The organism is Facklamia languida CCUG 37842 (assembly GCF_000245795.1).
GTDB lineage: Bacteria > Bacillota > Bacilli > Lactobacillales > Aerococcaceae > Facklamia > Facklamia languida.
This window is the reverse complement of the sequence record NZ_JH601133.1, coordinates 999,494-1,057,164: the sequence shown is the minus strand read 5'-3', so window position 1 is coordinate 1,057,164 and position 57,671 is coordinate 999,494. Positions and strand designations below refer to the sequence as shown.

53 protein-coding genes (1 of these 53 cut by a window edge) are annotated in these 57,671 nt (G+C 46.0%); 17 read left to right on the top strand and 36 right to left on the bottom strand.

Annotation, left to right across the window (positions count from 1 at the left end; all coding sequences use genetic code 11):
- Positions 1–183 carry part of the coding region annotated (locus HMPREF9708_RS04860; protein WP_006309094.1) for an MSCRAMM family protein on the bottom strand (this coding region is incomplete at its 3' end). Its footprint begins 1,592 nt before the window's first position, so 183 of the 1,775 annotated nt are shown.
- Between the two features lie 688 nt (positions 184–871).
- Here HMPREF9708_RS04860 and HMPREF9708_RS04855 point away from each other — a divergent pair.
- On the top strand, positions 872–3,574 hold the full coding sequence (locus tag HMPREF9708_RS04855) for a cation-translocating P-type ATPase (protein ID WP_006309093.1): 2,703 nt from the start codon (positions 872–874) through the stop codon (positions 3,572–3,574).
- 116 nt (positions 3,575–3,690) lie between these two features.
- On the opposite strand, the gene HMPREF9708_RS04850 is transcribed toward HMPREF9708_RS04855, so the two are convergent.
- From HMPREF9708_RS04850 to HMPREF9708_RS04830, 5 genes are all read right to left on the bottom strand, one after another.
- Entirely contained in the window at positions 3,691–4,860 is a 1,170-nt protein-coding gene (locus HMPREF9708_RS04850) for a toxic anion resistance protein (protein WP_006309092.1), read from the bottom strand.
- A 102-nt stretch (positions 4,861–4,962) separates the two neighbouring features.
- Complete coding sequence (locus tag HMPREF9708_RS04845) at positions 4,963–6,024, bottom strand: substrate-binding domain-containing protein (protein WP_006309091.1); 1,062 nt, start codon at positions 6,022–6,024, stop codon at positions 4,963–4,965.
- Positions 6,014–6,637, bottom strand: coding sequence for a 5-bromo-4-chloroindolyl phosphate hydrolysis family protein (locus tag HMPREF9708_RS04840; RefSeq protein WP_006309090.1), 624 nt, complete (start codon positions 6,635–6,637; stop codon positions 6,014–6,016). Before HMPREF9708_RS04840 ends, HMPREF9708_RS04845 begins: the two co-directional genes overlap by 11 nt.
- Positions 6,638–8,314 (bottom strand): substrate-binding and vWA domain-containing protein, encoded by a 1,677-nt coding sequence (locus tag HMPREF9708_RS04835; protein ID WP_006309089.1) that lies wholly within the window; start codon positions 8,312–8,314, stop codon positions 6,638–6,640.
- Between the two features lie 119 nt (positions 8,315–8,433).
- On the bottom strand, positions 8,434–9,780 hold the full coding sequence (locus HMPREF9708_RS04830) for a DUF308 domain-containing protein (protein ID WP_006309088.1): 1,347 nt from the start codon (positions 9,778–9,780) through the stop codon (positions 8,434–8,436).
- 122 nt (positions 9,781–9,902) lie between these two features.
- On the opposite strand from HMPREF9708_RS04830, the gene gdhA reads away from it, so the two are divergent.
- Complete coding sequence (gene gdhA, locus HMPREF9708_RS04825) at positions 9,903–11,252, top strand: NADP-specific glutamate dehydrogenase (protein WP_006309087.1); 1,350 nt, start codon at positions 9,903–9,905, stop codon at positions 11,250–11,252.
- 48 nt (positions 11,253–11,300) lie between these two features.
- Here the strand turns inward: gdhA and HMPREF9708_RS04820 are convergent, their stop codons facing one another.
- The 4 genes from HMPREF9708_RS04820 to HMPREF9708_RS04805 all read right to left on the bottom strand — a co-directional run bounded on the left by HMPREF9708_RS04820 (position 11,301) and on the right by HMPREF9708_RS04805 (position 16,384).
- Positions 11,301–12,695 carry an MATE family efflux transporter gene (locus HMPREF9708_RS04820; protein WP_050814291.1) on the bottom strand — a complete coding sequence of 465 codons (1,395 nt, stop codon included), beginning with the start codon at positions 12,693–12,695 and terminating at the stop codon, positions 11,301–11,303.
- A gap of 88 nt (positions 12,696–12,783) precedes the next feature.
- Entirely contained in the window at positions 12,784–13,956 is a 1,173-nt protein-coding gene (locus tag HMPREF9708_RS04815) for an NAD(P)-dependent malic enzyme (protein WP_006309085.1), read from the bottom strand.
- A 21-nt stretch (positions 13,957–13,977) separates the two neighbouring features.
- On the bottom strand, positions 13,978–15,342 hold the full coding sequence (fumC, locus tag HMPREF9708_RS04810; protein WP_006309084.1) for a class II fumarate hydratase: 1,365 nt from the start codon (positions 15,340–15,342) through the stop codon (positions 13,978–13,980).
- A gap of 88 nt (positions 15,343–15,430) precedes the next feature.
- Positions 15,431–16,384, bottom strand: a complete 954-nt coding sequence (locus tag HMPREF9708_RS04805; RefSeq protein ID WP_006309083.1) for a LysR family transcriptional regulator — start codon at positions 16,382–16,384, stop codon at positions 15,431–15,433.
- A gap of 121 nt (positions 16,385–16,505) precedes the next feature.
- On the opposite strand from HMPREF9708_RS04805, the gene HMPREF9708_RS04800 reads away from it, so the two are divergent.
- Positions 16,506–17,921, top strand: coding sequence for an aspartate ammonia-lyase (locus HMPREF9708_RS04800; protein ID WP_006309082.1), 1,416 nt, complete (start codon positions 16,506–16,508; stop codon positions 17,919–17,921).
- A gap of 208 nt (positions 17,922–18,129) precedes the next feature.
- On the opposite strand, the gene HMPREF9708_RS07910 is transcribed toward HMPREF9708_RS04800, so the two are convergent.
- The 3 genes from HMPREF9708_RS07910 to HMPREF9708_RS04780 form a co-directional block, all read right to left on the bottom strand.
- The gene (locus HMPREF9708_RS07910; RefSeq protein WP_006309081.1) at positions 18,130–20,382 is read right to left on the bottom strand and encodes a LysM peptidoglycan-binding domain-containing protein; all 2,253 of its coding nucleotides are present in this window, start codon (positions 20,380–20,382) and stop codon (positions 18,130–18,132) included.
- Positions 20,383–20,776: 394 nt separating this feature from the next.
- Positions 20,777–21,622, bottom strand: coding sequence for an aldo/keto reductase (locus tag HMPREF9708_RS04785; RefSeq protein ID WP_006309080.1), 846 nt, complete (start codon positions 21,620–21,622; stop codon positions 20,777–20,779).
- A gap of 101 nt (positions 21,623–21,723) precedes the next feature.
- Positions 21,724–22,548 carry a hypothetical protein gene (locus HMPREF9708_RS04780; RefSeq protein WP_006309079.1) on the bottom strand — a complete coding sequence of 275 codons (825 nt, stop codon included), beginning with the start codon at positions 22,546–22,548 and terminating at the stop codon, positions 21,724–21,726.
- 239 nt (positions 22,549–22,787) lie between these two features.
- Between HMPREF9708_RS04780 and HMPREF9708_RS04775 the strand changes: the two genes are divergently transcribed.
- A complete protein-coding gene (locus HMPREF9708_RS04775; protein WP_006309078.1) occupies positions 22,788–23,159 on the top strand; it encodes a TIGR02328 family protein in 372 nt (123 codons plus the stop codon).
- Here HMPREF9708_RS04775 and HMPREF9708_RS04770 read toward each other — a convergent pair.
- The 6 genes from HMPREF9708_RS04770 to pyrF all read right to left on the bottom strand — a co-directional run bounded on the left by HMPREF9708_RS04770 (position 23,129) and on the right by pyrF (position 28,137).
- The gene (locus tag HMPREF9708_RS04770) at positions 23,129–23,587 is read right to left on the bottom strand and encodes a YbgA family protein (protein WP_006309077.1); all 459 of its coding nucleotides are present in this window, start codon (positions 23,585–23,587) and stop codon (positions 23,129–23,131) included. The genes HMPREF9708_RS04775 and HMPREF9708_RS04770 overlap by 31 nt on opposite strands.
- 95 nt (positions 23,588–23,682) lie before the next feature.
- A complete protein-coding gene (locus HMPREF9708_RS04765) occupies positions 23,683–24,459 on the bottom strand; it encodes an ABC transporter permease (protein WP_006309076.1) in 777 nt (258 codons plus the stop codon).
- Positions 24,452–25,117, bottom strand: coding sequence for an ABC transporter ATP-binding protein (locus HMPREF9708_RS04760; RefSeq protein WP_006309075.1), 666 nt, complete (start codon positions 25,115–25,117; stop codon positions 24,452–24,454). Before HMPREF9708_RS04760 ends, HMPREF9708_RS04765 begins: the two co-directional genes overlap by 8 nt.
- A gap of 311 nt (positions 25,118–25,428) precedes the next feature.
- Positions 25,429–26,688, bottom strand: a complete 1,260-nt coding sequence (locus HMPREF9708_RS04755) for an MFS transporter (protein ID WP_006309074.1) — start codon at positions 26,686–26,688, stop codon at positions 25,429–25,431.
- A 67-nt stretch (positions 26,689–26,755) separates the two neighbouring features.
- Positions 26,756–27,394: an orotate phosphoribosyltransferase gene (pyrE, locus tag HMPREF9708_RS04750; protein WP_006309073.1), complete on the bottom strand. Its 639-nt coding sequence runs from the start codon at positions 27,392–27,394 to the stop codon at positions 26,756–26,758.
- Positions 27,391–28,137, bottom strand: coding sequence for an orotidine-5'-phosphate decarboxylase (gene pyrF / locus HMPREF9708_RS04745; RefSeq protein ID WP_006309072.1), 747 nt, complete (start codon positions 28,135–28,137; stop codon positions 27,391–27,393). The genes pyrE and pyrF overlap by 4 nt, the downstream gene beginning before the upstream one ends.
- Before the next feature lie 539 nt (positions 28,138–28,676).
- Between pyrF and HMPREF9708_RS04740 the strand changes: the two genes are divergently transcribed.
- Genes HMPREF9708_RS04740 through HMPREF9708_RS04720 form a run of 5 tightly spaced genes read left to right on the top strand, consistent with a single transcriptional unit; the run spans position 28,677 to position 32,924 of the window.
- Positions 28,677–29,378 carry a lantibiotic protection ABC transporter ATP-binding protein gene (locus HMPREF9708_RS04740; RefSeq protein WP_006309071.1) on the top strand — a complete coding sequence of 234 codons (702 nt, stop codon included), beginning with the start codon at positions 28,677–28,679 and terminating at the stop codon, positions 29,376–29,378.
- 3 nt (positions 29,379–29,381) lie between these two features.
- Positions 29,382–30,122: a lantibiotic immunity ABC transporter MutE/EpiE family permease subunit gene (locus tag HMPREF9708_RS04735; RefSeq protein ID WP_006309070.1), complete on the top strand. Its 741-nt coding sequence runs from the start codon at positions 29,382–29,384 to the stop codon at positions 30,120–30,122.
- Positions 30,122–30,862: a lantibiotic immunity ABC transporter MutG family permease subunit gene (locus HMPREF9708_RS04730; RefSeq protein ID WP_006309069.1), complete on the top strand. Its 741-nt coding sequence runs from the start codon at positions 30,122–30,124 to the stop codon at positions 30,860–30,862. Before HMPREF9708_RS04735 ends, HMPREF9708_RS04730 begins: the two co-directional genes overlap by 1 nt.
- A gap of 32 nt (positions 30,863–30,894) precedes the next feature.
- A complete protein-coding gene (locus HMPREF9708_RS04725; RefSeq protein ID WP_006309068.1) occupies positions 30,895–31,554 on the top strand; it encodes a response regulator transcription factor in 660 nt (219 codons plus the stop codon).
- Positions 31,545–32,924: a sensor histidine kinase gene (locus HMPREF9708_RS04720; protein ID WP_006309067.1), complete on the top strand. Its 1,380-nt coding sequence runs from the start codon at positions 31,545–31,547 to the stop codon at positions 32,922–32,924. Before HMPREF9708_RS04725 ends, HMPREF9708_RS04720 begins: the two co-directional genes overlap by 10 nt.
- A 285-nt stretch (positions 32,925–33,209) precedes the next feature.
- On the opposite strand, the gene HMPREF9708_RS04715 is transcribed toward HMPREF9708_RS04720, so the two are convergent.
- From HMPREF9708_RS04715 to coaA, 4 genes are all read right to left on the bottom strand, one after another.
- Entirely contained in the window at positions 33,210–33,410 is a 201-nt protein-coding gene (locus HMPREF9708_RS04715; RefSeq protein ID WP_006309066.1) for a hypothetical protein, read from the bottom strand.
- Between the two features lie 2 nt (positions 33,411–33,412).
- Positions 33,413–34,249: a hypothetical protein gene (locus HMPREF9708_RS04710; protein ID WP_006309065.1), complete on the bottom strand. Its 837-nt coding sequence runs from the start codon at positions 34,247–34,249 to the stop codon at positions 33,413–33,415.
- Positions 34,250–34,473: 224 nt separating this feature from the next.
- Positions 34,474–35,463, bottom strand: a complete 990-nt coding sequence (guaA, locus tag HMPREF9708_RS04705) for a glutamine-hydrolyzing GMP synthase (RefSeq protein WP_006309064.1) — start codon at positions 35,461–35,463, stop codon at positions 34,474–34,476.
- A 95-nt stretch (positions 35,464–35,558) separates the two neighbouring features.
- Positions 35,559–36,497, bottom strand: a complete 939-nt coding sequence (gene coaA, locus HMPREF9708_RS04700; RefSeq protein WP_006309063.1) for a type I pantothenate kinase — start codon at positions 36,495–36,497, stop codon at positions 35,559–35,561.
- 289 nt (positions 36,498–36,786) lie between these two features.
- Between coaA and mvk the strand changes: the two genes are divergently transcribed.
- Genes mvk through fni form a run of 4 tightly spaced genes read left to right on the top strand, consistent with a single transcriptional unit; the run spans position 36,787 to position 40,992 of the window.
- Positions 36,787–37,797, top strand: coding sequence for a mevalonate kinase (gene mvk / locus HMPREF9708_RS04695; RefSeq protein WP_006309062.1), 1,011 nt, complete (start codon positions 36,787–36,789; stop codon positions 37,795–37,797).
- 11 nt (positions 37,798–37,808) lie between these two features.
- Positions 37,809–38,804, top strand: a complete 996-nt coding sequence (mvaD, locus tag HMPREF9708_RS04690) for a diphosphomevalonate decarboxylase (RefSeq protein WP_006309061.1) — start codon at positions 37,809–37,811, stop codon at positions 38,802–38,804.
- Positions 38,801–39,904, top strand: a complete 1,104-nt coding sequence (locus tag HMPREF9708_RS04685; RefSeq protein ID WP_006309060.1) for a phosphomevalonate kinase — start codon at positions 38,801–38,803, stop codon at positions 39,902–39,904. Before mvaD ends, HMPREF9708_RS04685 begins: the two co-directional genes overlap by 4 nt.
- On the top strand, positions 39,901–40,992 hold the full coding sequence (gene fni, locus HMPREF9708_RS04680) for a type 2 isopentenyl-diphosphate Delta-isomerase (RefSeq protein ID WP_006309059.1): 1,092 nt from the start codon (positions 39,901–39,903) through the stop codon (positions 40,990–40,992). The genes HMPREF9708_RS04685 and fni overlap by 4 nt, the downstream gene beginning before the upstream one ends.
- A 219-nt stretch (positions 40,993–41,211) precedes the next feature.
- On the opposite strand, the gene HMPREF9708_RS04675 is transcribed toward fni, so the two are convergent.
- Genes HMPREF9708_RS04675 through HMPREF9708_RS04665 form a run of 3 tightly spaced genes read right to left on the bottom strand, consistent with a single transcriptional unit; the run spans position 41,212 to position 43,812 of the window.
- The gene (locus HMPREF9708_RS04675; protein ID WP_006309058.1) at positions 41,212–42,516 is read right to left on the bottom strand and encodes a pyrimidine-nucleoside phosphorylase; all 1,305 of its coding nucleotides are present in this window, start codon (positions 42,514–42,516) and stop codon (positions 41,212–41,214) included.
- A 37-nt stretch (positions 42,517–42,553) separates the two neighbouring features.
- The gene (rpiA, locus tag HMPREF9708_RS04670; protein WP_006309057.1) at positions 42,554–43,246 is read right to left on the bottom strand and encodes a ribose-5-phosphate isomerase RpiA; all 693 of its coding nucleotides are present in this window, start codon (positions 43,244–43,246) and stop codon (positions 42,554–42,556) included.
- A 14-nt stretch (positions 43,247–43,260) separates the two neighbouring features.
- Positions 43,261–43,812, bottom strand: coding sequence for a flavodoxin domain-containing protein (locus HMPREF9708_RS04665; RefSeq protein ID WP_232215543.1), 552 nt, complete (start codon positions 43,810–43,812; stop codon positions 43,261–43,263).
- Positions 43,813–44,126: 314 nt separating this feature from the next.
- Between HMPREF9708_RS04665 and HMPREF9708_RS04660 the strand changes: the two genes are divergently transcribed.
- A complete protein-coding gene (locus tag HMPREF9708_RS04660) occupies positions 44,127–44,816 on the top strand; it encodes a CpXC domain-containing protein (protein WP_006309055.1) in 690 nt (229 codons plus the stop codon).
- Between the two features lie 57 nt (positions 44,817–44,873).
- Here the strand turns inward: HMPREF9708_RS04660 and HMPREF9708_RS04655 are convergent, their stop codons facing one another.
- The 9 genes from HMPREF9708_RS04655 to tsaE all read right to left on the bottom strand — a co-directional run bounded on the left by HMPREF9708_RS04655 (position 44,874) and on the right by tsaE (position 52,862).
- Positions 44,874–45,833 (bottom strand): glycosyltransferase family 2 protein, encoded by a 960-nt coding sequence (locus HMPREF9708_RS04655; RefSeq protein WP_006309054.1) that lies wholly within the window; start codon positions 45,831–45,833, stop codon positions 44,874–44,876.
- A gap of 310 nt (positions 45,834–46,143) precedes the next feature.
- The gene (locus HMPREF9708_RS04650) at positions 46,144–46,545 is read right to left on the bottom strand and encodes a hypothetical protein (RefSeq protein ID WP_006309050.1); all 402 of its coding nucleotides are present in this window, start codon (positions 46,543–46,545) and stop codon (positions 46,144–46,146) included.
- A 292-nt stretch (positions 46,546–46,837) separates the two neighbouring features.
- Entirely contained in the window at positions 46,838–47,911 is a 1,074-nt protein-coding gene (locus HMPREF9708_RS04645) for an ABC transporter substrate-binding protein (protein WP_006309049.1), read from the bottom strand.
- Complete coding sequence (locus HMPREF9708_RS04640; protein WP_006309046.1) at positions 47,911–48,747, bottom strand: ABC transporter permease; 837 nt, start codon at positions 48,745–48,747, stop codon at positions 47,911–47,913. The genes HMPREF9708_RS04645 and HMPREF9708_RS04640 overlap by 1 nt, the downstream gene beginning before the upstream one ends.
- Positions 48,740–49,552, bottom strand: a complete 813-nt coding sequence (locus tag HMPREF9708_RS04635) for an ABC transporter permease (protein WP_006309044.1) — start codon at positions 49,550–49,552, stop codon at positions 48,740–48,742. Before HMPREF9708_RS04635 ends, HMPREF9708_RS04640 begins: the two co-directional genes overlap by 8 nt.
- The gene (locus tag HMPREF9708_RS04630) at positions 49,539–50,648 is read right to left on the bottom strand and encodes an ABC transporter ATP-binding protein (protein ID WP_006309042.1); all 1,110 of its coding nucleotides are present in this window, start codon (positions 50,646–50,648) and stop codon (positions 49,539–49,541) included. Before HMPREF9708_RS04630 ends, HMPREF9708_RS04635 begins: the two co-directional genes overlap by 14 nt.
- Positions 50,649–50,798: 150 nt before the next feature.
- Positions 50,799–51,695, bottom strand: coding sequence for a UDP-N-acetylmuramate dehydrogenase (gene murB / locus HMPREF9708_RS04625; RefSeq protein WP_006309040.1), 897 nt, complete (start codon positions 51,693–51,695; stop codon positions 50,799–50,801).
- A gap of 80 nt (positions 51,696–51,775) precedes the next feature.
- Complete coding sequence (locus HMPREF9708_RS04620) at positions 51,776–52,336, bottom strand: GNAT family N-acetyltransferase (RefSeq protein ID WP_006309038.1); 561 nt, start codon at positions 52,334–52,336, stop codon at positions 51,776–51,778.
- Positions 52,337–52,373: 37 nt separating this feature from the next.
- Complete coding sequence (gene tsaE, locus HMPREF9708_RS04615) at positions 52,374–52,862, bottom strand: tRNA (adenosine(37)-N6)-threonylcarbamoyltransferase complex ATPase subunit type 1 TsaE (RefSeq protein ID WP_006309037.1); 489 nt, start codon at positions 52,860–52,862, stop codon at positions 52,374–52,376.
- Between the two features lie 137 nt (positions 52,863–52,999).
- Here tsaE and HMPREF9708_RS04610 point away from each other — a divergent pair, with 137 nt between their 5' ends.
- The 3 genes from HMPREF9708_RS04610 to HMPREF9708_RS04600 all read left to right on the top strand — a co-directional run bounded on the left by HMPREF9708_RS04610 (position 53,000) and on the right by HMPREF9708_RS04600 (position 57,015).
- Positions 53,000–53,575, top strand: a complete 576-nt coding sequence (locus HMPREF9708_RS04610) for a DUF4430 domain-containing protein (protein ID WP_006309036.1) — start codon at positions 53,000–53,002, stop codon at positions 53,573–53,575.
- 330 nt (positions 53,576–53,905) lie between these two features.
- Positions 53,906–55,204 carry a dicarboxylate/amino acid:cation symporter gene (locus tag HMPREF9708_RS04605; protein ID WP_006309035.1) on the top strand — a complete coding sequence of 433 codons (1,299 nt, stop codon included), beginning with the start codon at positions 53,906–53,908 and terminating at the stop codon, positions 55,202–55,204.
- A gap of 230 nt (positions 55,205–55,434) precedes the next feature.
- Entirely contained in the window at positions 55,435–57,015 is a 1,581-nt protein-coding gene (locus tag HMPREF9708_RS04600; RefSeq protein ID WP_006309034.1) for an AbgT family transporter, read from the top strand.
- A 59-nt stretch (positions 57,016–57,074) separates the two neighbouring features.
- Here the strand turns inward: HMPREF9708_RS04600 and HMPREF9708_RS04595 are convergent.
- A partial coding sequence (locus HMPREF9708_RS04595) for an LPXTG cell wall anchor domain-containing protein (RefSeq protein WP_006309033.1) occupies positions 57,075–57,671 on the bottom strand: 597 nt, incomplete at its 5' end.

Sequence of the window (57,671 nt, the reverse complement as noted above, 5' to 3'; positions counted from 1 at the left end):
GTCTTGTCCTTGGAATTCATCGACCTGTAGATGAACCTTAAATTGTGGCATTAAGGATTGATGGATCACACTGGTATCTTGCATCATTTCTTGACCATAGATAGTGGCTGTTGGTAGAACCGTCGGTAGTAGAATCATCGAACTCGCTAGCGAGATCATGATAAATTTTATCGGTTTGGTCATTTAAATCTTCCTCCTACTAATAGGTATTTAATCTTTCTCACTGATTGAGTTAAAGGTCACTTATAATCTATCATATTTCAATCGAGAAGAACGGTAACTCTATGCTTTATCACAATTAAAAGATGATTTTACATGCTTTGCTCATTGTTTATTCATAAATTTAAATTTTTGGGTCATTTTGATGACCACGATCTGCGGTTGACGTTTCTGTTGGTTTCATATTTTATGGGGAAACCCGGTAAGGAGCTTGTTCGATCAAAAATAATTCGATCTACTGTTCATCACTGGAACCGCCCCCAATCCAAGCTTTGGAGGGCGTCCCCTTTAATCAAGCCTTGGGAACGGACTGCTTTAAGCAATCATTCATCATTTAATAATAATGGATCCTAGGAGGTTTGACTGACTATACCGAGAAATAGGTCCTTTGACCGCTCCCCTCCACAACCAGGGCTTTTATTCTTGCATATCAAGTAGGATTTGCTATAATCATCTGTAGATGTTCATAGGGGAGTAACTAGAGGTGGTCAGACACCTTGATAGTATCAACACCGTCAAGTAATTATTAATTACTGGTACTGTCTGAAATAGTGAGACTTATGCCGCTCGAGCAGCCTAGCGTTGCCTATGGGAGGCATGGGTCTCTTTTATTTTTAGCCTGTGAACACTGGACTATAAAGGAGGAAAGAAAATGTCTAATAAAGATTGGCTTGTCCATGCTGCATCTGAAAGCCAGGTCATCGACAAGTTACAAACGGACCCGAAACGTGGTCTGTCTAAAGAAGAAGCGAAGAATCGCTTAAAAAAGTATGGTGAAAATGCCATTAAAGAAGAGGAGCATCGCAGCCTCTTACAAAAATTTATTGATCAATTCAAGGACTTCATGATTATTGTCCTATTGGTCGCTGCCCTCGTTTCTGCCTTTGTCGGCTTCTCAAATGGAGAAGGCCCTGGCGATGCTATTATTATCCTAATTGTTGTAATTCTAAATGCGATCCTGGGCGTGGTCCAAGAATCTAAAGCCGAAGATGCCATTGACGCGCTTAAAAACATGTCGTCGCCTGAGGCAATGGTGATTCGTGATGGCCAAGCCTTGAAGGTCAATTCAACTGAATTGGTGCCGGGGGACCTGGTCGTTCTCGAAGCGGGTGATATCGTACCAGCAGATGTCCGCTTGATTGAAGCCAACACCCTAAAAATTGAAGAAGCTGCCTTAACTGGGGAATCCGTTCCAGTTGACAAGCATGCTGATGCCACTGTGGCTGAAGATGCAGGCATTGGGGACCGGTCAAATATGGGCTTTGCCTCTACCAATGTGACCTATGGTCGCGCCCACGGTATTGTGACTCAAACAGCCATGGACACTGAAGTTGGCCATATTGCAGCCATGCTCTCAACCACCGATAAGCAATTAACACCCCTTCAACGTGACCAAGAACACCTTGGTAAGACCTTAACCTACTTGATTATCGGTATTGCGGTCTTAACCTTCTTAGTCGGGGTCTTCTTACGTGGTTTCAGTCCTATCCAGATGTTACTCGTTTCGATTTCACTAGCTGTAGCAGCCATTCCAGAAGGCCTACCTGCTATTACCACCATCATCCTTTCCTTGGGTACCCAAACCATGGCCGCTCGTAAGGCCCTCGTTCGGACCCTACCAGCCGTTGAGACCCTAGGCTCCACTCAAATCATCTGTTCCGATAAGACCGGAACTTTAACCTTGAATGAGATGACTATCGAGAAGGTCTACTATGATGGCCAAGTTCACGATGCAGGGGACAACCTAGATATTCAAGGCAACTTCATTCGCTCCTTTACCTTCCCCAATGATTCCAAGGTGGCGGAAGACGGACAAGTCTTAGGGGACCCAACCGAGACAGCGATGATTAAGTATGCCCTTGACCATCAGATGGATCTACAGGACCAATTAGACCAGTATCCTCGGGTTGAGGAAGTACCTTTTGATTCAGACCGGAAGTTAATGTCAACCATCCACCAGTTTGGCGACCAATACCTTGTTTATGTCAAGGGAGCGCCGGACCAACTCGTTGAAAGAGCGACTCAAATTGTTAAAGACGGCCAAGTTCGCCCCATCCAAGAAGCGGATGTTGACCAGATTCTCGCGACCAATACTGACCTGGCACGCAATGCCCTACGGGTACTGGCGGGTGCCTATAAGGTCATCGACCAATTGCCAGAAACCATCGATTCGGACCATGTTGAACAAGACCTGATCTTCACGGGACTTGTTGCCATGATCGACCCTGAGCGTCAACAGGCTAAGTCATCCATCGAAACAGCGCGTCAAGCGGGTATCCGAACAGTGATGATTACTGGGGACCATGCCATGACCGCTCAAGCCATTGCCGAACGGTTAACGATTCTGGATCCAAACGAAGCTAACAATGAGGCCCATGTCCTAACTGGGGCCCAATTAAATGAGATAACCGATGAAGAGCTCATCGATCAAGTCCAAAACTACTCTGTCTATGCCCGAGTTTCTCCAGAGCATAAGGTGCGGATCATTAAGGCATGGCAAGCTAATGATGCTGTAGTGTCCATGACGGGTGATGGGGTCAATGACGCTCCCTCACTCAAGCAAGCCAGTATTGGAGTCGGCATGGGGATTACTGGAACGGAAGTCTCCAAGGGTGCTTCCGATATGGTCTTAGCTGACGATAACTTTGAAACGATTGTGGTAGCCGTTGAAGAAGGTCGTAAGGTCTTCTCTAATATTCAAAAAGCTGTCCAGTACCTCTTATCGGCTAACCTTGGGGAAGTCTTAACACTCTTTATTGCCACCCTCTTAGGTTGGTCAATCCTCGAACCGATCCATATTCTCTGGATCAACTTAGTAACCGACGTCTTCCCAGCCATTGCCCTCGGATTAGAAAAGGCAGAAAAAGGTGTAATGAATCAACCTCCAAGGACTTCCAAGGATACCTTCCTATCCTTCGGGGTTGCCCCTTCGATTATCTATCAAGGAATTTTCGAAGCAGCCTTAACCCTCTTCGTCTACTGGTTTGCTGCCGAAGGACCGCTCACGACCAACTTAGTGGGCGAAGAACGTCACCTCCTAGCAGAAACCATGGCCTTTATTACCCTAGGAAATATCCAGCTCTTCCATGCTTACAATGTGAAATCTGTCTTCCGATCACTATTCAGTCGCAATCCGTTTGATAACAAGTGGTTAAATATCGCCTTCCTAGTCTCAGGTATCCTCCTCCTTGGAGTGGTTCTGATTCCAGGCATCAACCAAGTCTTTGATGTGCATCCAATGAATGGCAATGAATGGCTGATCGTGATGGTGGCATCCTTCTCAATCGTGATCTTAGTCGAAATCGTCAAGTACATCTTACGCAAGACAGGATTTGCGGCTCGATACGAAGGTTAGGCTAAACCTTATCGATATGCCATAGCTATTCCCACCAATTCTGAAGATAAGAAAAAGCCCTCAAGCGTCCCAATTAAATGGGAGGCTTGGGGGCTTCTTTGTTGCAGATAAAGGGGTTAATAAGCGGAAGGTTGGATGGCCTTGACAACCGCTTCCTTGAGGTTATTCTCAATAGCGGTAAGTTCTGTTTCCGCTTCCTTGCGAGCTTGCTTAGCATTGTTCTGAATACTGATTGTTTCCTCAATTGTCGCAATCAGTTCATCGTTCACCTTCTTCAGGGTCTCAACATCAATGGTCGAGCGTTCTGCTTCCTTGGCTGTGGCGATGGTGTTCTGGCGTAAGTTCTTAGCATTACGCTCTAGGAGTTCATTGGTGGTGTTCGAGATCTCTTGTTGCATCTTAATCACCTGACTCTGCCGGTTAAGTCCCAGGGCAATGACCACTTGCGACTTCCATAGAGGAATCACATTATTCACCGCATCCGTCACCTTGTCAACGAGTAGCTTGTCATTATTCTGGATGAGTTTGATCTGAGGGGCCGTCTGAATCGCCATGGTCTTAGAAGTTTTCAGATCGAAGACCCTTTTCTCAAAGCGGTTGACCGTATCTTCAAAGTCCTTCACAACTTGCATGGCCATTGACTCACCCGACGCTTCCGCTTCCTTAAAGAGGGCAGGCAGAGTCTCTTGCCGCATCTCTTGGATCTTCTCCTCACCGGCTACAATATAGAGCTGGAGGTCTTGGAAGTACTCCACATTCTTCTCATAAAGTTTGTCGAAAGTCCCGATATCCTTCAACAACATCATCCGTGAACTTTCGAGTTGGGCTTGAATCTTATCGATTTGGCTCTCCATCACATCATACTTAGCTAAATACCGGTCAACAGACTGGTGCATGTTCTTCAAGAAGGGAATCTTATCTAAGAATGATTGGTTGCCAATCTCCGAAATATCCAAATCCCGGACCTTAACCATCAAGTCTGCCATCAAGTCACCGACCGCCCCAACATCCTTGGATCGGACTTCCGAAAGGATGGTATCCGAGAATTGGGCAATCCCCTTCTGGGTGTTGGCCCCATAGATCGCTAAGAGTTGGGTGTCTTGCAGGTCAATCTTATCTTTAATCTGGTCTACCTTGGTGCGGTCTTCTGGAGTCAGGGTGGCTACTTCGTGTTCAATAACGGCCATCAATTCCTGCTTGTCCGCATGGAGGTCCGTAACAGGGGGGATAGCTTGGGACTGGGCCTTCATAAGACCATCTAGGGTAATTTCCTTCTTATCACTCATTTTCATTCTCCTTTAGCTTATACTTGGCAACATCCGGCAATTTCAACAAGTTCTTCTAATGAGGCTAAATGAATCAGGCTATAGCAATTTTTGTGGTTAAACCTAAGGGCTGACCCCCTTGACCAGGTAGTCCATGACTTCATAGGATGGCATCTGCATGATTTTCGTCACTTGGGGAGCAAGTCCTGGGATCTGGAATTGGTCTTGGTCTTGTGAACCCGCCACAATCGTCCGATAGCCATGCTCAACCCATGCCAGTTCCTGAACTTTTGGATTCTTTAAAGCTTCAATCCCCACTTCAGCTTCTTTATCCAGGGAGATATAGAGGTGACTCGACCAGACAGTTGGCTCTGGGTACAGAATAAAGAGATTGTCTTTAATCCGTTTGTAAGTCTCTGGCTCTTGGACAGAATACTCCAGAAGCTGACTCTCATAACCCGCAATGATGGGATAAGACCCCATCCCCAGGGTTAGAAACTGGCTGAACATGTCGGCCGAAGAAGTGTTCATAAAGCCGATCGATTGATAGATCGCCTTTAATTTGGGTAAGAGCTTCTGGGCCTGATCCATGGTCACCATCTTGTTACCATTCATGGCATTGGCCAGCAAACCAAGGAACATATTGCCCGAATTGGAAGCGGCGGGATCGGTCGTATCCACCAGGATATCGCCAAAGGGACCGTTCAAGCCCAAGTCCTGCCAGGTCTTATCGGAGAGAATCAACTGGGCTAAGGCCTCCATATCCACATAGTAGACCCCTTCTCGTTCACTCACAATGCCTTCCTTCATCAGAGCGTCCACAATGGGTTTATAGGAATAGAGGACGATGGGGGTGTTGAAGATAATCTCATCACGGGTCGCCTTGTGGCCTTGTTTCTTGAAGAGTTCAAGCGCTAATTGGCTGGATGGGAAGAGGTAGTCTTGCGCTTCTAAGTCACCTTGAACCATATCAAATGATCCTGCCTTCCGGTAATCCATGGTCAGATTGTATTCCTTCTTCAGATAGTCCTTGAACTTTGGATTCTCAAAGAGGCCAATCTTCTCCCCGCCTAAGCGACCGGTTAAATCCGTTGCCTGTGGGCGCTTGCTACTTAGAAAACTATAAGCAAAAACACCTGCAATCACGATCAAGAGAATGATCAGTCCCCAGAACTTATTCTTCATCGGAATAGCCACCTCCTAATTTCAATGTCTTCTCTAACAACTCCGTCTCGACTTCTAAATCCCGCATCCGGTCCAGGTGGTAACCATCCCGCTGGCGGGCATAGATCTCATTAAGTATATCCAAGGATTCCTGGGTCTGATGGGTGATCTCTTGTAGCTTGTGGTCTGAAACACGCGCTTCTTCCATTTCCACAAAATTCTGCAGCAACTTATTTCCAACCGTGAGATAGTAATCGAGAAAGTGACGTGAGCTGGAAATTTCGCGCGGATGGGCTTCTAGGTAGGACAAGATACTTTCACCTGTCTCTGTCAAGGCCAGGGCATCCTGCTTGACTTGGTCGTGTTGAATCATGAGACTGTTGGCCCGCATCTCTTGAAGTTGGTGGATACTCGCATCATATAGGGCTTTTAATTCTGTCCCATTCTTGAGTTGCTCAAGTTCCACTTGCCCAATGCGTAAGACTGGGGTCGCTAAGAGGTAGATGGCAAGAAAGAGGCCAATGGCTACAAGAGTCGCCACCCAGATCGGCCACTTAAGCAGGTTATAGGTTCCAATAAAGCCCAGGAGCCCTACAAGAAAGGCGAGAAGATTCTGTTTTACACTTGCATTCATCTAATTGTATCCTTTCACTTGTCTAAAGGCATTGACCAAGTCCTTACGCCCATCAAAGACCCGGGCGCGACTCAACTCAGCCAACTCCTTCATCTTAGCTTCTTCCGCTTCACCAAAGAGAATCGAGAAGATGGGGATATCCTGTCCCGCTTGATGATAGTGGTCGGCTAATTCCTTGAACTTCATAGCCCCATTGGGCTGACCATCGGTGAGGACTACCACAGCTGGAGTGTAATGATTAAGGTCTTTGAAGTAGGGGCCGTCTGGGTTCGTTAACTGGTCGATGGCTTCATAGATACCCTCATACATGGCTGTGCCGCCACCTAATCGGAGGGCTTGGACCTGGTTGTTTAAGTCCACTAATTCTTGGCCATTGCCCTGTGTCGCTAGGACCGGATAAACATTTCCAGCAAAGGGAATGACGACGCTGATATCCTTCTGGGTCCCTTGCAGTAAATTTGCCTTTGCCTTGTCAGGTAAGAGCACTTCTTCCATGGCTTGCATCATCTGCCGGTAGCCCTCGCCACTCATTGAGCCCGAGAAGTCAAGCACATAGACCGTTAAGGCTGGCTTTTTGAACTGGGTCTGATAGAGCACCAGCGCTTCCTTGATCACGTCCGCATTGGGCCACCGTATCGGGGAGATAACCCGGTCCAAGTCAATGCCCCATTCCGGATTAAAGAGGGCTCGGTTGGCTTGTTCAACCGTTCCAAGTCTTGACCGCTTACCCGTCTGTTCAATCTTATTCTGTGCTTGGTCTGAGAGGAGATAGGTCTGCAGGTCAAGGAAGGCTTCCTCCTTCTGGCGATCCCCGTGGTCGACATAGGCCAAGGGTGAGTCAGAGATGGCCAGACCATCTACTGGATAGACCACATGGAGAGGTTCGCGGTCTCTGGTTTGACTGATCTTCTTATTGGCCTGAATAATCAAGGCCTCATAATTCACCATGGCATCATAATCCGCCTCCAGGAAGAGGTCGACCAACCAATTGGAAGACCCAGAAGACCGATTGACTCCGGCTAAGAGCTGTTGGATCTGGTCTCCCGTCTTGGGGTCTTGTAGATCCTCCATGGTTAAGCCTCCTTGACTCTTGGCAATGGCTGTTAAGAAGCCAAGATAGGCGGAAGCACCAGAATTAGACTGGGTCGCAGACGTCATCGCAAAGTTCAACCGTCCCGCCTTGATGGCCTCCATGATATCTTGAATATAGACATCCCGCCCCACAAAGCCTAATTCTTTGGCTAAAGATTGGCGGATCCCGAAGACAATTGGCGTCGTGGAAGTCGTCTGGGCATGCTTGAGGAGATGGTGGTCATCTCCGAGCGATAACCAGATACTGGAAGCTGGCCAAACCGCATCATAGTCTACCTGGCCTGATTGCAGCTGACGCATAATGTCGAGCGAACCCAAATAATCGACCCGCAAATTGATCTTATGCTGGTCTGCATATTCCTGTAAGATCGGTTCTAATTCCTTGTTCTCCGATCCTGCAACGATTCGCAAGGGGTCTCCAGAATACTTGGTCACTTCAAAGTCACCAGAAGAAGGGGCTGCTTCCTGCGGCCGGTTCTGGCTATAGAAGATCGCTGATAGGACCAAAAGTAAGGTCAAAATCAGCATCAAATTCTTTCGCCCTGACGTCTTTTTCTGCCTTGGCATTTGATTCTTCTGACTCACCTGATTCACTCCTTTTCTCTTTGCTTGTAACAAAATTATAGCATGATTCCTTTTGATAAGCGCTTATAAAGCCTTCAAATCACGGCTAAACAAAAAGAGCAGACCGGTTGCGTCTGCTCTTATTTCTTCAAGGGATAGACATGCTGAGCAAGGAAACTGCGCAGCTTGTGATTGTAAACGATTCGCCGGGTGACCATGGAGTGAACCTTGGCATACTCCCGTTCAAAGTAATCGTAGTAAGTACCTGGCGTTTGAACACCAATTAAGGGGAAGACATCCAGACCCGCAGCTCCCATGATCTCATCCGACAAGAGGACACAATTCGTCCAGAAGACAAAGTAAGTCTGGTACTTGCCTTGGGCAAACTTATGAAAGGTCCCAGAGGTTGCTTGGTCCAACTTACCTGCATAGGCTGCTCGTTGGGTCTTGGTCCGTGGCTGCCAATCAATCAAGTCCCGCTTGATTTCATCTAATTTCTTCTCCAGGGCCTGGCGTTGAATCCTGGTCAATTCCACTTCGTACTCAACAATGGTCGTCCCATTCTCGACTGAAAAGTCAATATATTCTTGCCGGTCCAAGAGGACAATCACCCCATCCCCCACTGCGTCAAAAAGGCGACGTGAATCCACATCATGGTTACCATAAGAATAGACCACCTCATCATAGACGACATTCATATGACCTACCATGTCGACACTTTTTTCCCCAACATGGATCTGGATATACATGCGCTTGTCGCCAGTCTCTTCGAGATCAGAGTCCTCCTCAGTTAGAAGGTCCAATTCCTGCATCAAGACTTCTTGGTCGATTGGGGAGGTTCCGGTGATGATCCGATTAATCTTTTGTAAGACTGTTCGGGGGAAGAAGACTGAGAAGATCACCGGCAAGGGAATTCGAATCGACCGCCGAAGCTGAGTTTCCTTGGCGGGATCAATGAATACCCCCCGCCCATCATGCAAATAGGTAAGACCGATGAAGATGGTATAGATCCCAAGTCGGTTCATGGCGCTATCCCCATGGTCGGATACCATTAAGCTACTCAAGCCGAAAATCAAGTGGACCAGGGCATAAAGAAAGCGACGGTAACTCTCCTGGGCCCTGTCCTTTCGCATGAGATAAAAGGATACCATGCTCAAGATGGCCATAACCAATTGGTAGAGCCCCACAAGGGTCACAACCCACCAGGCCGAATGGTCATTAAAGAGATGGACGACCGCTGCGAACCAGAAGTGGGCAATCGCCACGAAGATATGCAAGCGGCGGTCCTTGGCCGACCCGGCATACTTATCGCTGGTCACCAGTTCCCAGACCTTAATAGCCCCCGTCATGGTTAAGTAGACCGCAAAGAGATCCATCATCACCTTAAAAAGACTCGCCTTGAAGACAATTGTCGCCAAGCCCAGACAGATAAAGCCGATCCCCACCAAAAGGTAAGACCAATTTCGATGTGATTCCTTTGTGGCCATAGCTGCCTCCTTAATCGCTTTTAGCTATTATACCATAGGCAACTCTACAAAAATAATAAAAGCCCCCGCCAAGGCCTATGTTATAATAAAGTCAAGGCCATTATAGAGGAGACGAATAGATTATGTTATTGAATCACCATTATACCAAGCAAGTCTACGATCAACTTGCCAAGCGCTACCCCTACCAGAGAGAATACCTACAAGCTGTCCATGCCTTCTTGGAAGCCGTTGACCCCATCATGGCCTCCAAGCCAACCTATCAAAAGCAGGCCATCCTTGAACGGTTAGTGACACCCGAACGGATCATCAGCTTCCGTGTTCCCTGGATGGACGACCAAGGTCAAGTTCACCTTAACCAGGGCTACCGGGTCCAACACTCTTCACTCTTGGGTCCTTATAAGGGAGGCTTGCGGTTTGATGCCAGTGTCAATGAAGGGATTATGAAATTCTTGGCTTTCGAGCAAACACTCAAGAACGCCCTGACAGGCCTCCCCCTAGGAGCCGGCAAGGGAGGATCCGACTTCTCCCCTCAAGGCAGGTCAGACCAGGAAATTATGCGGTTCTGCCAATCTTTCATGACCGAACTCAGCCACCATATTAATGAGAAATTAGACGTCCCAGCTGGTGACATCGGAGTCGGCGAGCGGGAGATCGGCTACCTCTACGGCCAATACAAACGACTCAAGGGGGTTGAATTAGGGGCTCTCACCGGCAAGCCCATCCAAGCCAATGGTTCCCTCGGCCGCCGCCAAGCGACAGGTTATGGCCTGATTTACTTCCTAGAGGCCATGTTAGCAGCAGACAAGAAGACCCTCGAGGGCCAACGACTCCTGATCTCGGGGACTGGCAATGTCGGTCTGCATGCTGCCCTCAAGGCCCAGGAAAAAGGCGGCCTAGTTGTCGCCCTATCCAACCGGTCTGGCTCCCTCTATGATCCCGAGGGGCTTGACCTGGACTGTCTGACCAGCTTAAAAGAAGGCGGACGCATCAACTTAGCAGCCTATAAGGGCCACTATCCTCAAGCGGACTTCTCCACAGCCAGTATCTGGGCGCGTCCGATTGAAGCGGAGATTGCCCTCCCCTGTGCCACTCAGAATGAGATTGACGCTCAGATGGCCCAAAACTTAATCGACCACGGTGTCCATTACCTGGCTGAAGGAGCCAATATGCCCCTTAACCTGGACGCTCAGCACGTCTTCAATCAAGCCAAGACCATGACCTGGGCGCCCGGCAAGGCCAGCAATGCGGGCGGGGTCGCTGTCTCAGGTCTCGAAATGTCTCAAAATGCCATGCGTCAGTCTTGGTCGCTTGACCAAGTGGACCAAGAATTACAAACCATTATGCACCAGATCTTTGACACCTGCCAAGCAGCCTGCCAAGACTATCAACTGGGCAAGAATTATGCCGCAGGGGCTGACCTGGCTGCCTTTAACCAAGTGGTCGCGGCCATAGAAGCGCAAGGCCTGGTCTAAGCTTAGCCTGAAATGGACCAACCGACTCACCCCTAGCCAGCCTACCTGCTACAGCTTGGCTAGTTCCCCCCAGTCATTGCGCCAATAGATCACAAAACCCCACACCACGATCAGAAGATTGGAGGCCAACATGGAGATCCAGATTCCCGTCGAACCAAGGCCGGTCCAGTAGCGTAAGATAAAGACCAAGGGGACCCGGATGATCCACAACCGCGCAATGGTCATAAACATGGAATACTTGGTCTGACCACAGCCTTGGAAGAAGCCATTTAGCGCTGAGAAAAGGCCCATAAAGAAAATAATAAAGGCAGTATAGGCTAGGTATTCTTGAGCCTGCAGCCACAAATCGCTATCTGCTGTCTGCTTGATGAAGATACTCAGGATCGGCTTCTGAAAGAGAAGGATCACGGCAGAGGAAAGAATGGAGATGATCAAGATAAATTGGATGGCCTGCTTAAAGATCTGCTTGGCTCGGTCGATAAAGCCAGCGCCCATATTCTGACCCACCAAGGAGGTCAAGGCCATCCCTACCCCCATCTGAGGTTGGGTCACAATGTCCGAGATCCGATTAACCATAGAGAAGGCCGCCAAGGTGTTGGTCCCATAAGAAGTAATCAAGGCATTCATCACCGTAAAGCCCAAGGAAGACCCACCATAACCGAGCGCAGAAGGTAGGGCCAAGTTCAAGATATGGTGACTGGTCGCCCGATCAAAAGACAGTCTTCGAATAACCGGTCGGATAGGGGACCGGCGGTTGACATAGACAGACGTCATGACCAATAAGACCCCTTTAGAAATGACAGTGGCCCAAGCAGCCCCCGCAATCCCCCAACCCAATCCCGGCAGGTTAAACCAGGCTAAGTGGTCATAGATAAAGAACGGGTCGAGCAGGATATTAATCACCATCGAAATTGCCGATAAAGTGGTCATGATCTTGGTCTGCCCTTGGGCATTCAAGATCGCTTGATAGGTAAAGAAGCCAAAATCCAAGGCCAGACCAATGAAACTGATCTGGAGGTAGATATTGGACTTATCTAAGAAGACCCCACTTCCCCCCATCCACTTGAGCATGACAGGTGACAAGAGGTAGCCCACTAAGGCCAAAGCCAGACCAAAAGTGACATTCAAGGTCCTGGTATTATCGACATACCGCTGCAGGCGCTCATGCTGCTTGGCTCCAATATAATGGGATAACAAGGCAGTCGCTGCCACCCCAATCCCCAAACCAATCGAAATAAAGAGAAAGTTCAAGGGCCAAGAGAAGGAAGAAGCCGCAAAGTCTTCCGCTGATAATTGTGCCAAGAAGAGACCATCTGCCATGGTATAAAAGGTTCGGACCAAATTATTAAACATCAAGGGGGCCGAGACACTCATGAGGACTGGGAAAATCCGTCCCGTTAAAATAAAGTCTTTTTGCTTACTTGTCGCCATTTTATCATCCATTCTTCCAGAATAATCTAATTCATGATAGAAGAGGTTAATTTACAGCTTGAGTAAATTAACCTCTCTTATTATTTATAATGATTCTATTCTATACTCTTGCGATTCCTTCTTCAACTGCGCAATCCGCAACGGCCTTGGCAACGACCTCGGCCACCCGCTCATCAAAGGCAGATGGGATAATATGGTCGGCTGTTAGCTCCTCCTCACTGACTAATGAAGCAATCGCTAAAGCTGCCCGTTCCTTCATCAAATCCGTAATTTCCTTAGCGCGAACAGACAGCGCCCCCTTGAAGATTCCTGGGAAGACAAGGACATTGTTAATCTGATTTGGATAGTCGGACCGACCGGTTCCCACTACTGCTGCTCCTGCAGCGATCGCATCCTCTGGCATGATTTCCGGCGTCGGATTGGCCATGGCAAAGATTAAGGGGTCCGCCTTCATCGAAGCCACCATCTCTTGGCTAATGCAAAGAGGACCTGATACCCCAATCAAGACATCCGCCCCAACCAAGGCATCTGCCACGCTACCACGTAGGTGGTCAGGATTCGTCAGCTGGGCAATTTCAGCCTTGGCAGGATCCAGATGGTCATCACCGGCTACAATCAACCCAGACCGGTCTGCCATCACGATGGTTCCGAATTTCATCTGCAAGAGGAGACGGGCAATCGCAATTCCTGCTGCCCCTGCTCCATTGATGACAATCTTCAAGTCGCCCATCTTCCGATTGGTTAATTTCATGGCATTATAGAGAGCAGCTGCCGTGACAATCGCCGTTCCATGTTGGTCATCGTGAAAAATTGGAATATCACAGACTTCTTTTAGTTTGGCTTCAATTTCAAAACAAGCGGGCGCTGCAATGTCTTCTAAATTAATCCCACCGAAACTCTTGGCAATCAAGGCGATATTATGAACAATCTCATCCACATCGTGGCTATCAATACAGATAGGAAAGGCATCGACATCGGCAAACCGCTTAAAGAGAGCACACTTACCTTCCATCACTGGCATAGCAGCAGCTGGTCCAATATCTCCTAGCCCTAAAACAGCCGACCCATTTGTCACCACCGCCACTAAATTATGGCGGCGGGTCAATTGGAAGGACAAGTCATAATCAGCCGCAATCGCCCGGCAAGGTTCCGCGACCCCAGGGGAATAAGCCAACGCCAGGTCTGAGGCTTCATTAATCTCAGCCCGAGACACCACCTCGATCTTCCCTGCTAAGTCCTTGTGTAATTGTAACGCTTTTTGATAGACATCCATCACAGTATCCTCCTTCTTGTATTAAACCATGGTCGATGGATCGACCAAGCGATCAAATTCTTCAGCCGATAGGTAGCCTAAGGTTAAACAGGCTTCTTTGAGACTGGTATTTTCGGCATAGGCTTTCTTGGCAATCTGAGCACCCTTCTCATAGCCAATGACTGGATTCAACTTAGTAACCAACATCAAGGATTGGTCCACATAGGCCTGCATCTGGGCTTCATTGACCTCTATGCCAACTAAGCACTTGTCATTAAAGGAAATCAACCCATCACTCAAGAGTTGAACCGATTGAATAAAGTTGGTAATCATCACTGGCATGTAGACATTCAATTCAAAGTTTCCCTGGGAATTGACCAGTCCCATCAAGCTATCGTTGGCCATCACTTGACAGGCAAGCATGGTCAAGGCCTCACACTGCGTCGGATTAACCTTACCTGGCATGATCGATGATCCCGGCTCATTCGAAGGGAGGGTTAATTCACCCAGGCCACAACGTGGACCACTGGCCAACCAGCGAATATCATTAGCCATCTTCATCAGATCACTTGCCAAGGCGGTTAAGCTCCCATGGGCAAAGACCAATTCATCCTTACTTGAAAGGGCATGGAACTTGTTGGGAGCAGCTAGGAAAGGAAGCCCCGTGATCTTGGCGATCTCTTGCGCAATCCGTTCACGGTAGACTGGATCTGCGTTGATTCCCGTTCCAACAGCCGTTCCCCCGATTGCTAACTCATAGAGGGGTTCCAGGCTGAGTTTGATCATTCGTCTGGTCTGCATCAAGGAAGCGCACCAGCCGCTGACTTCTTGACCGAAGGTGACTGGAGTGGCATCTTGAAGGTGAGTCCTGCCAGACTTGATGGTAGATTGGTACTGGTTGGCCAAGTGAGTGAGCGTCTGGATGGTCTTCTCGAGCGCTGGCAAGAGTTGGTTATGAATGGTCTGTACCGCTGCTAGGTGCATGGCCGTTGGAAAGACATCATTTGATGATTGAGATCGGTTAACCTGGTCATTGGGATGGAGGAGCTTTTGCCCAGCCAATTCATTACCCCGATTAGCAATCACTTCATTGACGTTCATATTGGTTTGGGTTCCTGATCCCGTCTGGTAAACCTTCAAGGGGAAATGGTCCCAGAGGTCCCCAGCTAGAATCTCATCGCAGACCACTTGAATCCAGTGACTCTGGTCTTCGGACAAGCCCCCGACTGCCTGGTTGGTGATGGCAGCTGCCTTCTTGACTTGGGCAATGGCCTGGATGACCGGACGCGGCATGGTCTCTTGACCGATCTTAAAATTATCGTAAGACCGTTGCGTGACCGCTCCCCAATAACGATTAGCTGGCACCTTCACTTCTCCCAAGGAATCATGTTCAATTCGAAACTCCACAATCAAACCTCCTCATACTTATAACTTACAGTCTATAGGATGATTATATACTATCCAAACTGAATTTGGAAACCTTTTCATATTTATTTTAAGAATTTTTGCTGAGATCTTCTTGTACTTTGTCCAGAAAGGCCTGGGTGACGCGGGTTAAATAGCGGTCCTTACGCCAATAGAAGTTGATAGGACGCTGGGCCGCTGGGCTGGCTAGCCGGTAATAGACCAAGCGATCATGGTCAAAGTTGTTGACAATTAACTGGTCGCCAATAAAAGAGATGGCCATGCCAGAAACGGAAATATTATAGGCGGTCAGTTGCTGGTCCACCCGGTAGGTAATCTGGGGGTCAAAGGCTTGGTCGTGACAAATGGCGCGCGCTCTCTGGCCCGTATCATTATCTTCCTTCAAGAAGACAAAGGGCAAGCCCTCTAAGGCTTCAAGGGGTAAGGCAGGCCAGTCAAAGATCTGCTGGTCATTGGCCTTAATGACCGACAGGGGTAACTGGTAGTCCTTGACCTCTTGATTCACCGAAAAGTCCGCTGGAACGGCCAAGAGAATAGACTCTGTCGCATATTGAAGGTGGTCAAAGACTGAATCATCGAGGGGGGTATTATCGAGCAGGAGGTCAATCGTACCCGCATGCAGCCAGTCGATGAGGTGTCGCGAATTTTCCTCCCGCAGTTCTAACTGAATCTTTGGATAAGCCTGGTTGAACTTAGCCATCAACTTCGGCAGGATCATAGCCGCAAAAAGGCTGGTCCCACCAAGGGTTAATTGACCCCACTCCAAGTTGTCATATTGATAACGGAAGTAGTCGAAGTCTTCCTCAACTTGTTGGATCCGAAGGGCTTGACGTATATATTCCTCGCCAAAGTCCGTTACCTTTAAGGGAATGGTCGACCGGTCAAAAATCGTATGCCCCAACCGCCGCTCAATCCGCTTAATATTGGCACTCAGGGAAGGCTGAGAGATATAGAGCTTGTCAGCCGCCTTAGAGAAAGATTGGGCTTGGTAAACCGCTAAGACATATTCCATTCCTTGAAACATAAAACCACCTCTTGTTATAACTTTTGAGTTATATCTATTATAGACCAATTGGTATTGGAGATAAAGCCTTTTCATTTTATAATGAAGGGGCAATCAGACGCATTCCAAAGGAGGACTTGAAATGACGGAAAACAATACCATCCAGTACCGGCAAGAAAGTGATTCAATCGGTGTTCATGACGTGCCCCAATCAGCCTATTATGGGGTCCAATCCCTGAGAGCCTATGAGAACTTCCCAATTACAGGCCAAGTCTTACGGCCTGAATTTATCAAGAGCCTGGCCCAGGTTAAGAAGGCATCGGCGACTGCCAATGAACGAGTGGGCCAATTGAATTCCGAATTAGCTCAAGCCATGATCCAAGCATGTGATGAAATTATTGACGGTCAATGGCAAGACCAATTTATCGTCGACCCGATCCAAGGTGGAGCGGGGACTTCTATGAATATGAACATTAATGAAGTCGTAGCCAACCGGGCGATCGATATCTTGGGAGGACAGCCTGGTGATTACACGATTGTCCACCCCAATGACCATGTCAATGAAGGCCAATCAACTAATGATGTGATTCCAACCGCTGGTAAGATCACGGTCTACCAACTCTCACAAGGACTCCTAACCGCCTTAGACCGGTTAAATGAAGCCCTTGAAGCCAAGGCTGAAGCATTTAACGATGTCCTCAAGATGGGTAGAACCCAGATGCAAGATGCTATTCCGATTCGGTTAGGGCAAGAATTCAAGGCTTATGCTATTGCAGTGAAGCGGTCACAGCAACGACTTGAACATATCCTAGAAGAGATGCTAGTCGTGAATATGGGAGGAACAGCGATCGGGACCGGCTTGAATGCAGACTTTAATTACTTCAATGAAGTAGTGGATGACTTAGCTAAGATTACGGGACTTCCTTTAACGCAAGCGGCTGACTTGATTGACGGGACGCAACATATTGATTGCTTCGCGGCTGTTTCTGGCGTCTTAAAGACTTCAGCCCTCTCTCTCTCCAAAATCGCCAATGACCTCCGCCTCCTTTCTTCCGGTCCACGGACTGGCTTTAATGAGATCAACTTACCTAAGATGCAGAATGGTTCCTCCATTATGCCCGGCAAGGTCAATCCGGTTATTCCAGAAGTGGTCAACCAAGTCGCCTTTCGGGTGGTCGGCAATGACACCACTATCTCCATGGCAGTTGAAGCCGGTCAATTAGAATTGAATGCTTTCGAACCGGTTATCTTCTACTCCCTCTTTGAATCCATTACTATCCTCGAGCATGGAATTGACACCTTCATTGATAATTGTATCCAAGGCATCACAGCCAATGAAGACCGTTGCCAAGAATTGATCGATGCCAGTGTCGGCACCATTACCGCCCTTGTTCCGCATATTGGCTACCAAAAGGCTGCCGATATCGCCAAGGAAGCCTTGGTCTCAGGCAACCGTGTTCAAGACTTAGTGGTCCAAGCAGGCTTGCTCTCTCAAGCTGAAGTTGAAAGCATTATGGCCGCTAATAAGATGACCACTCCCGGCATCTGTAAGGCATAAATGCTTGGATCTACCAAAAATAACGGCATCCGTCTTAAACTCAACCAAAGCAAAACACCAGCTATTTATTCATACGAAAAGGAAGCCCTCACCAAAGCGGATGCTTTAGTGGGGGCTTCCTTGATTAAACAATCAGTGTTTTTTCCTTTTTAAATTAACACAAGACCATCAGGGATCGTTCTGGTTGTGGATCGAAGACTTCCCTTCATTAATAGTTCGGGCGGGCATAGCCTTGGATATATTTAGAATTCCAGTCATAGACCTTCCGGGCAACAAGCCGTTGGCCAGAATCTGTCAAGGTCGTATTTCCTTCAATCGTGGTAATCTTATTATTCATTAAGGATTCCACAATCCCAATATGGTTCCCCCAACCTGTTCTTGACCCACTCCAGTTGTAGAAGACGAGGTCACCAGGTTTTGGCGTCACGAGGCCTTTCCAGATACCTTGATCCTTATTGATCTTCTTATGACGCTCCACTCCAACTTCCCGGCCAGTCAGATGCGATAACCCAGCCTTATCGGCTATATAGGTCACAAAGGCATCACACCAATCATCGTAATTCTGAAGCGTATAACCGATTGGCTTAGGATTCACACTATTATAGGCCTTCACCAGAGCCAAGTGGTCTGCTGAATATTTCTCAACGCCTAAATAAGAACGGGCAAGATCCAACATATTGTTGACGTTATAATTTTGCACTTGAGAGCCACCCACTCTTAACTTCTGTTGGGTCGCATGTTCAACGACTTTTAATTCTTGACCCGGTGCAATAAAGTTAGAAGACAGATTATTCATCGTTTTTAACTCATCAATTGTTAAGTTGAAGCTCTTAGCAATCTTGTAGACACTATCCCCTGGTCGAACGGTATAATACTCCCGATACATGGGAAGATGGTCGACCACTTGACCGCTGCTGTAGGCAGCTCCTTGGTCCTCCTTGCGGTCAGCCACTAAAGGAAGTTCGCGTTCAGTCGATGAGGAGGAACCGGGATCCGCTACCCGCAGTTGTTGGCCAGCATAGATAAAGTTGCTGGTCAAGCCATTCCAAGTCTTGATTTGATCTAGGGTCGCCCCGTGCTTATTAGCAATTGCCCAGAGGGAATCTCCCGCCTTAACACGGTAGGTCTGAACAGTAGGTGTTGGTACGCTTGGCGATTGGTCTCTTGAAGGGCGGGTGGATTCCGTTTGGTCTTGACCTGGTTCAGCCTGACCGGCAGGCGCAGGGGCAGTCGTTGGAGCCACCTTTAGAACTTGGCCAGGATAAATGAAGTCGCTATTTAAGCCGTTCCAGCTCTTTAATTGACCCACAGTGATGTTGAATTTGCCTGCAATCCGTTTGAGGTAATCTCCCGCTTGGACGCGATAAGTAGACGGACGGCTGGATTCAGCGGGCGGTGTCGGTTGAGCCGGCTGACTAGGCGCCGGTTGTGGATTAGCTGGTCTAGGAGCTTGGGGACTTGGCGTTGTGGGTTGCTGAGGCGCCACTCGCAAGACTTGATTTGGATGGATTAAGTTGCTTGTTAAACCGTTCCATTCCTTGAGCTGCTGAACGGTGATATTAAACTTACCAGCAATCCGCGTCAAGTAGTCTCCAGCTTGAACCCGATAAGTCGTCTGACTGCTAGGCTGGCTTGGTTGGCTTGGTTGGCTTTGTCTTGGCTGGCTGGGTGTTGGTTGTGGATCTTGGCGACCTGGGCTTTCTGGTCTTGGAGCGGCGGCTTGGTTCTGTGCCACTCTTAGGACTTGACCTGGGTAGATGAAGTCACTCGTTAAGCCATTCCACGCCTTCAATTGACCGATGGTAATATTGAATTTGCCCGCAATTCGGTTCAAATAATCGCCCGCTTGGACGCGATAATTCGTCACTGGATTGGGTTGGCTTGGACGGCTAGGTTGAGTCGGAGCCGGTTGAGGAGTGGATGGAGCGGGAGTTGGATTAGCAGGTTGACTGGCCTGCTGCGGAGTCACTCGCAAGACTTGACCTGGGTAGATAAAGTTACTCGTCAAGCCATTCCATGCCTTGACCTGGTCAATACGAATCCCATGCAGACTCGCAATCCGGTAGAGACTATCCCCAGGGCGCACCAAATAAGTCCCTCCTTGACCGGTAGCCGGTCCATTATTGGAAGGTGGAGTCGTCGGGGCTGGGGTTGGCGCAGCGGGTGCAGGTGTTGGGTTACTTGGATTCGTAGTCGGCGGGGTGGTAGATGCGTAGACCTTGAGAGTTTGTCCAGGATAAATAAAGTTGCTAGTCAAACCATTCAACCGCTTTAATTGGTCAAGTGTCATGCCGTGCTTAACGGCAATCCCATACAAGCCTTCACCTGCTTGAACTTGGTAATTCCCGAGTGCTTCTTGGGCGTGAAGGCTTACCGGTGCGGGCGATAAACTCACCGCAACCGTAGCAGCCGTTGCCATGGAGAGGGTAATAAGGCTATTTCTAATTAATCGACTCTGCATGCATGCTCCTCCTAATTCTAATCATTCACCTTATTCTATCAAGTTATCCCCTTAAAATCATCCAATCTTCACATAAAAATCAAAATGTTACACAAATGACTTATTCCATTAACCACCTTGCAAGAATAAGCCGACAGCAACCTTTAAATAAAGTAAAAAAGCCAAGCACTAGCCCTCAAACACAAAAAAGGCCCACCTCCAAAATAAAGGTAGGCCAAGCGACGCTCTTAGGCAGGGTTGTACCAGTAAACTGCTAGCCCTCGCCAATCTTGCTGGGGCTTCCATCTCGCGTGATGAAAGAGCAAGTGGTGTTCATTCGATTGGTCTTTCCAACCAGTCAAAAGATGACCAACGCAAAATTAGCTATTCTTGGTCTACTTAGAAGTAGAGCCGGTTAGAAATCGGCATGGTCTGGATCTGGCGCTTCCACCAGGTCTTTAATCTGATCCATCTTAGAGAGATCCTCTGCCGGCAGGTCAAAGTCTAGAATTTCCAGGTTCGACTTGATATTGGCAGGTGTTTGCGAACGTGGTAAAGGCAAGAAACCATGTTGGAGCGACCATTTAAGCGCCAGTTGGGCAATCGTCGTGTCATATTTATCGGCTAATTGCTTAAGGGTCTCATTTGAGAAGGCTGCTCCCTTACCAAGTGGACTATAAGCTTCGAGTAACATCCCGTGTTGGCGACAGAAGTCGACAAGGTCCTCTTGCGGTAAACCAGGACATAACTTAATCTGGTTGACCATAGGTTTAACTTGAGCGGTCTGGAAGAGGGGCTCTAAGTGGTGGCGCAAGAAGTTAGAGACTCCAATGGCCTTCACTTTGCCTGCTTGATAGGCTTCTTCCATCGCCCGCCATACCTGGGCGTTCCGCTCTTTCCAAGCATCATCAGCTTGAAATTCAGCTGGATTGGGCCAGTGAATCAAGAGCAGGTCGACATAATCCGTCTGCAACTTCGCGAGAGACTCATCAATCGAGGCCAATGTTTCTTCATAGGTCCCCTTGTCATTCCAGACTTTAGTCGTGAGAAAGATCGCTTCACGGTCAACACCAGAATCCACAATCGCTTGTCCCACACTCTTCTCATTGCCATAGATTTGGGCTGTATCCACATGACGGTAGCCGTATTCCAGAGCCTTCAGAACAGACTGATAGGCCACTTCTCCTTCTTCTAATTGCCAGGTTCCAAAGCCGATCTTAGGAATAGTCGTGCCATTTGATAATGAATAGGTTTCAACCATGGTCTTAATTCCTCCTTATTGATGATAAGTCTATGGTAGCATAGACAAGCGAAAAAAAGCGAATGATCGGCCAGCCCGCTGAGTCAAGGGCTAACGCTCAATTAGGACTGACGCCCGATTTGACCGTCTTTGACTGCCTCTTCAACAGGCTGATCTTCCGCAACCTTTAAGAGGTCTTCAATCCGCTGCAAGCCCGATTCGATCTGATCGATCTCTTCTTGGCTGAGTTCATCTACGAATTCAAGTTGGCCAATAAAGTCTTGATACATGGCATGGATCTTGTCCTTATTCTCCGCATAGGAGGCATCAACCGCTTCTAGATTTTCTTGACCTGGGAAGTGCTTGTGATAAGCCTCCTTGAGGGCTTCTGAGAGTTGACTTGCTTGTTGGAAATAGTGGTAGCCTTGCCAGTACTCTAATAATTGGTCTTGGTTGTAAGTCTTCTTTTGAACTTCTTTGGGGTTGCTGGCTGTAATCTTAGCGATATAGCCTACTAGGTCCTCCGTGACCTCTAGCTTCTCCTCTTCGTATAGGGCCTGGCTTTCGGCCATCTTGGTCTGATAATCCTTGAGATGGACTAGAAAGATCTGGTCCAGCTGACCCATCAAACCCTGGAAGGATAATTGTAAGACCCGGTCAAACTTCTCAACATGAGGGTCCTCTGCTAGCAATTTTTGATAGTCTTCTGTCTCCTTATAAGCCTGGTATTGGTCATAGTAGGCTTGAATCCGGTCGTTGGCGTCCATCTTCCGGGTAAAGTAGGTCTCTTTCAGATAGTCCGCGATCGCTTGTCCTTGATACTCGCTGAAGGACCCAGTTGGTTCACTGACTTCGACGGTCGTGGTCGTTGACTCCTCATCGGCTGCTTGAACATAATGGGGACCGGCAAGTAAACATAAAGCCAGTACGACAAATAATTTCTTCATAAAATCCTCCTGATCAATCATTGATTCTCTCAATTATACGCTTTCTTGGCTTGAGAATAAATCCTTAAGATAAATAAAAAGACAAAGAGCAGTCCCTGCACTCTTAACCATTCGCTTGGACCTAATCTTAGCGCTTAATCCTCTTTGTCAGGAAATCATTCTGGGCCAGTTTGATTGACTGTTGCCATCCTGGCTAGCTAATATAGAACCAAAGCAACTAGCAGAGGAAGTGAAAGACCATGCGTTTATGGCACCAATCCCTTATCCCTCGCCTTCCCCGCCAACAATTACTGGGTCAGCACCGGGAATGTTGCGCCTTGCGCGGGGGCGGATGGGGCAAAAAGCATACCACCGTTCAATATGTCTTTAATTACAATCCTTATAAATTATTCCAATACCATTGCCTGGTGATGAATGAGATGACGGCCCGCGGCTATCAAGTCGCACCGGCTTGGCGAATCGCCACTTACCGTGGCAAAACCCTGCCTCCCTACCATGACCTGTCACCGATCGACCCCACCGACCCCCTTTATCCAGAACATGACGCAGACTACTTGCAAGCCTGCTTGATCAACTTACGTCATAAGGGGATTGACTTGTCCACGCCATAGAAGAAATAAGAATGGTTCAAATACTTATCCTGATAGGTCTTACTTAGTTGATTGAGATAGGTCTTAATGGCCTGACGGTCAACCTGCTGGGCCAAGAAGGATTGGCGCAGGTCCAGGTAATGGGCCTTCTCTTGATCAGTGGCCAACTTCTTAAAATGCCCCCACACATGGTCATAAGCATTGACTTGGGTCGCGGGGTCCAAGGGTTGGGCCAAGGCTTGGGCTAGATAATCAAAGAGGGCCTGGTCGGGGTAAGCCGTCTTATCCTTGAGGACTTGACGAATGGCTTGGTAGTGCCGGGGAGAATATTCTAGGACCAGGTACTTGTAGCGACTCCACACCGCTTCTAAATCGCATATGGTCGGGGCTTGTTTGGCCTGTATCGCCTCTTGACTGGCTTGTAATAAATTCTGATAGATGACTTCCATCCGATCCTCTCCTTCTCATATGGACATTAAAGCCTCCCGCCTCTCATAAGCTGAAAGGACGGGAGGCTTCATCATCAACGCGTTTAAGATTTCGATTAGTCACGCAAATTTGTGTTTAATTGATAACGGTCATTGAAGAAGGACTGGTAGGACAGGTAAGTCGCAATCAACACCGCAAAGGCTGTCGCCCCAATCAACATGAACATAACCATAATCTGGTAGACAATCGCCTTCATCGGGTCAATCCCAGCAAAGATGAGTCCAGACATCATACCTGGCAGGCTGACAATTCCAGTGGTCTTAATCATATCAACCGTAGGCTGAATCCCGTTCTTAATGGTCAACTGGATCACCTTATGGGCTGCTTGGTAGGGGGTAGCTCCCAGAGCCAGGCGCTCCATGACCGCTTGTTGTTGGTCCTTGAACAATTGGAAGAGGTTGGAATAGACCAAGCCCACGGACTTCATCGAATTTCCAACGATCATCCCCGTGATTGGAATAATTTGGGAAGGAATGAACTTCAGGTTACCAGAGAGGACGAGGATCCCTAAGGTTAAGACCGTTGTCGAAGCCAAGGCCACAAAGGAGACCAGGAAGGGTTGTTGGAGCCCCTTGCCCCGGCCTGCCGCATTAAAGGAGGCATTGATGACAATAATTAAGACCATCAAGGAAGTCAACCAGAAATTATCAATCTTAAAGATATAGCCTAAGACATAGGCCACAGCGACCAATTGAATCACCATCCGGGTCACTGCAATGATGATTTCCTTTTCTAGCTTCAGTTGCTCTCGGTAGGAGATCCCCATGGCTACCGCAACCAGAAGAAAGGCAAAGATCAGAGAAACAGGTGAAGCTTGTAATTGATTAGGCATTAAGGTCCCCTCCTTCTTGTAACTTAGTAATTTCGATTCTACGATCTGTCATCTCATGCTCCTCATCCATATGACTGATCATGAGAATCGTTGCCTCATGGTCTTGGCGATATTGGTTCAACATCCGCCAGATAATTTGCCGGGTGGCATAATCCAAGGCACTCGAGATCTCATCCAACAAGAGAACTTCCGCGGGAAACATCAGATTCCGCACCAAGGCCACCCGCTGCCGCTCGCCTCCTGATAAGGATGTAATTGACTTGTTGAGGAAGGAAGCACTCAGATCAACCTCCTGCAAGAGCTGTTCTGCCCGCTTCTGGTCAAAGGGTTGATGGCGAATTTCATAAGGAAAGGCCAGGTTATCTTGGACGGTCTCGCCAAACAAACTTGGGGTCTGGAAGAAATATGCAACATGTTGCCGCAGTTCAACCGGTGTATAATCCGATGCCTCCCTGCCCATTAGCTGATAGTCTCCTGAAACCTGCAAACGGGGGTCCAATAATTGCGCTAAATACTTGAGGACCGTACTTTTACCACTCCCAGAAGGACCCGTAATCGAGACAAATTCCCCCTTCTGAATCTCAAAGGATAAGTCCTGGATAATCATTTGCTGGTCACTCGCAATATTTAAATGGTCGACCTTAATCATTGCTGTCATGATAACTCCTTTCAATTAAAAAATTCCTATCTATTATAGTATATCCTAAATCTGCCAGACTTCCTAATCTTGTGACGGGCTCCTTGTAAGGAATCATCGATAGAGCCTGGTTTTCAAGCATCCTAGATCTTGATCACATAAAATGATAAATTTCTCGGCTTTTTTGCTTGCCGGTTGACCATCTTGCGAATATTCCCATAAAGGATCCGGCCCATTACAAAAAGTGAACCAGAGCTCCGACGGACCCCCTAAGGGGGAACTGTCTATTCAGAGTCTGATTCACTTTGCTGAGTGATCGAAAAAATGCTGGCTTAGACCACTGACGGTTCCACTTCACTGTAAGTCGCTTGGACCCCGTCGGATTCTAACAGTTCATCATAGCGGTCCTTCTGTAAGTGTGGGATGGATAACATCACAATAAAGCTTACCAGGTAAAGAGAAGCTAGGAAGAACATCACCATCGCGACGGACGAAGAATCTAGAATCTTCCCAATAATCACAGAAGAGAACCCTCCAATGGCCCGGCCGACATTGAGAATCACGTTATTGGCGATTGAATGAACCCGCCCAGAATAGAGCCGACTAACCATTGCCCCATAACCTGAGAACATGCCATTCACGAAGAAGCCAACAATCATCCCACCAACCATCAGGGTCCAGGCAGAATTCGCAAATTGGAACAAGTAGACGGAAGCGGCTGACATCAAGAGGAAGAGGCTATAAGCTAAACGCGGCCCCAAGTGGTCAAGGATCTGTCCAAAGACCAACATCCCAATACACATTCCGATAATGGTAACAATCATCCAAGTCGACGAATTCTTAATGGAGAGACCAAGCGACTCTTGCATGATCGTCGGCAACCAGTTCATCATGCCAAAGTAGCCAGCAATTTGAACCGTGGTCATCACCATTAGGGCGATGGACTGGTGGGCCAGGGCCGGCGTCGCGAATAATTCCTTAATGGAAGGACGACTGGTCTGGTCTTCCTCCACATGGCGGTTAGAGATCTGGTCCGCATCGACCTGCTGGTGCATATAGGCCACTAAGAGCAAAGGCAAGAGTCCGAGTAAGAAAAGGCCTTTCCAACCAAGTAAGGGTGCCGCCAATCCGGCTAAGAGGGCTGAACAAATCGAACCGACTTGACCCGCAATCCCATTTAAGGCCGCCATCCGTCCCATCTTTTGAGGAGGTACAATCCCAGCCATAATAGCGACCGCTACCCCATACTCTCCCCCAACGCCAATTCCGGCAATGAACCGCATGAGGTAGAGATAATAGATGTTCGATGTGAGGAAGATCAAGCCTGTCGCCAGTGAGAAGATCAGGATGGTCCATTTGAAGACCCGGTATTTATTGTAACGGTCTGCTAGGATTCCAAATACGATCCCACCAAACAACATACCAAAGTTAGTAATGGTCGCAATCCAGCCAGCTTGTGTCTGACTAATCCCTAAGCTGGAAATAATGCTTGGTAGAGAGAAAGCTAGAAACATCACGTTTAAGTCATCAAGACCTGATCCAATAATCGCCGTGATCAAGGCTCTGCGGTCATTCGTCTGCTTGTTTATCATATCGATCGTCTCCTTAATGAATGCTCTCGGCATTCTTTATTAATTTTTTGTTTTTTTCAACAGTGACTTATGAGTGGGCTTGACTCCAGGCTTGAGGGTCTTGGTGCCAAGCTTCTAGCGAAGAGAGGTGGCTGGCAAGGTCTGCTTGGTCAGCCGCCACTTGCAAGAGGGTGGTATAGTCGGTCAAGGAGTGGAAGGGGATCCCTGCTTGGTCAAAGGCTAACTGGCCACTTGGTAATTGATAGTTGAAGATACTGACAACCCCTAAGACCTTGGCTCCTTCTGCCTGCACTTGCTTGGCTGCATTGAGGACGCTACGCCCGGTCGAGATCAGGTCCTCCACCACAACCACCTGGTCTTCAGGACGCAGCTTGCCCTCAATCGCCCGCCCCTTACCATGATCCTTAGCTGAAGACCGGACATAGGTCATGGGAAGGTTGAGGTCACTGGCGACAAAGGCCGCGTGCGGGATGCCAGCAGTGGCTGTTCCCGCTATCATGGTCACCTGCGGATAGTGGTCCTTGATCAATTGGCCTAACATTCCTTCAATCACGCGCCGCTGGTCAGGAAAGGACATGATCAGGCGGTTATCGGTATAGATTGGGGCCTTCAAGCCACTGGCCCAGGTAAAGGGCACTTGAGGGCTCAGACAGACCGCCTCAATCTCTAGTAGAATCTGGGCTGCTTGCTTGGCAACTTCCTTCATTTAATCTCCTCCTCTTTGATTTGGCCTTTATCCTGCAATCCCCTTTGCCAATCCTCCTTGATGGCCTGGTAGGCTTGGACTGGATCAGACGCTTGGGTGATGGGACGCCCCACTACAATATAATCACTCCCATTGAGGGCCGCTTGATAAGGCGTGGCTGTTCGCTTCTGGTCATCTTGACCAGCGATTAAGCGAATCCCAGGGGTCACCGTCATAAAGTCTTGTCCAAACTGGTCCTTGATGGCCTTGGCTTCTAAGGGAGAACAGACCACCCCATCTAATTGTGCTGCCTGTGCCAGGCCAGCGAGGTGGTTAACACTGTCTTCCATAGTCGCTTGACTCAGCTGTTCGGCTTGTAATTGGCTCTGACTCGTTGATGTCAACTGGGTGACTGCCAAGACCAGGGGACGCTGTCCCCCATCGGCTGTCCCCTTGTTGACACCTTTCACAGCCGCTTGCATCATGGCTTTGCCCCCTAGAGCATGGACATTCAAGATCGCCACCCCCTGTTGAGCTAACGACTTCATGGCCCACTTGACGGTATTGGGAATATCATGCAACTTTAAGTCCAGGAAGATCTCATGCCCCCTTTCCTTCAGAGCGGCAATCATCTGGGACCCACTGGTATAATAGAGTTCCATCCCAATCTTGACATTCAATGGTTCATCAAATGCATCCAAGAAAGCCCACAATTGGTCCATATCTTGGAAGTCTAGCGCAATGATCGGCTTCTGTGCATCCATCTTCATCCTCCCTCCCAATCTCTAAAAAAAAGAACCCACACATGCGTGTCGGTTCATAAAAGTCCATCATGAGGATGCCACCACAAAGAAGTCAATCAGACTCCTCGCGATCGCCTTAATTATTCTGGTGCTTTCATGCTTCCCGAGCATGTTTAAAGATCCCTTAAATTTCTCTGGTCAGTATACGCAACTTAGAGGGGAATGTCAAATGGGAATTTGGAGAAAACAGCTAAATTATTTAAAAGCCCTGGTTCCCCCAGAGCTTCTTTTATTTATTATTCCCACTCTTCTTTTCCAAATGTCCGATATATCCCAAACCATTCAAAATACTATATTCTATTTTTCCTAATATCACTAAATCCACCTAATTATAGGACATTTTCAGATTTTTTGTCCCGTCCCAGTCCCAGTACCAGATAATATATCTACTTTTAGGATAAAAATAAGCTATTAAATTTTAAAGAATCTTATCTTCCTTATGGAATCCTTAAATTTGTATTTTATACTAAATTTATAAAATGAAGAGGAGGTTCATTTATATGGACAAATTTATATTAGAAACAAAAAATCTTACTAAAACTTTTGGAAAGCAAAAAGCAGTAGATAGTATTTCTTTAAAAATAAAAGAGAATTCTATCTATGGCTTGCTAGGACCTAACGGAGCAGGTAAATCAACTACATTAAAGATGATTACTGGAATGATTCATAAAACATCTGGTCAAATCTTTTTTGAAGGTCATGAGTGGAGTCGTGACGATTTGTCGGATATTGGTGCCTTGATAGAGATGCCTGCCTTGTATGAAAACTTATCAGCTAGGGAAAATTTAAAGGTAAGGACACTACTACTAGGATTACCACATTCTAGGATTGATGAAGTTTTGGAAATAGTAAGTTTAAAAGATACTGGCAAAAAGAAAAGTGGTCAATTTTCTTTAGGAATGAAACAAAGGCTAGGTATCGCTATTGCCTTATTAAATAATCCTAAGCTTCTGATTTTAGATGAACCAACAAACGGACTTGATCCTGTAGGAATTCAAGAATTGCGTGATTTAATAAGATCTTTCCCAAAAAAAGGAATAACCGTTATTTTGTCTAGTCATATTTTAGCAGAAGTTGAACAAACTGCTGATCATATTGGGATTATTAATAATGGAAAATTGCAATATCAAAACATCATTAACCATAATGATAATTTAGAAGAACTTTTTATGGATGTTATAAAAAGTGGAATGGGGATGTAACAAATGATAAATTATATTCTTGCAGAAAATTTAAAAAATAAGCGCACTTTCTTGAAGAAGTTATTAGTTATTATGCCAATAACTTTAATCTTGTTATCATTATTTCTTATGCCAAGTTATTTCACTACTAATTCCTATAACTGGTGGTACGTCATAATAATGCCTGCAACTTTTGCCTTAATCCCAGCAATGATGGATAGGAAAGAAAGTCGAAAATTAAACTACAGAGCAGTTTTTCCTCTAAATATTAAGCTTGAAAAGTTATGGGTTTCAAAAATAATCACAGCATTAATTTACATGAGTATTACCACTATAGTTCATATGCTAGGTGTATATATTTTTCAATTTTTAATCGGTGGTCAATTAAGTCCAAACTATACATTTACAACCTTGCTATTTGCTAGTGCCCTACTAATAATAACTAATATTTGGCAAATCCCTCTATGCTTTTTCTTAGCAAAAAAATTTGGCTTTATCGCATGTATTGCAGTAAATGCAGTATTAGGTTTAGGATCAGGAATATTGTTGTCTGACGGTGCTTTTTGGATTTATTGCCCATATTCTTGGGGAATTAGATTAATGATTCCTGTTATGCATATTTTACCAAGTGGTGTCTTGACGGAAGTATCAAATCCAATAATATCAAACACATCATTATATATTCCTTGCATATTATCTATATGTCTATTTACATTACTTACAATAATAACTGCAAATTGGTTTTCAAAACAAGAGGTAAAATAATGATAAATATAATAAAATCAGAAATATACAAAATTAAAGGCACCTGGCTTCCTTGGATTCACATAGTCTTACCTATAGCCTATTCTTTATTATTTTATGTGGCATCAAAAACTACTGGATTAAAAAATTTTGAAGAAAACGATATAAGCCAAACATATTTTGTACTTTTAGGAGCGGTAATACCAATAATATTAAGTTTTATAACTTCAAAAGTAGTTGATATGGAAATGGGTGCTGGGAAATTTCAAGTGCTCTTATCTACTACAAAATCTAGAACTAAAGCTAATTTAGGAAAACTACTTGTGCTAGAATTGGGATTTGTTATTTCGCTATCTTTAGCTGTTTTGATTTTTGCAATATTAACAGGATATCAAAATATCTCAGATTGGCTTATTGAATTTTCCCTAATTGTTATTAGCAGCCTTTCTCTATACATGATTCATCTTTGGGTATCAATCGTATTAAGTAGTGGTGCATCTATTGGATTAGGTTTTTTAGAAACATTGGTTGCTTTACTTTCAATGACTGTCATTGGCGATAGTATTTGGTATTTTATTCCTTGTACGTGGTCATCTAGACTTCCAGCTATGTATATTATTATGCGCAAAGTTTCGGATCCTTCCTATTTTTATAAGGAGTTGAGAATTTGGAGCTTTGTAGCCTTGTTTGTTATCTTAATCCTATTTATTTCCTCAATTATTTGGTTTAATAAGTGGGATGGGAAATCTGTTAGTGAATAAAAGTTTTTAATTTAAAATTAGGAGGTGATAAAATGTCTTTAATTCTTGCAGTTGATGATGAGCTAGATATGCTTGATCTAATAAAAAACATTTTGAAAAAGAACAACCATCAAGTCGATGTATATCAAAATCCTTTAGACGTTGATAATAGTAAGCTTAGTAAATATGATTTGATTCTACTTGATGTTATGATGCCAGGTATTGACGGAATTAGTTTCTGTAAGGATATTCGAGCTAAAGTAGACTGCCCTATTCTTTTTTTAACAGCAAAAACTATGGAAGAAGATATAGTTGAAGGCTTATTAATTGGAGGAGATGATTATATCACAAAGCCATTTGGTGCAGCAGAACTCCTAGCTCGTATAGAGGCACATTTAAGACGAGAAAAAAGGGAACGACACACTAGTCTAAATCTCGGTGAGATTCGTTTTGATTTGTCTTCCAATGAAGTCTTTGTAGGAGATGAAAAAGTTCATTTGACAAAATCTGAGTATCAAATTTCAGAATTACTAGCAAAAAGAAAAGGACAAGTATTTTCAAAAGAGCAAATATATGAGCTTATCTTTGGATTTGATGGTATAGGAGATTCATCTACAATATCAGAGCATATAAAAAATATTAGGGCAAAATTTCAAAAATATGATGAAAATCCAATTGAAACAGTATGGGGGATCGGATATAAATGGAATTAAAATCAAAAGGTCAATCTCTTAAACATATACTTTTTAAATACTTGTTAAGTATTGGACTAGGACTAGCAATCTCCGTTTTATTAATCCTAGCTTTTATATCCACTTCTTATCAATTTAAGTGGATATTTCCAGCAAACCATACTGAGAGTTTAATTCTTGAAAAAAGGACAGACATTGCCACTTCAAAAAAATTCGATAAATCACTGCTACCAAATAATACATCCTATCTATTTTTATCAAAAGACGAAAAAGTTGTAGAAACAAATATGAATAAGAATATCCAAGATATAGCCGTTAACTATCATAAGGGATCTGGTTATTCTAATGCCAATTTATCTTTTATGGAAATACAAAGATCAGATGGATATGTACTTGTCGCTTATAACCTAAAACCTTCTTATAAAAGTCCTTGGATGCAAAAAAATCTACCACAAATAAATATTTTATTACTAATTTTACTGATAATATTTTGCCTTATTAGTATTGTTACCACCACATTAATTTGGGCAAAGAAAATATCAAAAGAATTAAATCCTTTGTTAGAACCTTCGGAAGAAATCGGGAAACAAAACTTAGACTTCCAAGTTAAAAAGTCAAATATCCAGGAATTTAATGCCATATTAGATAGTTTAGAAAAAATGAAAGTAGGATTAAGTGAATCTTTAAGGACAAACTGGAGAGAGGAAGAGAAAAAAAGAAATCAGATTTCAGCATTAAGCCATGATATAAAGACTCCTCTTTCAATTATAAAAGGAAACTCAGAATTATTGGGAGAAACAAACCTAACAGAAGATCAGGAAAGCTATCTAGGTTATATTAGAAAAAACACAAACCGTATTAGTAAATATATTGAAACCTTAATGCTTGTTAATAAATCTAACCAAGTAAATGAATTAAACTTTACTCAAATTAGAGCAAAAGAATTTGCAGAAAACATTGAAAAACTAGCTAAAGAATTCACATCGACTTATAAATTAAATCTTTTAGAAGATATTAACCATGATGATGATTTTTTAATAGTAGATTTAAAAAATTTTGAACGAGCCTTTCTAAATATTTTGAGTAACGCCGAGGAGCAAAGTCCTAAAAACTCAACTATTAAATTAATTATATGCTCCAAAGCTGATACGCTCGAAATATCAATACTAGATCAAGGACATGGATTTACAGGTGAAGACCTATTATATGCTACAGATCAATTCTATCAAGGAGACAAAAGTAGGAATTCAAAAGAAAACTATGGTATCGGATTATTTGTCGCCGAACAAATTATTAAGATGCATGGAGGAAGTCTTGTTTTAGAAAATAGGACTGATACAATAGGCGCAAAGGTCAGCATATCATTACCTGTCAAGAATACTCTTACATAAGGGTATTCTTCTTTTCTTTATTCATAAGTTTTATGTGGATTGTATCTAAAATCTTTAAAAAATACAAAAATAATTTCACAGTCTCAAAGTTTTTCGCTCTTAGTAATATAATCTTTTGCCAAATCAGATTTTGTTTTATAGCAAGTTTCATTTTAGTTTCAAAAACTTCTTTTTCTTCAAAATATAATAGTCTAATAAAAGGAGCTATTCTAACTTACATCATAGCTCCTTTTACCCACCTCTGCAATTCTGTTAATTTTTATCATAAATAGTACTTTTAAAATATCAATAATGTCTAATTTCTCTCTTAAAATCTCTTTCTAATTCTTTATTGTTCTCATCAATTACCTGAGCAATACCCTTAATAAGCAGATTGATTGCCTTTATAAGGCTTTCATCATTTAGGTAATACTTCAAATCAGGATCAGACTCCATTTTTTCTATTAGAATTCTTTCTATTTTATATTTATTCAAACCTCTAAACATAATTACCCCTCATACTTTTGCATAATTTCTTTTATCAATAGTGATAGTATTTCGATTGCTTTATCTTGCTCTTGCATCCATAGAATATATACTCTTCTTATGTTATTTAAACTTGAAAGCTCGTTTGCAAGATTTAATACTTGCAAATTAATTTTCTTAACTAACTCTTTAGATATATTACAATTTTCTTTCGAAATATAAATTTCATTGAATATATCAACATCTTCTCCTTGCAAAATATCAGAAGATAAAACATCTCCTAAATTGATTATTGTGCTAGGTTCTAAACCATTCATTACCAATACCTTGTTAACAATTTCCTTTATTTCAGCATTTGCACTATTTCTAATCGAAATATATTCACGCAATTTATCATAAAGTTTTTCCATTTGATCTTTAAGTAATAATGGCACTTCAAGGTATCTTGTATCATTCTTAATTCTATCCCATGCTGAATACTGAGGATGAGGGATGATTGTCTGTTGTCCTATACCAAAATCAATATAGCCAGGATATTGATTTTTTTCTAAGATATTGCATTTTATATTAATTAGTTCATCATATAATGGACTATAAATAATATTTTTCCTTCTTAGATTATATACAGATTTCTGCTCTCGTTTATTTACCCATATAGATCCTAAAAGTGTAAATACTCCGCCTATTACAGCACCTAATAGAGTGGCTATTACACTAAAAGTAGTAGGGTCATTTGTTATTTTCGTTAAATTATAACTCTTATAAAGTTTTAGTAAGAAAATAACTACAATAAATGTAAAAAAAATCGCTAATATTTTACGGTGCTTAAAGACAAATATTTTGAATTTTAATTTTTTCATATTAATTTATTTGCTCCTAAAAAATAATATATTAAGTGTCCACTAAAAATTACTATATGCCTAAAAAAGCCCTAGTCTAAAGACCAGGGCTGTCACTCTTTTCTAAACCACTTGGAACTATTATTCAATTTATTCTTTTTAACAAATGTTCCCATTTTAATCCCAGTTACAGTTTTTAATCTTCTGTATCCATTGATTTTACAGGTTTTTTGTTTTTTTTGCTATTATTCCCACTCAATGGTTCCGGTTGGTTTGGGAGTGAAATCATAAAGGACCCGGTTCACACCAGGCACTTCATGGGTGATTCGGTCGGTTAAGTGCATCATCAGATCATGTGGGACGGCTTCAACCGTCGCGGTCATGGCATCTTCGGTATTGACTGCCCGGATAATTACCGGCCAATCCCAAGTCCGCTTACCGTCTTTGACACCGGTTGACCGGTAGTCTGGGACGACAGTGAAGTATTGCCATACCTTACCAGCGAGTCCATTCTTGGCAAATTCCTCCCGCAGGATTGCATCCGATTCACGGACGGCTTCCAGGCGGTCACGGCAGATCTCGCCTAGGCAGCGAACACCTAGACCAGGTCCTGGGAAGGGTTGCCGGTCGACCATGGTATCAGGTAAGCCGAGTTCGCGTCCCACCATCCGGACTTCATCCTTGAAGAGGGTCCGCACGGGTTCCACTAATTGGAAGTTCATTTCTTCGGGTAGTCCACCCGCATTGTGGTGGGCTTTAATCCCATCTTCACTCTCTAAGATGTCGGGCCAGATGGTTCCTTGGGCTAGGAAGTCCACATCGGTCAATTTTTGCGCTTCTTCCTTGAAGACCTCGATGAATTCGTGACCGATTATTTTACGTTTCTCTTCTGGGTCACAGATCCCCTTCAACTTGTCCAAGAAGCGGTCAGTAGCATCTACATAGACCAAGTTGGCATCCATTTGATTACGGAAAACTTCAACGACTTGTTCAGGTTCTCCCTTGCGCAGTAGACCATGGTTGACATGTACGCAGATCAATTGCTTGCCGATCGCCTTAATTAAGAGAGCAGCGACTACAGATGAATCAACCCCACCAGATAGAGCCAGTAGAACCTTCTTGTCTTGGATTTGGTCCTTGATCAAGGCCACTTGGTCTTCAATAAAGCTGGCAGCTAATTCCGGTGTAGTGATCCGCACCATGTCATCCGGTCTTCTAATTTCTGTTACATCCATTGAAATTTTCCTCCTTAAATCCTATTAATAAGTAACTAAGATACACCGATTTTATTTCAATATCAAGTCATTTTTGACAAAGTTCGAAAGCTCCTTTAATACTTCTTAACTAGGACTTGGTCTAAATAATGGTCTGTTGTCTTATGCAGAATGACATCCGCCCGCGACCGGGTTGGCTTAATATTTTGGATCAAGTTGGGTAAGTTAATCGTATACCAGACATCATCGGCATAAGCCACAGCCTCTTCCCGGCTCATACCGGTCATCTCGTGGTAATAGCTATTAGGGTCTTCCTTGGCCAATTCCAGATGGGCCAGAAATCTCGAGACAAACCATTGATGAATAAGGCTCTCTTCCGCATCAATGTAGATGGAGAAGTCGAAGAAGTCTGAGACATAGATCTGCTGGTTAGTAGGCAGTTGGAAGACATTGATCCCTTCAACAATCAGGATGTCGGGCTGGTCAATGACCCGGTAGTCACCAGGTACAATATCATAATGATCGTGGGAATAAACCGGCACACTAAAGGGCGAGTCCTTGGTCTTAATATGAGACATAAAGGACAACAAGAGCGGCATGTTATAAGATTCGGGGAAGCCCTTGCGTCGCATCATATTTTTGTCTTCCAGGACCTGGTTGGGGTATAAAAACCCATCGGTGGTGATCATTTCAACCTTGCGATCAGGAAAGGCCTCAGCTAATAGTTGGTGCAGCAAACGAGCCGTCGTACTCTTCCCCACTGCGACACTACCCGAGATCCCGATAATAAAGGGAACCTTCCGGTAGTCTGCCTCTTCTCCTGCAAAGAAGGCTTGGCGAGCTTGATTGTATTTCTGTGAATAGTGAAAGTCCGTCTCGATATAGTGTAACAAAGGCCCATAGACTTCCCGCACATCGGTCTGGCTCAACCGGTCTTGGATTGAAACCAAGCGGGCCAACTGGTCGTTCGATAGGACTTCTAAGTCCGATGCCTGAAATTCTTTCCATTCTTGTCGGTTAAAGATCATATAATAATCATTCGATAAATAATCCATCGCTACTGACTCTCTCCATTCCCTGATGGCTAGGACTTCCCTAACCCATTCTAAGTAAACACGACCTTGCGGTCGCGAACCTACTGACCCTATTATAACAAATAATCCTCCCTCTTGTGGCGCGAGTTTTGTCCTAGTTGAGGGTGAAGGTTCTTGTCATACACAGACTCAAGGATCTATGTTACAATATTGAATTGGAAAAGCTCAATTGATAGCGGTGGCCCATAAGAATTGCTATCATGACAGTAACTATTCATCCTTGCAATTTAACCAGAAAGGAGGTAAGCCAGTGGAGCAACACTTTCATTCACATTCGCCAAAAACCAATCAATCCCAGTCATCCACTCATCCCCTACGGATCGGACGGGGTCAAGCCCATAGTAAAATTATCCTGATGGGGGAACACTCGGTCGTCTATGACTACCCTGCGATTGCGATCCCTTTCGATGCGGTTCAAGTCAAGGTGACAGTACAAGCCAGTCCGGACCAAGAATCCTGGATTGACTGTCGCTATCATACCGGTCGCTTGAACCAAGCACCTGCCAGTCTTGATAATCTCAAGAAGGCGATCCAACTCACCTTACAAAGTCTTCATAAGAGCCAAGACCCGCTCATGATCCAGATTCACTCGACCATCCCACAAGAGCGGGGCATGGGGTCTTCCGCAGCTGTGGTCGTCGCCTTAATTCGGGCAATCTGTGACTACTATCAAGTACCACTGGCACAAGACCACTTGCGACTCTTGACCAATGAGGCAGAGGTCATCGCCCATGAATCCACTTCAGGGATTGATACCCTCGTCACCTCCAGTCAAACTGCCTATATCTACCGCAAAAGTCGGCCAGCAAAGGCCTTTGACTTCAGGCTGGATGCCGTCCTGGTTGTCGCCGACTCGGGTCAAGCAGGCCGGACCCGGCTCGCCGTGAACCATGTCCACCAACTCCGTTTGAAGAAACCAGAATTTGTCGAACAGTCCATGGCGACGATTGGCTACTTTGTCAATCAGGCCTATGGGGCCATCCGCCAAAATGACCCGAATGAACTGGGCCGGTTCATGACCTATAACCATTACTACCTTAACCAGTTAGGGGTCTCCAACCCGCACCTCGACCAGATTATTAATGCAGCCTGGTTAGCGGGGGCTTTAGGGGCCAAATTAACGGGCGGGGGGCTAGGAGGCTGTGTCATCGCCCTGGCTCGAGACCTAGACCATGCCCACCAGATTGCCCAAGCCATGCGTAAGAGCGGGGCTGAGGTCACCTGGTCGCTCGACCTATCCCAAGGCCTATCAACACTCTAGGAGGTGGGAACATGCCAACCTATCAAGCCCATTATCAAGCACATACCAACATTGCCTTGATTAAGTATTGGGGCAAGCGGCACTCCGATTTAATTCTTCCTGTCACCCCCAGCCTCTCCTTGACGCTGGAGGCTTTTTATACTCAGACTCAAGTTGAATTCAAGCCCGATGATCGCCAAGACTCCTTTATCCTCAATGGACAAGTGCAGGATCCCAAGGCGACTGCCAAGGTCAGTCAATTTGTAGACCACTTCCGGCGCCAAGCCCAGGTCCCTTATCGAGTTCAAGTGACCAGTCAGAATTATGTGCCGACCGCTGCTGGCCTGGCCTCTTCAGCCTCGGCCTATGCAGCCCTGGCCTGTGCTTGTAATGCCGCCCTTGATTTAAACCTGTCAAGGAGAGACCTCTCCATCATCGCTCGCCAGGGATCTGGGTCTTCCACCCGGTCGCTCTATGGAGGCTTTGTGGAGTGGGTCGCTGGTCAAGGCGACCAATCAGAGACCAGCTATGGTCAGCCCTTTGCTGATGCTGACTGGGACCTCGCCATGGTCGTCATCATTGTCAACCAAGCGGCTAAGAAGTTCTCCAGCCGTTGGGCCATGGACCATACCATGCAGACCTCGCCCTTCTATCCACAATGGGCCAAGCAAGTCGACCAGGACTTAGCCCACATCAAGCCGGCCATCTTGGACCATGACCTGCAAACCATTGGAGAGATCGCAGAACATAATGCCATGTCCATGCATGCCCTAGCCCTCTCTGCCAACCCCAGCCTCTGTTATTTCCAAGGCGAAAGCCTGACAGCCATGGATCAAGTCCGCCGCTTGCGTCAAGCAGGCTTTCTCGCTTATTACACCATGGATGCTGGACCGAATGTCAAGGTCCTCTGCCCTTATAGCCAAGCAGAAGCCATCCGCCAACGACTCAGTCAAGTCTTCCCCCTCGACCAGCTCATTATTTCTAGACCCGGTCCGGGGCCCTTTAGCTTGGAGGTGAACCCAGCGTGACCGGTTCCACTGTCTTTACGAGTCAGGTCCCAGGTAAGCTCTATCTGGTCGGGGAATATGCCGTCCTGGCCCCAAACCAACCGGCCATCCTGTTGGCAGTTGACCGCTATCTAGAGGCCCAGTTTACTCCGAGCGAAGTCCCCTTCTTCCACTTGACGAATCCGCAAGCGGGCTATCCGTCGGATTTCCTACCATTGACGGAAGTCGTTGGTCCCAAAGTCGGCCCCTGGCGCTATGTGCAAAGTGCCTTGCAGGTTGCACAACAATTCCTAGCCGAGCGTGGCATTGCCATCCAAGGGGGGCAAATCGACTACCAGTCCGATTTGATCGATGGTCAGGGCCAAAAATATGGCTTCGGTTCGAGTGGGGCCGTCACCATCGCCACCCTCGAAGCCGTCTTAACCGCCCACCGTATCACACTGGATCCCCTAACTACCTATAAGTTAGCGGTTCTCGCCCATTTAGGGCTTAAGAGCCAAGGGAGCTTCGGCGATATCGCCGCTTCGACTTACGGGGGATGGGTCTATTATAGTGCGCCTGATCGGGCATGGTTGAAAGACCAAGTCGCTCACCCAGTAGTCCTGCAAGACCTGATCGAAAGAAAGTGGCCCGGCTTAGTGATTGAGCCCATCCCTTTTCCCCCAGATCTTCAGGTCCTAGTCGGTTGGACCCAACGACCGGCCTCAACCGACCGATTAGTTGAAGTCCTGGCTGATAAGGTCCAAGAAGAAGCAAGTTATTATCAGGACTTTCTTCGCCAGGCCCAATCAATCGTTGATCGCATCAAGACAGCTCTTGACCACCAAGACATTCAAGCAGTCGGCCCAGGTCTAACAGACTATCGCCAAGCCTTATTAGGGCTCAGCTACCATTATCAAGTGGTGATTGAGACCCCTTCACTGACCGACTTAATCAACCTGGCGCAAGACTTTGGCTATTACGGAAAATCCTCTGGAGCCGGTGGGGGGGACTGTGGTCTGGCAGTCGGTAGTGATCCCCAAGCCCTAGCTGCGATCCACCAGGCATGGCAGAATCATGCTATTCAACCCCTCGATCTCGTCCCAGCTGCCCCACGCTACCCAGAAAGGAGCCCCTTATGAAGCCACTCCCCTCGCAGGAGCCAGCCAAGGCCCAGCAACGCAAAGACGATCATATTCAACTTGGTCTTGCCCAACAAGGCGACCGAGACTGGAATCCCTTCGATGAGATCCGCTTTCTCCACCATTCCTTTTCCAATCTTCGACTCGACCAAGTCGACCTGTCAACCCAATGGGCCGGCCATCACCACCGTCTGCCCTTCTATATCAACGGTATGACCGGTGGCAGTGACCAGGCCAAGACCATCAATTCCCGCTTGGCCCAAGTCGCCAAGGAAGCCGGTCTCGCCATGGGCGTCGGGTCGCTATCGGCAGCCCTCCACGATCCCTTAGTTCGTGAGACCTATACCATTATCCGACAAATGAATCCCCATGGCTTCATCCTGGCCAACTTAGGCGCTCACCATTCTTGGCAAAATGCGCAAAAAGCCATTGACCTGATCCAAGCGGATGCCATCCAAATCCATCTCAACACCCCACAAGAGATTGCCATGCCGGAAGGCGACCGCAACTTTGAGACCTGGAAGGAGAATATTGCCGAAATGGTGACCCAGCTGAGCGTCCCCGTCATCGTTAAAGAAGTCGGCTTCGGCATGACGGCGGACACTCTGCAAGCACTCTTGGATCTTGGGGTCCAGACCGTGGATATCAGTGGCCGAGGGGGTACAAACTTCATCGCAATTGAGAACCAGCGCGGCGGTCGCCTCGACTTAGCCAGCCTCCAGCATTGGGGGCAAACCACGCCTGAGTCCCTGCTCGAATCGCTTCCTCTGCAAGGCCGGCTTGAGATTCTTGCTTCAGGTGGCATCCGCAACTTCTATGACCTCGTCAAGGCCCTGGCCTTAGGGGCTAGAGCTGGTGGGTTAGCTGGCTTCTTCCTCCAGTCCGTTCTAGAAGACGGAGTGGCAGCCACGCTCGATCGAGTAGAGGAATGGCAGGAAGCGATCCAATTGTTAATGCTCCTTTTAGGTTGTCGCAACCTTAAGGACTTAAGGGAGACGGACCTCGTCCTGACTGGGTCTTTACGAGACTGGGCCCAAGACCGGCAGGTCTCCCTGGTAAACCTTGCCCACCGGTCAAGACAGAAATAAACCACCAAGCAAAAGGATCAAATGAACCGTCTCCAGCGCTTAAAGTGAGAACGGTTCAAGCTGTCACACCTTGCCTCCATTGAAAGCCTTGCATTGTGAAAATCACGACAATAAGAAACACCGAGTCCATAATCACTTCAAAGGAACAAGCCCCAGTGATTAAGGATTCGGTGTTTTTTTGACACATTTTAAGCTAAACTATAATAGTTGGAAGGGGTCTTAGGCGGATTCAATAATTTCATAGATGAGCGGGGCTTCTTGTGCCTGGTCATCAATTGTTAAGGCCTGGTTCAATCGGTCTAAGCTCTCATCAACTTGCGATTGATTGGCATAGAGGGTTGCCAAGATATCCCCTTCTTGAACCGCGTCACCGACCTTGGCATGCAGGATGATTCCAACTTGAGGATCAATGACATCCTCCTTGACAGCCCGTCCCGCTCCTAAGAGCATGGCCGCTTCTCCAACTAAGTCAGCAACCCAATGACTGACCACTCCGCTTCTGGGGGCCTTAAATGGAATCTGGTGAGCCGCTTGGCCTAAAGCATCTGGCTGGTCGATAAAGCTTGCATCTCCGCCTTGGGCTTCGATAAATTCACGGAACTTAGCCAAGGCTTCCCCCTTATCAATCTTCTCTTGCAGCAGGGCCTGGCCTTCATCCAAGCTGGTGACTTTACCCGCTGCCATCAACATCTGGGCTCCCAAAATCAGGCACAAATCGGTCAAGTCTTTGGGTCCTTGACCCCGCAAAGTTTGGACGGCTTCATGGATCTCCAAGGCATTACCGATAGCATTGCCGAGTGGTTGGTCCATATTGGATAAGACCGCTAAGGTCTTGCGGCCCACCTGGTTGCCGATTCGAACCATAGTCCGGGCTAATTGTTCTGCTTCTTCAATCGACTTCATGAAGGCCCCATCACCGACTTTGACATCAAGCACGATCGCATCCGCTCCTGCTGCAATCTTCTTGGACATAATCGAAGAAGCAATAAGTGGAATCGATTGAACAGTTGCGGTCACATCGCGCAAGGCATAGAGCTTCTTGTCCGCTGGCGTTAGATTACCAGATTGACCCACGACCGCCACTTGGTGTTGGTTAACTAAGTCAATAAAGTCCGCTTGGCTAAATTCACACTGAAAGCCTGGAATTGCAGCTAACTTGTCAAGGGTGCCACCAGTATGACCTAGCCCTCTCCCTGACATCTTAGCCACTGGGACTCCACAGGCTGCCACCAAAGGGGCCAAGATCAGGGTTGTCGTATCGCCTACTCCTCCCGTTGAGTGCTTGTCGACCTTTATTCCTTCAATCGCGGATAAATCAATCTGATCCCCCGAATTGACCATGGCTAAGGTCAAAGCCGCGACTTCTTGGTCGGTCATCCCTGTAAAATAAGTGGCCATGTTAAAGGCAGCCATTTGATAGTCTGGAATGGTCCCCTTGGTAAATTCTTGGACGATCCATTCAATTTCTTCTTGAGACAATTCCTGATTCTGTTGTTTCTTATGGATAAGATCTACCATTCGCATGTCTCAATCACCTACTCTCTTTTTTACTTCTATTTAGTTATTCGGCAAGGGCGCGTTCAATCTTGGTAATAGTGCCGTCTTGTTTGGCAATCAGTAACATGTCAGCATAGTTCAAGAAGAGACCATGCTCGACTACCCCCACCATGCTCTTCAGGTGGTTAGCCAATTCTTGGGCTTGGCTAATCGCGTCCAGATGGAGGTCAATGATATAGTTTCCGGAATCCGTGATAAAGAGCTGGTCACCTTCCAATTTGCGGAAGCTGGGCTTCATGCCCGCCTGTTCGAAGGCATCGAAGACCTTCCATGAACCAAATTGAACGACTTCAACAGGCAAGGGAAACTTACCTAATTGTTCGACCAACTTGGTCTCATCCATAATCCAGATAATTCGATGACTCTGTTCTGCTACAATCTTCTCGTGTAAGAGGGCACCCCCGCCCCCCTTGATACCAGTCAATTGCCGGGTCGCTTCATCGGCGCCATCCACCAACAAGTCAATTCCATTTACGTCTTCAACCTGCTTGAGGGGTAGCCCTAATTGACGGGCTTGTTGGCTGGAAGCTTCAGAAGTCGAAACAGTTTGGATATTAGGGAGTTCACCTGCCTGGTATCGGCGTCCCACTTCCTCAATAAACCAATGGGCGGTTGACCCTGTTCCTAAGCCCACCACCATACCATCTTCCACATAGCTTGCTGCATACTTACCGACTAATTTCTTTGCTTCTAACATCTTCATTCCTCCATTTAGATAATGTACTGTCCCAAAGCCTTGAGGTAGTCTGCCATACTGTCTAGATCCTTCAAATCCTCTGCTTGAACCGTCGTGCCATACCGTTCTAACAAGTGCAACTCTTCCGGCCCCAGAATAACATCATCCAGGCTGGTTCCCGGTTGCCGCTGCATCCGACTGGCCGCCATATACATCAAGGAGAACCGCTTGGTGTTGATCCGACTGCGATAGTGGAAACAGACCAAATGCTTGAGCACATCTGGTTGAAAGTTCCGCTTGAGAATACGGTCAAAGTTTGTCAAGCGCGGGGTTGAGATACCGACCGTATATAAGATCCAGAAAGGTTGAGGATAAGCTTGGATTAAGCGATTAATCTGGGCCGCTTGATATAGCTGACCTTGCAGGATACACGTCCCCACAATCACCACATCGTAATCTGCAAGTGTAGCGGGATCCACTTGACTCAACTTCATGATAGGGAAGTCCGATAACTTCTGCAAGGCGCGTGCATAAATAGCTGTCGCCCCATAGCGCGATTCATAAAGAATGAGACACTTCACTTCCACCCAACTCCCTTCAAACCATTCATAACAAAAGGATTATACCACAACCCCCTTGGTAAAGTGAACCCGCTTACACCCAAAAGACCTGACAAGCGATCCCATTAAAGGATGAGCTAGTAAACAAAAAAGGCGATTCTTCGCTACCCAAGCAAAGGAAGGTTGAGAATCCGCAAAACCTGCCTTGCGGCTGTTTCCTATCCTTAACCACGAATGCAAAGCCTTTCATGGAATTTCAATGACAAGCAACCCACAGATTGCTATAATCATCAATAGAGACTCATTGACTACTCAATCCGTTAGCTAAAGGAGATTTATTTATGCCACAAACGATCCATGTCGAGTGTCCCGTCTGTCAAACCAAGGCCAGTAAGACGATCGAGACCTCTATCAATGCCCGAAACCAACCTGCCCTTAAAGAGTCCCTACTCGATGGGTCTCTGCTCGCCTTTGAGTGCGACCAGTGTGGGGCTAAACGACAAATTGAAACTCAAATCATGTACCATGATCCAGATAAGCATTGGCTCATTTATGTTGCCCCCAATTACCATGACCACAAAGAAGCCATCATTAAGGGCCTATCCAACATCCTGATTCAAGATGGGATTGACATTGATGACTACCATCTGCGAATCGTTACCACAGTTCCTCAACTCGTTGAGAAGATTCATATTATCGATAATGGCTTTGATGACCAGACCATGGAAGTGGTCAAGCTCTTAACAGATGGCCTCTTCGCCCAGCAAGAACCGGACCGCAAGGTCATCCACCGCTACTTTATGCGCAAGGAGGATGATTTTAAATTCCTCTATTTGACCGAAGATGAACAACTCTTAGTAGACTATCATCCCACTTTGACTGAATTTGTTGAGGATAAATTCGGCAAAGAATTACAGAATGACTACCGAGGACAATTTATTCTCGTCGACCGTGAATGGGCAACAAACATTGCCGAACACCGGCCCGGCTTCCTAACGGGTGAAGAAGAGAACCCGTCCAGCTCCAATTAACCCTCAGAAAAGATCAAACCGCCTCCTAGCCTTACAAGGCATCGGAAGCGGTTTTTATTAGCTGTCTGTCTGGGGATCCTTAAATAAATGGTGTTCTTTGATGATATAAACGGGGCGCTCCTTGACTTCACGGTAAATCTTGCCAATGTATTTGCCTAGAATTCCAAGGCAAAGGAGTTGAAGTCCCCCGATGAAGGCCAGCATGACCAGGAGCTCTTGCTTAGCCTCCAGGACTGGATTGGCTGAACTGTTCACCAATAGGAATACCCCTTTAATCAAGGACCATAGGACCAAGACCAGACCACTCCCTGTCGCAAAAGTGAGTGGCAGAGTCGAAAAGGAGGTAAGCCCTTCGATGGCATAGTCCCATAAACTGCGAAAAGACCAAGAGGTCTTACCCGCTAATCGTTGAACATTAGGATATTGAATGCTGACAACATTAAAGCCCACCCAGGAGAAGAGCCCTTTGGCGAAACGGTTACGTTCCTGGAGCGAGACAACCGCTTGGGCGACTTCCCGCCGCATCATGCGAAAATCACGCGCCCCTGTACCCAGTTGAGTGTCAGAGATGGCATTGAAGATTTGGTAGAAAGAATTAGCAAAGAAAGACCGAAGGGCGGGCTCGCCTTCACGAGTCGAACGGCGGGCCTCCACCACATCAACGGTTGGATCTTGCAAGACCTGGTACATCTCGACAAGCAATTGAGGTGGATCCTGTAAATCAGCGTCCATTATCGCCACCCATTCTCCCTTAGCGTGCTGTAAACCAGCATAAATAGCCGCTTCCTTACCAAAATTGCGGGAGAAAGAGAGGTACTCTATACTTTCGGGATAAATTTGGACTAATTCACGCATGAGCGAAAGGGTCAAATCTTGAGAGCCATCATTCACCAAGAGCAATTCGATCTCGACCGCTGGCAATTGGCCTTGAACACTGATGATATTCTTAACGAATTTGGGTAGCGTTTCTTGTTCATTTAAACAGGGAATCACAACCGTCAATACCTTTTCTCTCACCAATGTCCGCCTCATTTCTCCGATATTCTTAAGCCACAATTGCACGTCATAAACTTTATTATACCTTAAAAATTAGCCAACGGCTATTCCTCATTTGATAATCGACCGCCTTTATGTCACAGGCAAATGATCCTTTCTTACTGGAATACCCATCAAAATATCACTTTACTTATAAGAGATTCAGTAAAAATGTCAGTATCCAATCCTTCATAAACGGGGACCGCTCTCCAAAGTCTAAACTTGGGAGAGCGATCCCCTTTAAAGAATTGGTACAGTCTATTTATGAATAGAAAGGACGCTTTAGATTTGCTTAATTCTCCTGGTCCCCGACAAGAGCTTCCTGTACCTGGACTGTGATCTCATAACGGTAGGCGCAAAAGGGCTCCAAGGCCTGGGAGTGCGAACGCATCACCATCACCCATTCCCCGGTGGGCAAGGGGCCTGGGACCGTTCCAGTCGACGATTCAATCTCCTCCTCCCCAATCACAATATGCTTTGGCCCCCTAACATGTCGATACTGGGCCCGAACATTTGAGTGAGAATCATAGATCAAGAGACAATCGAGTGCCAAGTCTCGACTTGACGGGATGATATCAATGACCAGCTTACGACAGGAGGTGGGCGGGATATCAAAACGCTCAATTAAAAAAGAGGACTGGACTTGTTGATCGGCTTGAATCCTTAAGTCTTTCTTAATAAGTGGCTGGTTCATGGTCCTCACCTCCTTCAGTCTTTATAACTTAATTCTAACAAGCCAATGTAAATTTTTAGGATAATTCATGTAAAATTTGTGTAAAGATATTGGTAGTTGGCTCGATTAGATCCTATTCTTATTAAGATAAGCGCTCCTCCGATCTCAGCCGATTCGAAAGCAGGCTGTAAAAAAAGACACTCTGATTGCAGACCAAAAAAACCGAAGGCCCTCACACAAGAGGAGAAAGTTTCTCCCCCTGTGATGGGCTATTCGGTGTCTAACTTTTTATTGTTTTTATAACTGAAGTCTCTTAGCGCGGTTCCAATTTGACCTGAAGATAGAAATTATTATACTCAATTAACTTCTGCTGGCCCAAATTACGATAGACTTCCAGCCGATCCATTAAGGCTTCATCTGGGTAAAAGGCGGGGTCTGATATGATTTCGGGATCCATAAAGTCCAGTGCCGCTTCATTCGGAGTCGCATAACCAATATATTCTGCATTCTGAGCTGCCACTTCCGGCCGCATCAAGAAGTCGATCAAGGCGTGGGCTCCTTCGATATTGTCGGCCCCCTTAGGAATTGCCAGGGTGTCAAACCAGATATTGGATCCTTCTTCTGGAATTAAGTAATCTAGGTCGGGATTGTCCTCCATGGCCATGGCAGCTTCCCCTGAGAAGGTAATAGCAATCGGCGCTTCTTCAATCGTCGCATACATCTTGATCTCATCCGCCAAGAGGGCCAGGATATTCGGCATCAGTTGCTTCATCTTCAACATCGCTTCTTCCAGTCGAGTTGAATCGGTCTCGTTGAGCGAATAGCCGAGGGTCTGGAGGCCAATCCCCATCACTTCTCTGGCCCCGTCGTAGATCATAATCTTCTCCTTGTACTTATCCTGAAAAAGGTCTTTCCAACCCTTGATTTCCCCAGGCTGAATCTCCTTGGTATTATATATGATCCCCAAGGTTCCCCAGAAATAAGGAATTGAATACTGGTTGCCTGGGTCAAAAGGCTGGTCTAAGAAGCGAGGCGAAACATTCTTCAATTGAGGGAGCTGTTGGTGGTCGATCGGTAGCAGCAATCCCTGGTCTACCATATTCTCAACCGTATACTCACTCGGCACAATTAGGTCGTAATTGGTCCCCCCCTGCTGAACCTTCGTCAGCATGGCTTCATTAGAGTCGAAGGTCTCATAGACTACTTTATAGCCTGTTTCCTCTTCGAACTGCTTCAGAAGTTCGGGATCGATATAGTCCCCCCAGTTGTAGAAATTAATAATTTTATCGCCATGTAGACCTTGGCGCGTTTGGAGATAATTGATGGCCAAGAACATCCCTACTACCAAGATAAGAATGGCTGCCATCGAACGGATTAAGGATTTCATTACAGATCCCCCCTTGCTTGTCTTTGCCGGTTATGGGTACGCTTTTGCTCACCGATCCGCAAGAAATAATACACAATCACAATCCCAAGCGCCAAGAGGAACATTAGGGTCGATAGGGCGTTAATCTCGAGACTGACTCCCGTCCGTGCCCGGGAATAGACCTCAACGGATAAGGTAGAAAAGCCATTACCAGTAATAAAGAACGTCACCGCAAAGTCATCTAGGGAATAAGTAAAGGCCATAAAATATCCCGCAAAGATTCCCGACTTAATGCTAGGAAGGATGATCCGGGACAGGACCTGGCTCGGGGTCGCGCCGAGATCCATGGCGGCCATGATCATAGAAGGGTTCATCTCATACAAACGAGGAAGCACCATCAAGACCACAATGGGCACATTGAAGGCAATATGGGCCAGTAAGACCGTCCCAAAACCAAACTTCAAAGGCAGAATCGCCGCTAGCGAAGTGAACATAATTAAGAAGCTCGCCCCCATCATGACATCCGGGGTCACCATCAAGACACTATTCAAGTTCAAGACCAGCTGACGTTGGCGGTTCGTCCGGTAATAATAGATGGCGATGGCACCAAATGTTCCGATAATGGTCGCGATTAAAGCCGATAAGAGGGCTACCACAAAGGTATTTAAGATAATGGTCATCAGGCGCATGTCTGAGAAGAGGGCCTGATAGTGATCTAAGGTAAACCCGGTAAAATAAATCATATCCCCACCCTCATTAAACGAATAGAACATCAGGTAAAAGAGGGGAAGGTACATTAAGAAGAAGATGAGACCCACATAGAGATTAGACCAACGTAGATTCTTGATCTTAGACATTTTGCCCACCACCTCCTCGCTCACGCGTCAAGTACAGAATTACAAACATGGCGATCATCAGGATCACCCCAATGGTGGACCCCATCCCCCAGTCTTGAGTGACTAAAAAATGCTGTTCAACTGCCGTCCCAAGGGTAATCACCCGATTACCCCCGATCAAGCGGGTCAGCATAAAGAGGGAAAGGGCTGGGATAAAGACTGCCTGGACGCCAGAGCGGACCCCTCTTAAGGACAAGGGGAAGATGACCCGCTTGACAATCGTCCACTTGGAAGCTCCAAGGTCCTTGGCTGCCTCAATTAGGTTGGGTGAAATCTCATTAATCGAGTTAAAAATCGGAATAAACATAAAAGGCAATTCGATATAAGCAGCCACTAGGATAAAGGAAGTATCCGTAAAGAGCAGCTGCTGGGTCCCGATACCGATTCCTTCCAGAAGCTGATTGACAGGACCGGAATGGCCTAGGATCCCGATAAAAGCATAGGTCTTCAACAATAGATTAATCCACGTTGGCAGGATGACCAAGAGCATCCACAAGTCTTTGTGGCGACTCTTGGACAAATAATAAGCCAAGGGATAAGCCAACAAGAAGGTGAAGAGGGTCACGAGAAAGGCATACCAGAAGGAGGCTAAGGTCATGCTTAGATAAGCCGACGAACTGAAGAAAGTCTGATAATTGGCTAAGGTAAATTGACCATCGATCCCAATAAAGGACTTCACTAAGAGCAGGAGCAAAGGGGCCATGACAAAGAAAATCAGCCAGAGATAGTATGGAATCGCATATAAGTGGGCTTTACTCGTCTTCATCTTCCACCTCTTCGTACTGCTCTAGGCGGGCATCAAACTCTTCTTCTGTCTCATTAAACCGCATAACGTGAATATCATTGGGGCCTACCGCCAAAGCAATCCGCTGTCCAGCTTCCACCACAGAAGTGGTATGAATCATCCATTCATTCTGCTCTTCATCATAGGCGATGATTTCATTGAACATCCCTCTAAAGAGGATGGTATCCACCACGGCATTAATCTGCCCTTGATCAGGGGCTTTGATCTGAATATCTTCTGGCCGAATGACTACTTCAACGGCTTCACCAGCTGGAATCCCAGCATCTTCACATTCAAATTCATGGTTGACAAATTTCACTCGGTAATCATCGATCATGACCGCATCGATAATATTCGACTCTCCAATAAAGTCCGCCACATAGCGGTTAATCGGTTCATCGTAGATATCAATCGGAGTTCCGGACTGGACGATTTCGCCGCGGTCCATGACATAAATCCAATCAGACATGGCCAGGGCTTCCTCTTGGTCATGGGTGACAAAGACAAAAGTGATGCCCAGGCGTTGCTGTAACTCACGCAACTCATACTGCATGTCGGTCCGCAACTTCAAGTCTAAGGCCGAGAGGGGTTCATCTAATAGCAGGACGTCGGGTTCATTGACCAGGGCTCTGGCAATTGCCACCCGCTGCCGTTGGCCACCAGACATCTCCGAAATCTTTCGTTCTTCATAGCCTTCTAAGCGTACTTGCTTGAGGGCTGTCGCCACCTTTTCTTTGATCAGATTGGGGGCAACCTTCTTCACCGATAAGCCAAAGGCGATGTTATCAAAGACATTCATATGAGGAAAGAGCGCATAATCTTGAAAGACCGTATTTACCCGGCGCTTATTGGCAGGAATCGACGTGACGGCTTGGCCTTTAATATAGACGTCACCAGCGCTCGCCCGTGTAAAGCCAGCAATAATCCGTAAAATCGTTGTCTTACCACAGCCCGATGGTCCAAGAAGCGTATAGAACTTTCCTTGTTCTAATTCCATATCGATATTCTTTAAGACCATTTGACCATCATAGTCTTTTGAGACATTTCTCAACTCGACACTGAACATTTCATCACTCATTTGAACACCTCTTTTATTCTTTAGATCAATCTCTGAAATTATACCATAGCTCAAGCCTTTAAGGGGACAAACCGCCTAAACTTTAAAAATAAAGAAACCACCTAACCCCTCTCTTCAAAAGAAGGCGGGTTAGATGGTCAGAGGCCCTTTCTATTGGTCTTCTCCAATGATTCGAACTTCTGTTTCTAATTGTACATGATTCAGTTGCCAAATGGTCGCTTGGATATACTCAATCATTTGCAGATAATCCGTCGCAGTCGCATGGTCGACATTGACAATAAAGCCAGCATGCTTGCGTGAGATCTCAGCTCCTCCAATCCGGTAGCCTTGCAAGCCGGCATCCTGGATCAACTTGCCCGTATAGTAGCCCTCTGGACGCTTAAAAACACTGCCACAAGAAGGATATTCTAGGGGTTGCTTACTGGTCCGCAAGTCTGTTAACCGGTCCATTTCATTACTGATCTCGCTGAGGTCGCCTGCCTTGAGTTGGAAAGTGACTGATAAGACGATCTCATCGGACGATTGAAAGTGTGAATGCCGGTAGCTAAAGTCACAGCTTTGATTATCATAGACCTTAAAGTCCCCCTGCCGGGTTAAGACCTGAACCGACTCAATCACATCCTTGACTTCACCGCCATAGGCTCCTGCATTCATGAAGACCGCTCCCCCGATCGAACCCGGAATGCCACAGGCAAATTCTAAACCGGTTAAATGTTGGTCACGCGCAAACTTGGCAACTTCAATCAAAGGTGCACCTGCTGCAGCCTGAATTCTTGTCTGATCGACTTCAATGCTTACCATATCCGTCAGCATCATCACCAGCCCGCGGATTCCACCATCCTTGACAATCAAATTACTGGCATTGCCTAAAACGGTCAGAGGAAGGCCCTTATCATTGACATATTGTAGGGTCGCTTCTACTTCTTGGCGATTCTTAGGGAAGACTAGGAGATCGGCTACTCCCCCTGTCTTCGTATAGGTATATTTATCTAATCGTTCATTCGTGAACGCCCTGATCTCAGGATATTCTGCGCTAAATTGCTCCATCGCTTCATTTCCTCTCCACTATAGTCCTTCTCATTCTAATTAAATAAAAGTAGCTTGTAAAGCTACTTTTATTCCTGGAATTAGAGGACCTTTTCCATAATGTAGGCGTTCAAATACTTCAAGCCTACGTGTAGGCGGTCGGTTAACTCACCCTTAATCTCAAAGCCAAACTTCTGATAAAGGGAGACCGCGCGTTTGTTCTCAACAACAACTTCTAGCGTAATCACCCGCAAGCCCACTTTCTTAGCAAAAGTCAGCAATTCCTCAATCACCATCTGGCCAATCCCATAGCCCCAATAATCCTTAATAATACAAATGCCTAATTCCGCTACATGGGATTGCTTCTCCTTATCCCGGGTCGATAGATTGGCCAGACCAATGATCTGGTCATCCACCTCCACAACCAGGAGTAAACTAGTCTGGGAAGCCGCATAATGTTCGATCAACTGAACTTCTTGTGCGACATTCAACCGACTCCCTTGTGGCCCAAAGGTGAGATAAGGGGTCTCGCGGCCAACATGGCGCAAAAGGCCTAAAATAGCACGTGCATCAACCGCTTCTGCCTGGCGAATGGTGGCCGTAATTTCTTCTTCAGGATTCTCATAGTGTCTTTCAGGCATTCTTGGATGTTTAGCCTCCATGACTTCCTCCTATCTACGTCACTGCGCTGACAGTTCATCATTTTTGAAAAGCAAAGTGCTGGTCTAGCTGGTCGAATAAGTCTCGGTGGCGACGATCTGCTTGATCCGAGAGGGACAGGGCAATCCGTCGGCCCTCCAGGCCTTGGGGTTCAAATTCCAGTAAGAGATAATTGTTAGGTAAATACGCTTGAATAAACTGTGGCCACTCAATCACACATATCGTTTGACCATTCAGATAAGGAGCTAAGTCGACCGTATCCGCCCCGCCTTCTTCTAACCGATAAGCATCTACATGAATCAATGGATAATCCCGATCTGGTAGGTCATATTCCTTGATAATCGTATAGGTTGGGCTCTTAATGGCGCGCTGAATGCCGAGTTGTTTACCCAAGGCTTGGGTAAAGGCTGTCTTACCAGATCCGAGCGGCCCTTGTAAGAGGATTAAAGTCCCTGGTTGAATCAAACGCCCGCATTGACGCGCCAGTTCCTGTGTCGCTAGTAAACCATCACTCTCGTAATATAGCATCCCTCTTCAGCCTCCTTGCTTGTCTGTTTTATTATATTAGAAACGATAATAAACTGCGAATAATTTGACTTTAAAGCGATTTATTGCTAATTTGTTAGTATTAGAAGTCTGTACCAACAAATTTAGGAGGTCATGTTATGAAAAAATGGCTAAAAACAATTCTATTCCCACTATTGGCGCTCTTCTTAGTGGCCTGTGGTAATTCCCAAAAGAAAGCACCTAACGAAAATGAGACAACCGTCGAAACGACTCAAGCGGCCGACCAAACGACGGTAGCTGAGCAAGAGGCGGATAAGGATAAGAAAGATTCGTCCAAAGAAGAGGCTGCTAATGAGGACGAAGAAGGCCAAGAAAAAGAAGAAAAAAGTTCAGGTCAAGCTTCAGCAGAAGGTGAAGAAGGAACGGCTAGCCTGAAAGTCTATGTTAAGGACGAACTAAAGGCAGAGTTCACCGTTGAGAATATCGGAGGCGTGAGCGTCTTAGATGCCATGTCAGCGACGGACTTAGAATTCAACTTCAACGAAGAACAAGGTATCATCGATGTGATCGATGGGGTTGAGAATGACTACCAGCCCAACACTTGGATGTATCTCTATAATGGCCAGTATGCCGAATTGGGTGTCATCTCACAAAAGCTGCAAGATGGCGATGAAATTGAATGGTATTATGGCACCATCGATGACCTACCGGTCAATATTATTCCAGCCGAATAAGAGAGCTCATGACCAGCAAGCCCTGCTTGTTGGTTTTTTTATTTATTTCGATTGTCAATAGCTTGTCACTCGGTAGAGGATGAAACGATTGGGTCCATGAACATCCCCATCCCACTCAGAGTCTTACCATTTATTAGAATATCAAATATATAAACCGCTTACTTTCAATAAAGCTCCTATTCACAAGGGACAGAAGGGATTTCTCAAGCTTTCAGCAAATGCTAGAGCTATTAAAAGAAATGATCAATATGTGCTTGATTTCACAAGTCGGGTTGCTATACTTTAGCTGAAAGAAAACCTTTCAGAATATCGATTAAGGAGTGTCATTTTATGAGTTTTGTCGCTGTTATTGTGGTCTTAGCGCTTTTTTTTGTTCTCTATCAAATGCAAAAGCGTAAGATTTCTTTGATGTATCGGGTCTTAACTGCAACTGCCATGGGTGTGGTGGTTGGTCTAATCTTCGCTGGACACACAGAGTATGTTGTGGTCTTTGGTCGAGTTTATGCCAACCTCTTACAAGCCTTTGTCATCCCCTTGCTCTTCTTCTCAATCATTTCAACCGTCTCTTCCTTAAATGATATGAACACCCTCGGTTCAATCGGTGGAAAGACGATTGGGATCCTCGCCCTTCATAATATTCTTGCTGCTATCATCTCAATTATTGTTGGCTTTATCTTCCATATTGGATTAAACTCTGGGATTGAACTCCCCACTGGGCAAGAATTAGCTGAAGTGCCTCATTTCTCTGAAGTCATTATCAACTTCTTCCCTAAGAATATCGTAGATCAAATGATGAACAATAAGATTATTCCAATTGTCATCTTCTCTGTCTTCATTGGTGTCGCAATCTTGAAATACCAAGAAAAAGAAGAAATTAAACCCTTCACCCAATTTGTTGAAGCAGGGAGTAAATTAATGAACTTCTTGATCGGTCGGATTGTGAAATTTACCCCATATGCGGTACTCTCACTTCTTGCCAACCAAGTGGCAACCTTAGACCTCTCATTTGTTCAATCCCTCTTAACTCTCTTATTATTAGTCTACATCTGCTGCTTATTCCATACCTTTATCACGACTTCTGGTATGGTCGCTCTCATCGGTAAACTCAATCCAATGACCTTCCAAAGGAAATTCTTCCCTGCATGGTTAATTGGCTTCACCACTCAAAGTTCCTTAGGATCCCTGCCTGCCAATATTAAGGCCCAAGAAGACATGGGAACCCCAACCGATACAGCTTCCTTTGCAGCTTCAATCGGGACGACTTTTGGTATGCCAGGTTGTGCGGCAGTATGGCCTGTGCTGTTAGCCATCTTTACCATTAACGCCCTTCAACTTGACTTCTCCTTAACGCAATATGTAACCATGGTTGGAGTCTGCGTCCTTGTATCAGCGGGAACTGTTGGCGTGCCTGGTGCAGGTACTATTCAAGCAACAGCCCTCTTTGCGGCGATGGGACTTCCTGTTGAAATGATCTTAGTCCTAAGCCCAATTGCAGGTGTGGCCGACATGGCGCGTACTTCTACCAACGTCCATGCAGCTGGCTCAACCGGTGTCATGGTCGCTGCCCTTGAAAAGAAATTAAATATGGCTGAATTTAATAGCAAGATCGAAACACGCAAGGCCGTTTAATTTTAGTTTAGTTTTAATAGATAATCGAATCAGAGGCTCTGAAAAACCAGGGCCTCTTTTTTGATCTTTTTTTATTTATTGGCTCAAAAAATAGTGACTTAATGGTGGTGAATTAGCTGATCTGAAAAAATATAATTGAAAACTGCTACGTTCTCTATTACAATTTTAATTGGACTATTTTATTCATCTCACGGATAAATAGGTAAATTTATGATACATAGGAGGTTTGTATGGAAAATAAACAAGAAAAGAAAAGTTTTGTTCAACGCTTTCTCGATGGGATTGAGCGTGTCGGTAATAAACTACCTCACCCTGTCTTCATCTTTATTCTCTTAGCCATTATTACCATTATTGCTTCAGAGATCGTCTACCGGGCTGGAGTGAGTGTCCAATACTTCGATGCCAAGGCTGAAGCTGAGACAACTGTTACGGCGGTATCCTTACTCAATAAAGAAGGACTCAACTACATTTTTAATTCAGCTGTTCAGAATTTTACCGGCTTTGCGCCTTTAGGGACCGTTATTGTCGTGATGTTAGGGGTTGGTATTGCAGAATGGTCTGGCCTCATTGGAGCTGCCTTGACCCGTCTGATCGAAAAAGTTCCCCACTCCCTATTGACCATTGTCATCGTCTTTGCAGGGATCGTCTCAAACATTGCATCCGATGCGGGTTATGTCGTGGTGGTCCCGCTAGGAGCGATTATGTTCGCGGGGGCCAAACGCCATCCGATCGCAGGACTGGCAGCAGCTTTTGCCGGGGTATCAGGCGGCTTCTCTGCCAACCTGCTCTTTGGTCCAACGGATGCCCTATTAAGTGGGATCACCAATGCCAGTCTCCATGCCAGTGGCAGTGCCTATGAAGTCTCCATTACAGGGAACTGGTACTTCCTGATCGTTTCAACCGTTCTTTTAACCATCGTGGGTACCCTTGTGACCGAGAAGGTCGTTGAACCTCATTTAGGCTCTTTCCATGGAGATTTTGAAGACCACCAAGCCGATGACTTGACTGCCCAAGAAGACCTCGGATTGAAACGAGCTGGGATTGCCCTCTTGGTTGAGTTAATAGTTCTCTTTCTCTTAATAAATCCATGGTTTGGTCCTTTCCAAAGTATTGATGAAGAGACAGGTAAATTAACCCTCCAACCCTTCTTGCGCCAAGGTTTGATCTTTATGATCCTCCTCCTCTTTGCGATTCCTGGTTATGTCTATGGCCGAACAACTGGCAAATTCCAGTCAACCAGCGATATTGTCGAAGCGATGACGGATGCCATGCGGTCGATGGCTGGCTTTATTGTCATGGCCTTCTTCGCCTCTCAATTGATTGCTTACTTCTCCCACACCAATCTTGGGATTATCCTAGCAAGTAGTGGGGCCGACTTCTTAGAAGCCCGCAATATCACCGGCATCCCATTAATTCTTGTCTTCATCCTCTTTGCCGCCTTCATCAACTTATTCATCGGGTCTGCCTCAGCAAAATGGGCCATCTTGGCTCCCATCTTTGTCCCCATGTTTATGGCCATCAATTTGTCACCCGAAATAACCCAAATGGCTTATCGGGTAGCAGACTCCTCAACCAATATTATCTCACCTTTAATGACCTACTTTGCTATGATCCTCGTCTTCATGCAGCGCTATGACAAGAAGAGTGGGATGGGAACCTTGATTTCCACGATGTTACCTTATTCGATTGCCTTCTTGATCTTCTGGTCCATCCTCTTAATTATCTGGTATGCGCTCAACTTACCGCTTGGACCTGATGCGAATGTCACCATTGGCTTCATTCAAGCCTTACTACCCTTAGGTTTATTGTAAAAATAAAAATAAAAATGAAAGAGACCTCTTTAATTTGAGGCCTCTTTTTTTGCTGGATCTTATAATTGATTATGGAAGATGTCCCTTTTCTTACTTGTGATGATTGTCACCCCGCCTAATAGCAGGGTCCATGAAATAATCACTATCGAACTGGTCCTTTCTCCAGTCTGCGGCAGACTTTCTTTTGTCTCATTTTGAGGAGAAGGTTCACTCTGAGCGACTTGAGCAAGCGCTTGTGGCTGGTCCTCACCTTCTTCTACAAATGAATCAGCTGCCAGGATTACTTCTTGTCCTTCAGTATCAACTGCTTTATCCTGCTGGATACGTTGAGACGCAGGAGTGATTGTATCTGTACCATTGATAACTGCAGGTTTATTAAGTAAGTCTCTTTGAGGATGAATCGCAGTTAGATCTTGCTCAGTTCCTAGTGATTCTCCAATCTTGGCCCCACCAACGTGTTGGGTTGACTCTGGATCAGGATCCAAGGGGCGGCTGTCAGCTCCAGGTCCTACTTGTGATTGTGATTCAGCTTCTTCTGATGATTGTTCATCAACTTCTTCGACTTCCTCAGTTTCTTCAATTGGAACGAGACGTTTGTAGGTTTTTCCGTCTGCTCCAATTGCTTCTTCTACCTCATAACCTGGTAAAAGTTCAAA

Bases quoted from the DNA above. Each gene is read 5' to 3' on its own strand.
- HMPREF9708_RS04855 (WP_006309093.1), top strand. From the start codon at position 872: ATGTCTAATAAAGATTGGCTTGTCCATGCTGCATCTGAAAGCCAGGTC.
- HMPREF9708_RS04850 (WP_006309092.1), bottom strand. From the start codon at position 4,860: ATGAGTGATAAGAAGGAAATTACCCTAGATGGTCTTATGAAGGCCCAG.
- HMPREF9708_RS04845 (WP_006309091.1), bottom strand. From the start codon at position 6,024: ATGAAGAATAAGTTCTGGGGACTGATCATTCTCTTGATCGTGATTGCA.
- HMPREF9708_RS04840 (WP_006309090.1), bottom strand. From the start codon at position 6,637: ATGAATGCAAGTGTAAAACAGAATCTTCTCGCCTTTCTTGTAGGGCTC.
- HMPREF9708_RS04830 (WP_006309088.1), bottom strand. From the start codon at position 9,780: ATGGCCACAAAGGAATCACATCGAAATTGGTCTTACCTTTTGGTGGGG.
- gdhA (WP_006309087.1), top strand. From the start codon at position 9,903: ATGTTATTGAATCACCATTATACCAAGCAAGTCTACGATCAACTTGCC.
- HMPREF9708_RS04820 (WP_050814291.1), bottom strand. From the start codon at position 12,695: ATGGATGATAAAATGGCGACAAGTAAGCAAAAAGACTTTATTTTAACG.
- HMPREF9708_RS04815 (WP_006309085.1), bottom strand. From the start codon at position 13,956: ATGGATGTCTATCAAAAAGCGTTACAATTACACAAGGACTTAGCAGGG.
- HMPREF9708_RS04805 (WP_006309083.1), bottom strand. From the start codon at position 16,384: ATGTTTCAAGGAATGGAATATGTCTTAGCGGTTTACCAAGCCCAATCT.
- HMPREF9708_RS04800 (WP_006309082.1), top strand. From the start codon at position 16,506: ATGACGGAAAACAATACCATCCAGTACCGGCAAGAAAGTGATTCAATC.
- HMPREF9708_RS07910 (WP_006309081.1), bottom strand. From the start codon at position 20,382: ATGCAGAGTCGATTAATTAGAAATAGCCTTATTACCCTCTCCATGGCA.
- HMPREF9708_RS04785 (WP_006309080.1), bottom strand. From the start codon at position 21,622: ATGGTTGAAACCTATTCATTATCAAATGGCACGACTATTCCTAAGATC.
- HMPREF9708_RS04780 (WP_006309079.1), bottom strand. From the start codon at position 22,548: ATGAAGAAATTATTTGTCGTACTGGCTTTATGTTTACTTGCCGGTCCC.
- HMPREF9708_RS04775 (WP_006309078.1), top strand. From the start codon at position 22,788: ATGCGTTTATGGCACCAATCCCTTATCCCTCGCCTTCCCCGCCAACAA.
- HMPREF9708_RS04770 (WP_006309077.1), bottom strand. From the start codon at position 23,587: ATGGAAGTCATCTATCAGAATTTATTACAAGCCAGTCAAGAGGCGATA.
- HMPREF9708_RS04765 (WP_006309076.1), bottom strand. From the start codon at position 24,459: ATGCCTAATCAATTACAAGCTTCACCTGTTTCTCTGATCTTTGCCTTT.
- HMPREF9708_RS04760 (WP_006309075.1), bottom strand. From the start codon at position 25,117: ATGACAGCAATGATTAAGGTCGACCATTTAAATATTGCGAGTGACCAG.
- HMPREF9708_RS04755 (WP_006309074.1), bottom strand. From the start codon at position 26,688: ATGATAAACAAGCAGACGAATGACCGCAGAGCCTTGATCACGGCGATT.
- pyrE (WP_006309073.1), bottom strand. From the start codon at position 27,394: ATGAAGGAAGTTGCCAAGCAAGCAGCCCAGATTCTACTAGAGATTGAG.
- pyrF (WP_006309072.1), bottom strand. From the start codon at position 28,137: ATGGATGCACAGAAGCCGATCATTGCGCTAGACTTCCAAGATATGGAC.
- HMPREF9708_RS04740 (WP_006309071.1), top strand. From the start codon at position 28,677: ATGGACAAATTTATATTAGAAACAAAAAATCTTACTAAAACTTTTGGA.
- HMPREF9708_RS04735 (WP_006309070.1), top strand. From the start codon at position 29,382: ATGATAAATTATATTCTTGCAGAAAATTTAAAAAATAAGCGCACTTTC.
- HMPREF9708_RS04730 (WP_006309069.1), top strand. From the start codon at position 30,122: ATGATAAATATAATAAAATCAGAAATATACAAAATTAAAGGCACCTGG.
- HMPREF9708_RS04725 (WP_006309068.1), top strand. From the start codon at position 30,895: ATGTCTTTAATTCTTGCAGTTGATGATGAGCTAGATATGCTTGATCTA.
- HMPREF9708_RS04720 (WP_006309067.1), top strand. From the start codon at position 31,545: ATGGAATTAAAATCAAAAGGTCAATCTCTTAAACATATACTTTTTAAA.
- HMPREF9708_RS04715 (WP_006309066.1), bottom strand. From the start codon at position 33,410: ATGTTTAGAGGTTTGAATAAATATAAAATAGAAAGAATTCTAATAGAA.
- HMPREF9708_RS04710 (WP_006309065.1), bottom strand. From the start codon at position 34,249: ATGAAAAAATTAAAATTCAAAATATTTGTCTTTAAGCACCGTAAAATA.
- guaA (WP_006309064.1), bottom strand. From the start codon at position 35,463: ATGGATGTAACAGAAATTAGAAGACCGGATGACATGGTGCGGATCACT.
- coaA (WP_006309063.1), bottom strand. From the start codon at position 36,497: ATGGATTATTTATCGAATGATTATTATATGATCTTTAACCGACAAGAA.
- mvaD (WP_006309061.1), top strand. From the start codon at position 37,809: ATGCCAACCTATCAAGCCCATTATCAAGCACATACCAACATTGCCTTG.
- fni (WP_006309059.1), top strand. From the start codon at position 39,901: ATGAAGCCACTCCCCTCGCAGGAGCCAGCCAAGGCCCAGCAACGCAAA.
- HMPREF9708_RS04675 (WP_006309058.1), bottom strand. From the start codon at position 42,516: ATGCGAATGGTAGATCTTATCCATAAGAAACAACAGAATCAGGAATTG.
- rpiA (WP_006309057.1), bottom strand. From the start codon at position 43,246: ATGTTAGAAGCAAAGAAATTAGTCGGTAAGTATGCAGCAAGCTATGTG.
- HMPREF9708_RS04660 (WP_006309055.1), top strand. From the start codon at position 44,127: ATGCCACAAACGATCCATGTCGAGTGTCCCGTCTGTCAAACCAAGGCC.
- HMPREF9708_RS04650 (WP_006309050.1), bottom strand. From the start codon at position 46,545: ATGAACCAGCCACTTATTAAGAAAGACTTAAGGATTCAAGCCGATCAA.
- HMPREF9708_RS04645 (WP_006309049.1), bottom strand. From the start codon at position 47,911: ATGAAATCCTTAATCCGTTCGATGGCAGCCATTCTTATCTTGGTAGTA.
- HMPREF9708_RS04640 (WP_006309046.1), bottom strand. From the start codon at position 48,747: ATGTCTAAGATCAAGAATCTACGTTGGTCTAATCTCTATGTGGGTCTC.
- HMPREF9708_RS04635 (WP_006309044.1), bottom strand. From the start codon at position 49,552: ATGAAGACGAGTAAAGCCCACTTATATGCGATTCCATACTATCTCTGG.
- HMPREF9708_RS04630 (WP_006309042.1), bottom strand. From the start codon at position 50,648: ATGAGTGATGAAATGTTCAGTGTCGAGTTGAGAAATGTCTCAAAAGAC.
- murB (WP_006309040.1), bottom strand. From the start codon at position 51,695: ATGGAGCAATTTAGCGCAGAATATCCTGAGATCAGGGCGTTCACGAAT.
- HMPREF9708_RS04620 (WP_006309038.1), bottom strand. From the start codon at position 52,336: ATGGAGGCTAAACATCCAAGAATGCCTGAAAGACACTATGAGAATCCT.
- tsaE (WP_006309037.1), bottom strand. From the start codon at position 52,862: ATGCTATATTACGAGAGTGATGGTTTACTAGCGACACAGGAACTGGCG.
- HMPREF9708_RS04610 (WP_006309036.1), top strand. From the start codon at position 53,000: ATGAAAAAATGGCTAAAAACAATTCTATTCCCACTATTGGCGCTCTTC.
- HMPREF9708_RS04605 (WP_006309035.1), top strand. From the start codon at position 53,906: ATGAGTTTTGTCGCTGTTATTGTGGTCTTAGCGCTTTTTTTTGTTCTC.
- HMPREF9708_RS04600 (WP_006309034.1), top strand. From the start codon at position 55,435: ATGGAAAATAAACAAGAAAAGAAAAGTTTTGTTCAACGCTTTCTCGAT.